Here is a 57,671-nt window from a genome sequence, read left to right as displayed (position 1 = left end):
CGAAAGATTCGACGATCTGCGGATTATGTAATTTCTCCTGGGCACCACGCTGTCGATATTTCCAGTAACCCCATCATCTTCAACGCTAATTTCAACCGTGTCGCCCACAGTTATAGGATTGGTGGTTCGCGATGAATTAAGCCGCAGCTTCCCCCTGATTTTACATTTATAGAGGTTTCCCTCATCGTCGATAACGGTGTACCAGCTTCCGGTTGATTTGAGCACCTTTCCCTTCATCTCCAAAAATCGTTTTGTTGGGGTAAAATTAGCATTTTAATGGCTTTTTTTCCTTGGTAGGTACAACTTTGTACAAAAAAAGGCGCAGGGTGTTAAAATAGCCCTTGCGCCTTTTTGTGGTTTTAGTAATGATCTAATCCTCCTTGATGGGCTTAAAACCGTTGCCCAATATTTCGTTGGCATCAATCACCGTGATGAAGGCTCTTGGATCAATCTGCTCAATGAAATCGCGAAGCATATGAACCTCTCGGCGGCTCACATTGGTAAAGATGATCTTCTTTTCCTGCCCTTTATACATACCTACAGCATTAATAAGCGTACCCCCTCTATCCAAATCAACAATTAGCTTATCCCTAATCTCATCGTACTTGTCGGATATGATGAACAGGGTCTTATCATAACTTACTCCCTGAATGGTCATATCGATTACCTTACCCGTGATGTAGATTACAATCCATGAGTAGAGTGGAATTTTCCAGTCCTGAAAGGCCGCAAGGGCAATAAGCACAATGGCCGAATCAACATAAATCATAAGTTGCCCTAACGGTAGGCGGGTGTACTTGGCAATTATCATAGCGATAATATCGGAACCTCCGCTGGTGGCCTTCGACTTAAAAATTAGCCCTAGTCCAAATCCAATGAGAACACCACCAAAGATTGACGAAAGCAAAGCGTCGTCAACCAATGGTTCGTACCCAAATAGGTAGTGTTGCGCATCAATAAATATTGATGTAAGGATAAAACCAATAACAGTTTTTACCCCAAAGCGTGGGCCCAGTAGCTTAATACCAATAATGGTAAGCGGTATGTTAAGTATTAGCCCTACGGTACCAATGGGAAAACCCTCGGGTGCCCAGCTAAACATTCCCTTGGTTAGGTAGTGCACAATGATACCAATTCCGTACACCCCACCAGGGGCAATTCTGTGCGGATCGATAAAGAACACGAAACCGGAGGCCAGAATAAATGCACCCACGGTTATTAGGGTCCATACCCTAAACCATTCCTTTGTGAACAGCTTTTCTTTTGATACGTAGCTCATAATGAGGTGGTTTTTTGAGGTTGATTGTTTTTGTAAATTGGCTGCAAAATTACTACAAACAATTTGATTACAGAACAAAATATTGTAAGCAAACAGCAGTTGCTAAATATTGTTTTCACTTCGCCAAGAGCCTTGTTTCTATTTATCGGTTAATAGGATGCTTCAAAATCCTCTGCGGGGCATGGGTTCTATATCTTCATATTCTCGCTGGGTATTAGGTTTTCGTTTTCCCGTTGCAAATTGATAGGTGATACGAAACCATAAGGGAACGAGCGATTTTTCAATCTTTCCAGCGTAATGGCTATATAAATCCTTACTGGAAACCGTTTCGCCGTAATACGTAAACTCTTTGGTAAAAGGAATTGCGCTAACCACACCCACCTTTAGCCCCCGCTTAAACTCTTTCTCAACAGATATAAAGTAGGTAACATCTTCAAAACGGCTACTTTGAATATTTGCAATGGGAGTGTAATACTGTATTATGCCCGACAAAGAGAAACCCTCTACAAGGGTTACTAACGATGAAAGGCTTGAGCGAAAGCCAACCCCTTTATCATCTTTTATTAAGTTTTCTAAAGCCAAACCGTTGGCCTGTGTCCGATAATTATAAATGCTAATGCTGGGGTTTATTATAACATTGGAGGCAATTGATATGGTTCCTGAACTCCTGATACCAAGCTGTTGAATATTTCCCAGATTGTAGGGTTTCGATTCGAAAACACCACTCTCATCAACCCTTAGGAGGTTGTCGATAGCGTTTTCTCTTTTGCTGTAAAATACTGCGGCGCTAATAAACCCTTTTTTTATTCGCATTTCGTGTTCTAGCACAATGCTACTAAGTGAAGATGGTTCCAACTTTGCATTACCAGTAGTTACGCAGAAAGGATTATTTTGGCTAGAGTATGGGTTAAGCTGATATAGGCTAGGGTAATGGACTGATTTTCGGTAGGTGATTCGCGTATTTTGCTTTTTGCTATGCCTGTAACCTATCGATAGGGTTGGTAATAAATTACCACTGGTTGTTGCAAAACCACCTCCAAGCTCAACAGCAGATTCCTCGAATCGCAATCCAAAGTTGGCATCTAACTTTGTGGATGGTTTAATAGAAATTTCTGCATAACCCGATAGCTGCTGCTCACTGTACTGGAAATCAGTCCCATTTCTCAACTCTCTTACCATACCCTTACCACCAAGCATTACCGAAATGTTTTGATAAATTGGTAAGTTGTAATCGACCCTGAAAGTTAGATTATCCTGCTGGGGGTTAGTTGAATTATTGAACTCTGTGCCGTCTGTTTCTGAAAAGAACTTTGTGCTTTTTGATGAGGTAAAATTTTGTAGGCTAAGGTCAAAAGCAACAGTGTGGTTCGATGCCGCATTAAAGGAGTGCTTGTAGTACAGGGAGTAAAAGTTGTTGATATTTTCGTCGTCATCCTCTTTAGTTGCCTCCCAGACTTTAGCCCCATGTGTTGTAGTTTCAACTTCACCATTAAACTCCTGCGAGAAACGGTTATGGTAGGCATAAAGGTTTAACTGATTCTTGGTGTTAATGTTGTAGTCAAATCCAAAATTAAAGCGATGCGACCAGCCGTTTTGGGTTACCAGCTGATTATTTACTATCTCCTTCCGGTCATCAATAATCTGGTCAAAGGTTTCCATTTTTGTAGTTTCATGCTGATTAAGCCTTGTGACTTCACCGTTGTAGGAGGTATAGACGTTTAGCTTACCAGCCCCATAGTTTAGGCTATACGAGGGAAAAATGTAAACCATATTTTTCGAGGTTGGAACCTCCAAAAAGATGTGTCCATCTGCCCCTTTATCTTTATCTTTTGTAAGGATTATATCGATAACTCCCGATACACTTCCTTCGTACCGAGCTGGTGGTGTTTGTGATACCTCTATTCGCTCAATGTTTTGAGCATTTAGCTGGTTAATGAAATCCATATCCCGTTCCCTCCCGTCAACTAAAATCAGAATATTCCGATTGCCATTGAGCGAGATATTACGCATAAAATCGACCTGAATCCCTGGAATAAACTTAATTACATCTGCCCCTGTGGTTGAGGCCAGCTTCATCTCACTACTTACAAGATAGCTGCTTCTATCGGCCTCGCTTTTCCCGCGAACCTTTTTCCCAACCACGGTAACGCTCTGTAAATTAATTGCTATTTCGGAAAGATGGGTAATACCCATATCGATGTAGTTGCTCGATACTAATTCTACCTCCCGGCTAACGCTTTGGTAGCCTATGGCGCTAATGGTTACTTGATATATTTTGTTACCATTGGCTTTTAGTATGAACTCACCATTTAGATTACATCCCGCACCGGCAATAAGGGTTTGACCATCGCTAGTGTAGAGCGCCACATTGGCAAAGGGAATAGGTTCATTGGTTTCTGCCTCAAGCACACTGCCGGTAATGTTTAAGGTTTGCTGCGCAAGTAGCCCGTAACTTGAGGCCACTATAAGTTGAATAGATAGTGCTATTCTCACAATGGTTCTTTTAGCTGTTTTCATAACCCATAGATTTTTGTTTGCGAACACAAATTATTTGTCCTGCAAAGGAATAGGGTTACACTGCTAAAGCCTATTTGTTGGTAAGCAAAGCAAGGATTTGTTACAATTGGCAGTGCCAAAGCCAGAAGTTGTTATGAGTAGCTAAAATCTTGTGATGGGTGGAAAGGGTTAAGCCTTAAAGAGCGTGCGGAATGTTACTGTATTTTTGCGAGAAACGGGGATCTCTTCGGTTATTCCAACGAGCTTAAGTAAATAGCCAAGCGAGTTGCCCTTCATGGTTCTTACCTTATCAACATTTACGATGTAAGCCCTGTGTACACGGATAATCCGTGGAAACTTTGCCAGCTGTTGCTCTATATCATTAATGGAATTCCTGATAACCGCCTTGCGAATCTGTCCCTGTTGAATAAGGTGAAAATTAACGTAGTTTCCTTCGGAAACAGCATATATAAATTCGTTTATGGTAAAGCTAAGCTTTTCCTTGTTTAGCTTCGACTCAATGTTTACATGCTCATTAGATGACGGATCGTACTCGGTGGGTTTATCGTGGGTTTCCTCAACAAGCAAGCGTTCTGGTAAATACCAGTATGGTAGGTTAATTAGCGAGAATAGTAAAAAGGGGATGCCTGCCCCTAAGGTCGTTCTTAGGTACGAATCGAGCAGGGTTTTAAAGTTCCATCTATTGGAGGGCTCTTCAATTATAAACGCGGCAAAATATACTATTGTCCCCATCAGCAACAGGATGGTGCCGATGGCTAAAAGTTCTTTTTTAATTGTCCAATCCTTGGCGTTGCTGAAGTATCGGGTAGATTTTAGGAGTTTTGCCCCCAGGGCAACAGGAACTGCCACCGTTACAGCGTAAACTATTACTGTAAGCTCAAAGCTAAGCAAGTAGCTGGCGTGAACCCCAAGGGGTTTGTATATAATGAGGAATGCAATTACAAGTACAGCCAGGATGAGAGAACCCAGCCCCGGATTCTTAATAATATAATTTTGTGGGCATCTTCTGTTAAGCCATTTGCTGGTTGGCTGTTGAGGTTTTGAGGCCATAGTTGGTCATAGTGTATCTACTACCTATCCCTGTTCATCATCTTTTCGGCAATGGATTTGAGAACAACTTTTTTCTCACCATTTACACTCATTTTGTCTAATGCGCTCAGAGCGTTGTCGAAGTATTCGTTAATTTTCTCTTCGGTTATCTCCTTTACACCAACCTCGTTATATATTTTCAGCACCTCTTGTACCTTTTGTAAGGGGTCTACCCCTTCGGCCTTAAAGTAGCTGCTGAGTAGTTCAAGCGATTTACCCTTGGCCAGAGAAAAAGCCTTAATGGTCAGGAAGGTCTTCTTGTTGGCCACAATATCGCCCCCAATCTTTTTCCCAAAGGTTGATGAGTTGCCAAAAGCATCCAGCAGGTCATCTTGAAGTTGGAATGCTAGGCCAAGGTTAAGGCCAAATTCCCCCAGCTTAATAATGTCCGACTGAGGAGCACCAGCCACAATACCGCCAATTTGCAGCGCACCCTTAAGCAGAACGGAGGTCTTTAGCTCAATCATATTAAGATACTCTTCCTGCGTAATGTACTGAGCTGTTTCAAAGTCCATATCATACTGCTGACCATCGCAAACCCCAAGTGCTATTTTGTTAAAGGTGTTTATTACTTGGGAAAGTATCTCCTTGTCCGACTTGGCCAGTAGCTGGTAGGCTAAGATGTTTAGCGCATCACCCGATAGGATTGCAATATCTGACCCCCACTTGGCGAAAACAGTGGGCTGGTTGCGCCTTATGGGCGCTTTATCCATAATGTCGTCATGTATCAGAGTGAAGTTATGAAAAAGCTCAATGGCTATGGCAGGGTATAATGCTTTGTCAACAGAGTTTGAATACATGTTACAAGCCGCAAGTACTAGTACCGGCCTAATTCGCTTACCCCCCGATGCAAGTGTATACCGAATGGGTTCGTATAATCGTTTGGGTTCTTCGGGTATCGAAAGGTTTAAAATTCCTTTGTCTGCAATCTCTGTTAACTCCTCAATGCTATACATATAAATACTCTTTTAGTAATCGTAGTTCTTTAAGTAAAGATATACAATTTTGATGATGTAGAAAACCTTTTAGGATAAACAATCGACCTCCTCCTTGTTGTGCGTTGAGAGGGAGAGGAGGATTGACGGGAGCAAAACCAGATTGCTAAAAAGTGCAATCAGCAGCGTTAGCGAAACAAGAAGCCCAAGCGATACTGTGCCACCAAACTGCGAGGCAATGAATATGCCAAAGCCAAAGAACAGTACGATGGAGGTATAAATCATGCTAACCCCAGTTTCCCGTATAGCACAAAGTACCGATGCTTTTTGGTTATTGTAGGTTCGGGCGAGTTCTTGCCTGTACTTGGCCAAAAAATGGATGGAATTATCGACGGATATACCAAATGCAATGCTAAATACAATTACTGTGCTGGGCTTTAAAGGAATTCCAAGAAAGCCCATGGCGGCTGCGGTAAAAAGTAAGGGGATAAGGTTTGGTAGTATGGATAGGATTACCATCCGCCACTTCCTAAACATCCATGTCATGAATACTGATATGATGAGAATTGCGGCCAAAAGGCTTATGAATAGGCTTTTTACCAAATAATCGTTACCCTTGGCGGCAATAACGCTTCCGCCCGTAATGGCTACCCTGTGGGCATCATCCGCAAAAATCGAGTCTATATCGGCCCTAATGCTTTCTTTTAGCTCTTTCACTCTAATGGAGCCAATGTCGGCCACGTTGTACATAATACGGGTGATGCTGGCTGTTGAGTCGGCAAAGCGCCTAAGCAATTCGTTACCCTCCATATTTTTCGGGAGATAGGAAAGGATAAAGTTTCGTTCTGGGCCAGAGGGAAGCCTGAACTGGCTTGGGCTGCCGTTATAGTACCCTTGCCTGGCAAATTTTGCTGCTTCGGCAATTGATAGCGGCTTTGAAAGTTCCGGATATTGCTCTAACTTATTCTGTAGCGAATTGATTTGGCCAAGGGTTTTGGCCTGTAAAATGCCCCTTGGCGTTTCGGTATCTACAACAACCTCAAAGGGCATCACGCCCGAGAAGTTTTTTTCAAAAAACTTCAAATCGATGTACACTGGGTGATTTTTGGGGATATCGTCAACCATAAAGCCTAGGCTTTGAACCCTTGATAGCCCCCAAAAACCCACAATGACCAGAATAGCTGTAATGGTAAAAACCAGCTTGCGACGATAAAGCCCTGTAGAGATTACCCGCGAAATAGTGTTTTTAACCCTAGCGCTCTCTAAGTGTTGTAGGTGACGGGGTTCGGGTGGCGGCAAAAAGCTGAATATTGTTGGTATTAATAGGAGCGACACCACGAATACCACCATAATGTCGAGTGCAGCAACCAAACCAAACTCGGTTAATATATTAATGCTGGTAAACATAAACGTTCCGAAACCCGAGGCAGTAGTGAGGTTGGTGAGGAAGGTGGCGCTTCCAATTTTTTGAATAACCCTCTGCAAGGCTTTTATTTTATTGCCATGTACACTATACTCATGATGATACTTGTTGAGCAGGTAAACACAGTTGGGTACACCTATAACAATTATGAGAGGAGGGATAACGGCAGTGAGTAGGGTAATTTGGTAACCAAGAAGCGACATAACACCCAGACCCCAAACCACAGAAACCGCTACCACAAGAAGCACAAACATCATTATTCTGAAAGACTTGAACAGAAGGTATATGATTACAGCGGTAATGAGGACTGCTAGGAAGATGAACATGAACATCTCACCCTTTATCATCTCGCCAATTGTTATCCTAATGTAGGGAAGTCCGGAGTACCTTAACCTATTCCCGGTGCTTTCTTCGTACTGCTTGCAGGTATCTATTATCGACTCCATGAATGAAACTCTGATGGGTGTGCTAATTTTATCGTATCTTAGCGTAACCATCATAAGGTACACATTCTCCTCCTTGTTGTATATAAGCTCTTCATAGAACGGGAGAGAAAGCGCAACTTTCTTAAGCGAGTCGATATTCGTATTGTCTAAATCAACAGGAAATACTCTGTTAAAATCAAAGACCCTTTGCTCAACATTTCTGTCGAGAGTAAAAATATCGAATATGGAAAAAACCTGTTCAACACCGTCGGTGGCCAGCAAGTCCCTCTCAAGCTTTTGCCAACGCTTTAGGTTTTGTTCAGCGAAAAAGTTGTCGTCCTCTACTCCAATAACCATTATATTTTCGCCTTTGCCAAACATTTGCGTGTAGTGCTTATGCTGTATCAGCAGGCTGTCCGTAGATGGTAGCAGAGGGGTGGGTTCGTAGTAAAACTTGAGCGATGTAGTCATATACGCCATAAAGGCAGTGATTACACCAACGGAGATAAGAATAGCGAGTCTGTTTCGAAGAATTAATCGGGCAATAACTTGAAAAACCATAGTATAGAATAATGATGCGGCAAAGGTAATAATTTTGGGTAAAGTAAGTATGTTAAATAATTATAGCGTAGGAATTGGTGGTTTGAATAATTAGCTTTAAGTTAACATTGGAATTTAAAGCGATGATTTGGGATTGTATATTTTTACGCACCTTTTAAAAACGTAAAAGTATGAACTACAGTTTTATCCAGTTTCTAACCCTGGTGGGCTCTCTAGGGCTTTTCCTCTTCGGAATGAAAATGCTAAGCGAGTCGTTACAGAAGGTAGCTGGCGATAGAATGCGAACCATTCTTGCCGCTATGACCTCCAACCGATTCAAAGGAATACTTACCGGTTTAATAGTAACTACTGTAGTTCAGTCGAGCTCTGCCACAACCGTTATGCTTGTTAGCTTTGTTAATGCTGGGCTAATTTCCCTAACTCAATCGGTTGGCGTGATAATGGGTGCAAATATTGGCACCACGTTTACAGCCTGGATGATCTCCCTTTTGGGCTTCAAGTTTTCCATTAGCGCCATCTCCTTGCCCCTTATTGGCATTGGATTTCCATTGGTGTTTAGTAAGAACCATAGCCGAAAATCATGGGGCGAACTACTTGTTGGCTTTGCCCTGCTGTTCTTAGGTCTCGATTTTCTGAAAAACTCTGTCCCAAACATTAGCGAAAGCCCCGAAATCCTCGCATTCCTTTCGAATTATACCGAAGGAGGAGTGTTTTCACTTCTGCTGTTTGTGGCCATAGGTACAATCCTAACGGTTGTAATCCAATCGTCGAGCGCCACCATGGCCCTTACGCTGGTGATGTGTAACAGTGGCTGGATTAGCTTTGAGCTGGCGGCAGCCATGGTGTTGGGCGAGAACATAGGTACTACCATTACGGCCAATATTGCTGCAGCAGTTGCCAACGTGTCGGCCAAGCGTACTGCCCGTGCTCACCTAATTTTTAATATGTTTGGTGTTGTATGGATGCTATTCATATTCAAGTTTTTCCTAAATAACGTTGCCAACTTTGTAATGGATATGGGTGGCCCCGATCCCTTCGACCCAGTTAACCATGAAAGCGTTCCCGTGGCGCTATCAATATTCCACTCTGCATTCAATGTTATAAACACTTTTCTGCTGGTTTTCTTTACCCCATATATTGTCAAATTAGTAACCAAGCTAGTTCCTTCGCGCAAGGGCGAAGAGGAGGAGTTCCGCTTGCAGCACATCAATATTGGTTTGCTCTCAACAGCCGAGCTTTCGCTTATTCAGGCCAAGAAAGAGATTATAACCTATGCAAAGCGTACCTATAAGATGTACGGCTTTTTTAAGGATCTGTTCGTTGAGACCAACGAGAAGAAGTTCAAGGAGATCTTTGAACGGATAGAGAAGTACGAAGAGATTAGCGATAGGGTTGAGGTTGAAATTGCGACCTACCTGACCAAAATCTCGATACACGACCTTAGCGACGAGAGCTCAAAGCGTTTACAGGCAATGTTTAATATCATTAACGATATTGAGAGCGTTTCTGACAGTAACTACAACCTGGCTAAAACTATGCGCCGCAAGCGTAAGGCCAATATTTGGTTTAATCAGGAGGTGCGCGATAACCTAAACTATATGTTTCAATTGGTTGATGAGGCGTATATGGTGATGCTCGAGAACCTTGAGGGAAGCTACGGTAGCATCAATCTAGGCCCGGCATACGAGGCCGAGGAGAAGATAAACCAGTTCCGCAACAAGCTACGTAAGCAGCACCTGAAAAACGTTGAGGAGGAGAAGTACAAGTATCAGGCAGGTGTAATTTACAACGACTTGTTCTCCGAGGCAGAGAAGTTAGCCGATTATATTATAAATGTGTCGGAAGATATTGCCGAGATAAACCAGCCAGTTAAAAAGGCTGTGCTACAGAATTAGTACCTTCTGAGGTTAACCCCTTAGGGCTTCGGCACCCGATACTATCTCTAGAATCTCTTTGGTTATTGCTGCCTGGCGTGCCTTGTTGTACTGAAGCTTTAGCTGCTTACTCAGCTCTATAGCATTTTCGGTAGCTTGGTGCATTGCAGTCATCCTTGCGCCATGCTCTCCAATGGCATTTTCAAGGGTGTATTCGTAGAACGATGTTTTAAGCGCCATCGGTATTATGGCCTTTAAAATATCCCCTTTGTTGGGTTCAAATATTAGGTTATCGCTACTCTTTGAATCCTTAGTTACCACCTCTGGAATGGTGAAAGGTAGAAATTGCCGGATGGTTGGTTCCTGTACTGCGGGGTTTTTAAACTCGTTGTATGCTATAAATACAGCATCGTATGTGCCATCCCTGAATGGCTCAAGGATGTGCTGAGTGAAAAATGCCGATACATCATTGAAAAGTGGTAAGTGTGCAATTTCGGTGTCAATAAGTTGTGGGGTAACCCCTTTCTTGGATATAATATCGGCACCTTTTTTCCCAATGCAAAAAACCTTAATGCGGTTGTCTTTCCATAATTCGCCCCAGAGTTTAGGGCCTTCGTCTATTACTTTTTTGGCAAGGTTCTGATTAAAACCTGCGCACATACTGGAGTTCGACGATAACACAACGAGCGCAATATTCCTACTCTCAGTGGGCTTTGCAAACCATTTTGCCAATGAGGAGTCGTTGGCAGCTGAAGCTACCTGAAGTAGCACCTCATCCACCTTGCTTGAGTACCGTTTGAACCTGTAAAATGTTTCCTGAGCCTTATGAAATTTGGCAGCCGAGACCATTTTCATCGCGCTCGTAATCTTTTGCGTCGATGCAATGGAGTTTATCCTTGTGCGTATTTCTTTAAGCCCAGCCATAGTTTACTTTGCAAATTTTGATGAAATTTCTTTTGCCACACCGGTAATGGTTTGGGTGAACTCTTCGGTAAATTCTCCCTCAGCTATTTTTGCTAGCATTTGGTGGTGGCTAGTTCTCATTGTTTCGAGGAATTCTGTCTCGAACTTTTTAACCATATCAATGGGAACCTCCTTTAGTAGCCCCATAGTACCACAGTAGATAATTGCAATTTGCTCCTCAATGGGTAAGGGGCTGTTCTCGGCCTGTTTAAGTATTTCTACGTTTTTGGCTCCTTTATCAAGCACGTTTAGTGTTGCAGCATCTAGGTCGGAACCAAACTTGGCAAACGCTTCAAGTTCTCTATATTGCGCTTGGTCTAGCTTAAGCGTTCCCGCCACTTTCTTCATCGATTTGATCTGAGCCTTGCCCCCAACGCGCGATACCGAAATCCCCACGTTAATGGCTGGTCTTACACCGCTGTTGAAAAGGTTCGACTCCAAAAAGATTTGCCCATCGGTAATGGAGATAACGTTGGTTGGGATATACGCCGAAACGTCGCCTGCTTGTGTTTCGATAATTGGGAGTGCGGTTAAGGAACCTCCCCCTTTTACCAGGGGTCTGAGTGATTCGGGCAGATCATTCATTTGTGCCGCAATTTCATCGGAGTTAATAACCTTTGCAGCGCGCTCTAACAGACGACTGTGAAGGTAAAACACATCGCCAGGGTATGCTTCACGTCCGGGTGGTCGACGGAGCAGAAGAGAAACCTCGCGATACGAAACGGCCTGCTTCGACAGGTCATCAAAAATTACCAGGGCATGTCGGCCTGTATCGCGGAAAAACTCACCAATGGCGGCTCCAGCAAATGGTGCGTAGAATTGTTGTGCTGCAGGATCCGATGCTGTAGCCGAAACAATTGCCGTGTATTCCATTGCTCCGTACCTAGCAAGGGTATTCGCAATTCTTGCAACGGTTGATCCCTTTTGGCCGATGGCTACGTAAATACAAAACACGGGATTCCCCTTATCGTAGTGCGAGCGTTGATTTAGTATAGTATCAATGGCAATGGCGGTTTTACCCGTTTGCCTATCACCAATAATCAGCTCCCTCTGTCCCCTGCCTATGGGTATCATTGCATCAATGGCCTTTATGCCGGTTTGTAAAGGCTCATTAACGGGTTGGCGGTATATAACCCCTGGGGCTTTGCGTTCGAGTGGCATTTCGTAGGTTTCACCAGAAATAGGGCCCTTACCATCGATGGGTTCGCCAAGTGTATTCACTACTCGGCCAAGTAGTCCATTACCCACTTGGATTGAGGCAATGTGATTGGTACGCTTTACTCTGTAACCCTCGCGTATCGATTCGGATGTGCCAAGCAGCACAACGCCAACGTTGTCCTCCTCAAGGTTAAGAACAATACCCTTAACCCCGGAGTCGAACTCAACCAACTCGTTGGATCGAACGTTGGAAAGTCCAAAAACACGGGCAATACCATCGCCTACCTGAAGTACAGTGCCAACTTCCTCGAATCCCGCCTTCAAATCTATACCCTCGAGTTCTTTTCTCAGAACTTCCGATACCTCTGATGCCTTAATATCTGCCATAGTGATGCTTTAACTAATCAGTTCTCATTAATTTCTTTCGAAACAACTCTAATTCACCCTTCACGCTTTTGTCCATAAACTTATCCTCAATGGTTAGCGTAAATCCGCCAATTAGGGCTTGATTAACCCGCTGTTCAATCTCAATCTCTTTACTTAACTTTTTGCTCAAGTAGCTGCTTATTCCCTTTAGAGTATTGATGTTGAGCTCGGTAGCACTTTCAATCATAACTTTGGCTACGCCAAGTTGCTCCCGGTAAAGCTTTTGGAACACTAAGAGTATAATAGGCAGGTGCTTCTCTCGTTGATTCCTTATGGTCAATATAACTAGCGTGGAAAGCAGCGGAGCATATTCGGTTAACAGGGTTTCAATAACCTTTTGTTTCCTGCTTATTCGAATTCCGGGTGAGCTTAACAGCTGTTCAATTTCAGGGTTTTGAATCATAAATTGCTGAAGTTTTTTCGATTGAGCATACACTTCAATAAGCAAACCCTTTGAGTTTGCCCAATCAAAAAGTGCCCGTGCGTAGCTAACCGAGACCCTTCCCTGATTCATGGCTAGTTTTGAGTTGAGATTTCGTTGATAATTGAATTTACCTGTTCTTCGTACTTGCTTTTGTCCTTTAGCTCCGAACGAAGAATACGTTCTGTGGCCTGGAGGATGATATTTGAAGCGTAATGCTTTAGCTCATGCTGGGCGGCTTCCTTTTCGCGACTAATGGTTTCGCGAGCCTGCTCAATCATTTTTTGTGAATCTTGAAGAGCTTTGGTATTGGCTTCCTCAATTATCCTCTCCTTGTTTTTTTTGGCTTCTGCCAAAATGCTATCTCTTTCGGCTTGGGCCTTAGCAACTACTTGTGCCTGCCTCTCCTGGAGTTGAGCCACCTCATTGCGGGCGTACTCAGCTTCTCGGAGTGCTTTGGCAACTTCATCTTCACGGCTTTTAATGCTATAGATTATCTGCTTCCACGCAAACTTCTTCAGAAGAAACAAAAGAATGCTAAAGGAAACGAGCATCCAAAACAGAAGGCCATAATCGGGAGTAATTAAACCCATAGCTTCGAGATTTTAGTTCGTTTAAAGAAGGATTACGAGTGCACAAACAATGATGGCAAAGAAGGAAACTCCCTCAATAAGAGCAGCGGCAACAACCATACTACCCCTAATATCGCCAGCTGCCTCTGGTTGGCGCGCCATTGACTCGAGGGCTGATGTTCCAATTTTACCAATACCCCAAGAGGCACCAATTACAATAATGGCCGATCCTAAGGCGGCTCCTACTTTGGCCAAAGCGGCTCCCGCCACTGCCTGTAATACGATAAAAAGTGTTGTCATTTTATGTGTTTTTTATGGTTAATAACTAATGATGCTCTTCCGTTGCCATGCCCAAGAAAAGTGCACTAAGCATGGTGAAAACAAAGGCCTGTATAAAGGAAACCAGCAGCTCCAGAACCGACATAAAAACGGTGAGCAGTATGGTCACAAATGAGATTCCAAATCCAAAGTAAACGTTCGCCGCCCCAAAGATGAAGATAAGAGAGAAAAGTACCATGGCGATAATATGCCCAGCCAGTATGTTTGCAAACAAACGTATCATCAGCACCGCTGGTTTTATAAGCCAGCTAGCGGCTTCAACAATTGGCATAATGGGAATCGGAAGCTTAAGAAAAACAGGAACCCCAGGGGTGTTCACAATATGTTTCCAAAAACTTTTGTTGGCGTTTAGCAGTATGGTTGCAAGGGTTGCCAATGCTAGTACCATTGTTACTGCAATGTTACCTGTAACGTTTGCTCCAGCAGGGAAAATTGGGATTAATCCTAGTAGGTTATTTAGCCAAATAAAAAAGAAAATAGTTAGCAGGTAAGGCATAAATTTGAGGTAGTGCTTTTCTCCTATAGATGGCTTTGCAATATCGTCGCGAACAAATAGGATAAGTGTCTCCATAAGGCTCTGAATACCCGTTGGTGCAGCATGGGGCGCAGCCTTGTATTTTTTGGCTATGGGAACAAAAACTAAAAGCAGAATAATTATGGAGAATAAAATACCTACAACGTTTTTCTTTATTGAAAAGTCAAGGGGTAATGGTCCATCAGAAATGTTGTTATGCACATCAACCTCAGCAATTTTACCCTTAAGGTCGCCATCTGTTACAAGTTTAAAGCCTTTGTACGTATCATGACCGTGGTGAAATTTGCTGGACAAGAAGGTAAATAGCTGTCCGCGTGTTCTGCTGTATAGGATAATGGGGAGAGGGACAGAAATGTGCTTGTCGCCTATGGTAACAATGTGCCAATCGTGGGCATCGCCAATGTGGTCAAATATAAAATCACCGGCGTTAAATTCCTTGCTATGGCTCGTATCTGTAGCGGCATGATGAACCTCATCTCGATCGATAGCCTTAGTAATCTCCTCCGGCTGTGCAGGGAAAGCTAAAAAATGAACCCACAACATCAACGACAAAAAGGAGATACCCAGCTTCATATGTTTTGAATTTACACCCAACTCAAAAATAGAAACTTTATATGGTAAAACAATTGTTATTCAGATTTTTTTTGGTTTAGGTACACGTTGAACTCCCTAACTAGTTGAATTAGTGATGAAAAGTAAAGAGTGATAAAAATCATCAGGAAGGGAATCGTGTTGTCGCGCGAGAGAACGATGAAGGTAATGGCAAATATTAATGAGCCAAAAAACTTGCCTGACGATATAAGCATAAACCGTCTGGAGAAGGCCCCCATGGGCAAGTTGTGCGACTTAACTAGGATGTAAAAGGTGAGGAGGTTGATAAGGTAGAAGTAGATAAAAATTGCTGGAACAAAATGAAAATAGTGCTGCTGTGCAAAAAAATAGAACACAGCAGCACACAGTATACCGAATAGTATAAATTTTATGCTAAGCTTTATTATGAATTTCCTTAGGGCGGTAGAGTCGTCCATAGGTACTGGCTTTAACCTTTCTTCTCTTCGCTGGCTGGTGGCGTTACAAAACCAGTGCTTTTCTCTTTGGCGGTGTTCTCACTGGTCATATCGCAATATCCTGTGAAACGGCTGCCAGGCTCAATGGCCAAACGATTGGTTGACATATCACCAATAATTTTGGCGCTTGACTTAAGCGAAAGTAGTTCCGAAACAATTATCTTACCATCAACTATGCCTGAAACATCGCAGTTTTTGCATGATATTTCGCCTTTTATCTTGCCTGTTTCGCCAATCACCACTTTACCTTTCGACGAGATGTTTCCTACCAGGCTGCCATCAATACGCAAATCACCATTGCTCATAATGTCTCCATGTATCTCGGTGCCCAATCCGATAAGGTTTATGTTGTTGGAATTGGATTCGCTTTCGTTATATTTTGCCATACTGATTTTGATTTTGGTTAATGATTACAATCCACAAAAATATAAAATGAAATTAACTACGGGTTAGTTATTACGTTTTTTTTGATTTATTAACTGTTTGACGTGTATTCGATATCCTGTTCGGGTTGTGTTGTGCTGGTGTTTTCTTGGTAGAAAGCATCATCCACTTCTTCCTCGTCGAATTCCCACGAGTACACCTTACGCTGTGGTCCCTGGTGCCTGTAAGCTATGGCGCAGGCCAAACCTGCTATGCCACCAAATAGATGACCCTCCCACGAAATGGTTGGCCAAATGGGGAATACACCCCACACCATCCCCCCGTACAGGAATACAATTATTAGCGATATTGCCGCTAATCTTGGGTCGCGCCTTATGGCTCCGCTAAAGAACAGGAATGCGGCCATCCCGTAAACTAGCCCGCTTGCTCCTATGTGGTAGCTGGGTCGGCCTCCAATCCACAGACAAATACCAGATGCAATCCATATTATCAGAAAAACCCTGTAGCTAAGCGACCGGTAAAAGTAGATAATACCAGCGCCCATAACCACTAGCGGAACCGAATTGGCAATAAGATGCTTAAAACCGCTATGGATAAACGGAGTGAGCAAAATTCCGGGTAGCCCATAAAGGGTTCGAGGGTATACTCCAAGCCGGTGAAAGTTAACACCTGTAGCGCTCTCAGTTATGGTTACCAACCATAATACTAGGACAAAGAGTGCAGGTAGTAGAATACTATGCTTGAAAATTTTTTCCTCAATATTTTTCAATATACCTAAGGGTTTTGGCTGTAAATGTAATTGTTTATACGGAGTTTAATGGGTCAGTAAAAATAAATCTCTGGGTCAACAATAAATAGCCCTTCGAACGAAGAGATCCAAAAGCGATTTTTGGAATCTAAAAAAAATGTAAGAACTCTTTCTGCAGGCATCTCGTTAGAGTTTTTTAAGGTGTGCCATTCTCCATTGTCGAAAATGGTTATACCCTTTTCTCGCCGTGAACTCAACGAGCCTCCAAGCCATATTCGACCGGCTGCATCAGCCGCAATGGCGTCAACGCAGGGTTTAGCAAGCGCATCGTTGGAAGTGAAGCTATCCCACCTTTTTCCGTTGAAAACCGAAACACCACCTCTTGATCTATTGTAGCAACTCCCCACCCATAGTCTTCCATCGGGGGCTTGAAAAAAAATGCTTGCCGAGTTGTCAACCAGTCCATGCCTGCCTGAGAATGTATCCCAAAGCTCGCCGTTGTATACGCTAATGCCTTCGGATGTGAACCGGGAGCCACACCAAACATATCCTCGGTTATCGCCAAAAAGTTGGGTAACAGATGATATAATTCTGGTGCCAGATGAAACTCGACGTATCTCGTTATCTTGGAAGTAGGCCACACCCAGCTCGGTACCAACCCATACAATGCCCCTAAAGTCTTGGTATATTGATGTAATAAAGTTGTCGGGTAGCCCATTCACAACAGAGAAGTGGCTCCATTGGCCACGGTTGTTTACAACCAAACCACTTCCGGTTCCAATCCATATTTCGTGCCGGTTCACCAGCGCGAATGAGTTGATAAACGGATTGATGAGCTTATAGGGAATTCTTATGGTGTCAGGGTTTTCAGTTGAAACCCAAGCCAGCAAAGAGTTTCTATGCTTGTCCTGTATGTTGCCTCCAAACATCAGGCTGCCATCAGTGAGCTTTATGGAGCTGTGGTACGAGCCGTTGGGAAGCTCGTCACTTCCCGAAACCTGAATAAAAGTACTGTCTAGAACGTAGCCAAGGGCTCCGGATAGGTTGCCATCGCTTAGGCCTACCCAAACTCTGCCCGAGGGATCTTCCTGAAAGGTGAATGCGTATAGATCCTTAGGGAGGTTGATCTGCTTTACCTGTGAAAGTATGACCAATGGCCACAGAGATAATGCAAATACGACTAAACCGAATTTATAGCGCATAACCTACTACACCTTTATTCCCAATACTAGAACATCATCAATCTGCTCATTATTGCCTTTCCAGTCGTTAAATTTCTTTTGCAACTCATCCTTTTGCAGCTCACCCTCTAGCTGGCTAATGTTAACCAGGGTTGAAAAGAACTGCGACCGCATATACTTTCGATTATTCTCTCCTCCAAACTGATCCATATAGCCGTCGGAGTATAGATAGATCCAATCCCCAGTTTGAATCTCAATCTCCTCCTGCTTGAAAGGGCGTTTGAATAGTTCGGGCGATATGCCAATAGAGGTAAACTGAGGCTTATGCTCCAGCAACTTTCCTTTTCTTACAATGGTTAAGGGAACAAGTGCACCGCAGTACTGAATTGTTTTACCACCCAGTTGGTACGAGAAGATGGCGATGTCCATGCTGTCCTTAAGGATTAGCTCGTCCTGTGTTTCCTTGCGCAGCTTTTTTCTAATCTCAACATTAAGGTAATCCAAAATTTTAGCGGGTTCATTAATGTTTTGCTGATTAATTGCTTGGCTTAGCAGATCCATACCAATTATACTCATAAATGCTCCGGGCACCCCATGCCCAGTACAGTCGGCAACGGATACGTAAAGCGTGTTGCCTTTGGTTGCAATCCAGTAAAAGTCACCGCTAACAAAGTCTTTAGGGAGGTAGTAGCTGTAGCAATCGGTGAAGTAGGTTTTTAAAACCTCGAAGTTGGGAAGTATTGCCTCTTGAATTTTCTTTGCGTACTGTATGCTATCAGTAATCTTGCTTATGTAACCCTCAATAACTGTGTATGCGTTCTGCAGGTGGTTGTTCTTCTGCTCAATCTTTTGGCGCTGGCTAACAATCTCCTGATTTTGTGCTTCAAGCAGATCAGTTCGTTTGCGCCTTAACTTTAGCAGGTAAAGCGAGCTGATAAAAAGTGAAAGCAGAAGGATGATGATGAATAGGAAGGTGAAGTTATAGTTTTTGGCTTTCTCAAGCTGAAGCTTTTTTATGATATTATCCTTGTTTAGCATCTCAATCTCGCTCTCCTTCTGCTGCTTCTCAAGCTGGTATTCCAATAGAAATATTTTTTCGGAGAGCTGCTGCCCAAAGAGATGGCTGTTGTACTCAATTATTCGTTTAAGATGTTCCGATGCCTTTTGGTATTCGCTTCTGCTAAGAGCTATGCTCGCTAGGTTTTGGGTAGCATTACGTGCAGTAAAACTTGCTCCAATCTCGTTGGCTATAGCCAAGCTCTCATTGGCAAGCCTTAGTGCTTGGCTAACGTTTTTTTGCTGAAGAGATATGGTCGATTTTTTTTCCAACAGATCTGCATAAAGGCTTTTGTCGGCATCTTTATCGATAACAGAAAGAGACTTATCGTAGTTAAACAGGGCTGCTTTAAGGTCGTTTGTGCTAAGGTAAACGTCGCCAATGTATTTGAAGCAAACAGCTTGTTCTGGCCTGCTGTTCGTTTGTATTCGTATATCTAGTGCTTTTTGAAAAAAATCGAGAGCCTTTAGAGGTTCGTTTTTAAGCACAAGGGTACGCCCCATGTAAAGATATACATACGAAAGCATAGGCTTGCTGTTGATCTTCACTGCTATCTCTTCGGCTTTTTTAAGGTTTTCCAATGCGTTGTTGCAATACTCTTGGTAGATGTATAGGTTGGCAAGGTTAAGGTATGCATACCCCACTTGCTCAGCAATGTTATGCTCGGTGGCTATGTCAAGGCCAATAAAGTAGTAGTCAATTGATTTTGAGTAGTTACCCATCACGCGATAGGCTACCCCCACAAAGCTATGAGCCTTGGCTAGGTTCTCAAAGTCGTTATATTGTCGAGAGAGGTCAATGGCTTCATGTCCATACCTAATGGCTAGCTCAGGGTTTGAGTTTCTTAGCTCCCAGCTAAGGGCTAGTAGTGTTGGAATTCGTGCAGAGTCAGCTTGTGACTCTAAAACCCTTGTTAAGCTATCGGCCTGCTGATCGTCGTTACTCTTCGAAACTACCGTAAAGGCAGTGAGCATTATAACAAGTAGTAGTTTAACAAGTTTCATTTCTCAGTGAATTAAGCAACAAATTATCTACAAATTTAACCAATGGATTTTAAGTAGTGGGCGTTTTTAATAAAATTTGAAAACAAGGAATAAATGTAGTGTTATTTTTATGAGTTGCCAATTTGTTTTTCCTTCTGTAAAAATCCTAAGTTAAATCTTTCAAAACATACGTTTTTATCTTATGTTTGTGGGGTTTAATGTTGAATTATGAACGAGAGGTGTTGGAGGGTAAAAGTGCTTTGTTTTAGGTGTCAGATTGTGTTTTTTAATCGCAATTTTATTGCATATGCGAGTAGCGTATAAAGTTATCCTTTTCATATTGGCCTTTCTGCTTGCCTTTGTGCTAAGCTTGGGTATTGCTGGTTACGTTTTAAAGGATAAACTTATTGATACAACCCTTAGCCATTTAAACAAGCAGATTAATGCTGAGCTAAAAATTCGTGCAGTTGATGTGTCGATGCTTAGGGGGTTCCCTTATGTTGCCGTTAACCTTAAAGGTGTAGATATATTTGAGGGGAGTCTCGATACACCACCCGAGTTTGAACCCGGCCTGCTCTCCATTGAGGAGGTATCGGTTAGGATGAGCATTCTGGGCATTCTCCGTAATGAGTACAATTTCGAACGGATTATTTTGAAAAATGGATGGCTAAACCTTTACTTTGATAACAAGGGCAAGGGAAACTTTGAGGTTTTTGAAAGGGGGCAACAGCAGGCCACCAGCTGGCTTTTTAGCCTCGACGAGCTGAAGCTCGAGAACATAAACCTCAGCTATATCGACCTGAGGACAGGGTGGATTTTTAAGGGCTTGCTCGAGGATGCCACCCTAAACGGACGAATATCCTCGCAACAAATTATTCTCAGCACAAGGGTTCGGTCTACTATCGGTGTTCTTCGTCAGGGCTCATTCTACTACGTCCGTAACCAAAAAGTTAGCTTAACCACAGATTTTCTAATAGATGAGGAGCAAGTTGATGTTAAGCCCAGCATTGGCACCCTGGGCCGGAGTAAGCTTAGTATCTCGGGCAGCATTGGCCGGGGAAAGGGTGCGCCAGTTTGGCTATCAATTAGTGGGGAGAACTTTGATGTGGATCACTTGATTTCTTTCCTCTCGCAGCACAACATCTCCCTGCCGGCTGGAACAAAAACAAAGGGCAACATTGCATTCAACATAGGGGTTGATGGTTTAACCAAAATGGAGAAGCCCTATCTGATAAATCTCGACTTTCAGTCGAACGGCCTTACGGTTCACATACCCAGCAAACCAGTTCTGGAGTTTACCCGAATTATGGGTAAGTTCACTAACGGTCAGCAGGGCAAGCCCGAATCATCCGAAGTTTACCTCTCGAGCATTGAGCTTTACACAGGAACATCAAGTGTTAACGGAAGCCTAAGGGTAAAGAACCTTAACTCGCCACTCTATCATCTCAAGATAAATCAGCTGGTTAACATACCCGACCTGCTGAGCTGGGGTGTTCGTGTGCCTGTTGTTTCGGGCTTGGTTTCGGGCAACTTTGAGGTGCTGGGGTTGCTCGATGATATTAGTAAAATTACCCTAAGCTCGTTCGAGGATTCCAAATTCTACTCAACCCTTGAGTTCAGCAACTTTAATTTTGAGCAGGTTGGTATTATCCCAGAGTTGAAGGGAGTTGGAGGAAGGCTGCAGATTAACAATCAGGACATAAGCAATGCGCAGCTCCATGGCCTTTTTTATGGTTCAAACTTTAATGCCGACTTTCAGGCTACCAATGCATCTGCCATTGTTTTTGGTAAACAGAAAACTTCAATTAATGCAAGCATTACCCTCGACTCACTAAATACCCAATGGCTAAATTTTACCCGCCCACAACCACAGGATAATGAAAGATCCGAATCGACATGGGATAGGATTCACTCGGTAACCGGAGACGTATTTATCGATAGGCTTGTGCACAATAAGTTTGTGTCCACCCCGCTAAGCGCCAATTTTTATACCCACGACAATAGTTTCTACTGCAACAGCTTTCTGGCTCGTTCGTGCAACGGATTGGTTACCGGTAGGTTTAGCGTATCACCCAATACACCAAGTTCCAACCAGTTTTTAGCCGAATTAGACGCAGATGGAATTGATGTTAATATGCTTTTCAACTCATTTAGTAATTTTGGGCAGGATGTAATTACCAGCGATAACATATCTGGAGATCTCACCGGATCGGTGGCTCTGTCGGCGCCAATCCATAACGATCAGCTAGAAATGGGGAGCTTAGAGGCTAAGGCCGATATTAAATTGGTAAACGGTAGGCTTAGGAATGTTGCCCAGCTACAGAGCCTATCTCGCTTTATTGAGCTCGATGAGTTGATGGATATAAGATTCTCCACCTTAGAGAATACGCTAAGAATCACCGATAGTGTCATTATCATCCCCGAGATGGATATAAAATCATCGGCCATCGATTTGATGGTGTCGGGAACGCACACATTTGCTGGTGATTACCGATACAGGGCCCAACTATACCTTTCCGACGTCCTATTCAGCAAGGCTGCACGCCAGAAGGCCCAAAGCGATCCGTTTGGCCAGGTTGAGGATGATGGCAGCGGAAGGGTGAAGGTGTTCCTTAAGCTCGAGGGTGATTCTAACGACTTTTCTGTTTCGTACGATCGCGCTTCGGCAAGGGATGCCTTTCGACAAAATCTTCGGAACGAGGGTATGAACCTGCGTGCAATTCTACGCGATGAGTTTTCTTTCCTAAGGCCATCGTCGCAAGCAGACTCGTTGAACCCCAAATCAACAGTAGAGCAGAAGAAGGACAAGAAGAAGGTAGAGGAGCCTACCAAGTTTACCATAGAGTGGGATTAAAAACATCCGTTTTTTCTTTCGCGTGCACTAAAAGAGAGAAAAGGGAGTTACTAGTTTTATAATAATCTATAATTATCTGCCCTTGGAGGTTTACGTCGTAAAACAAAGATGGAAGGCATTGCTTTTGGTGGTTGCGGTCCTTATTGGGTTTGCATCGTTGTACATTACCAATAGCTTGGTTAAGGATTTGTCGCTCGAAGAGCGAAAAAAGATAGAGCTGTGGGCAAAAGCCATACGCGAAATATCTAACATTACCGATTTGGCCGATTCGAGCCAGAATTTTGCCATAGTGCTCGAGGTGCTCGAGAACAACACCACCGTACCCGTTCTTCTCACCGACGAGAATGACAGCATTCTTTCGCATATGAACATAAGGCCCTCACGACTGCAAACCCAGGAGGACGCCCAGAGGATGCTGTCGCAAATGAAATCGTCAAAGGAACCCATTGTGGTTACCCTAATTGATGGCAGTAAGAATATTGTTTACTACAAGGATAGCACAACACTAGTAAAACTTACGTACTACCCGTACGTACAGCTTATTGTAATTATTCTGTTTATAATTGCATCGTACTACGCCTTTAGCCATTCCCGTAAAGCCGAGCAGAACAGGGTTTGGGTGGGCCTAGCCAAGGAGACGGCTCATCAGCTGGGTACGCCTACCTCATCGCTCCTGGCTTGGCTTGAGCTGATACGTGACTCTGGAATTGATCCTAAGCTGGTGGCCAATTTCGAGAAAGATATTTCGAGGCTCGAGAAGGTAGTAGACAGGTTCTCGAAAATTGGCTCTAGCCCATCGTTGCGTGTAACCAATTTGCTCACGGTTATCGGAAGCACTGTCGATTACCTTCGCAACAGGATCTCGAGCAAAATAAGTCTCACGGTACAATTCAATTCCGCTGAATCAATTCCAGTACCTATAAATGAGACCCTATTCGAGTGGGTTCTCGAGAATGTAATACGAAATTCTGTGGATGCAATACAGTCCACCGGCGAGGTTACCGTTTCTGTTATCGATAACACACAGGTTGTTTTTATTGATATTACCGATACCGGAAAGGGAATTCCACGGAGTCACTTCAAAACGGTGTTTCAGCCTGGTTACACAACCAAAAGTAGGGGTTGGGGGCTGGGGCTAACGCTCTCCAAAAGGATAATTGAAGTTTACCACAATGGCAAGCTGTTTGTTAATAGCTCCGAGGTAGATAAGGGCACAACATTCCGTATTGTGCTTAACAAATCTCACAACTAATTTATTTTTAAATTCTATCCTGGGTATTGATCCAGTGCCGTTGGAAGCATGGCTGTTGATGCCATATTGACTACCTGGACAACAGATGCTCTCCTCGCAACTTTATCCGCAATATCACTGTTGCCTGCTTCAGCTTTTCCTGTGGTAAGAATGTTGCTATACTTCTCCTGGTTGCTAAGTATTTCAATGCACTGGGGTATTACCTTGTCGTTGTGTATTGTGTATTGTGCCTTGCCTTTTTGGAAGTAGTATCTACCCACAATCTCTTCCTCAAGCAATCTGCTAATTTCAGGTTTGAATAGCTCCAAGTCCATTGCAATACTCCCTTTTACTAAAGACTTTATGCTGTCGGTTAGAGGCTTGAGCATGTCGTGATACTTTTCCTGTTGCGATGCTCTAATCATATCCTTTAGAATGGATTCTGTTTGGCTCTCGTACTCAAAATTAATGTCGTTGAGGTATGTCATAAAATCATTATACTGCTTATCGCTGATATTAAAGGAGCTGGGTTTGGCGATGGTGTCGTGCAGAGAGTGAAAATGCGTAGCAAAATCGAAAAGGTGATTTCGGGCATATAGCACGGTCGATAAACGGCTATACATCGATGCCGAGTAGTCCACATCGGGTGTTATGCCACCCCCATCGCGAACGATTCGTCCATTGCGGGTTTTAAATTCGGATATCAGTGAGTCGGGTATAAAGGATATTCTTCCGTCGTCGGCTCGTTGAGTAAAGTCGACTGCCTGAATACACCTTCCGCTGGGGATGTAATACTTTGCTGTGGTTATTTTAAGCTGGGCGTTGTAGGGTAGTGGCCTTGTGGCTTGCACCAATCCCTTTCCAAAGGTTCTTTCGCCAATAATTACTGCCCTGTCGAGATCCTGAAGTGCACCCGCCACAATCTCCGATGCCGATGCCGAAACCCTATCCACAAGAACAATAAGCGGGATTTTTGTGTCAACCGGACGCGAAGTGGTTTTGTACTCCTGGTCGAACTCTTTTATTTGACCTTGGGTATAAACCACCAGCTCATCCTTAGGGACAAATAGGTTAACAATACGAATTGCTTCATGCAGGAGCCCACCGGGGTTTCCTCTTAAATCGAAAACTATTCCTTGCGCATTACCCTTCGATTTCAGCTCTTTTAGGGCTTTTTCCACCTCCTTATGGCAATTGGTGGTGAAGTTAGCTAGCCTAATGTAGCCTATTTGATCAGAGATCATCCCGTGATAGGGTACGCTGGGTATGTGAATCTTATCGCGCTTAAAGCTGAATGTAAGTGAGTCGGGATTGGGGTATCGTTGTATTGCTAGGTTCAGATCTGTTTTTGGAATTCCCTTAAGCATTTTGCTTACCCTATCCACAGGTTGCTCCATCACGCTGGTGCCATTAATCTCAAGTATTCTGTCGCCCGCACGAAGGCCTGCACCGTGAGCTGGGCTTCCCTCATAAACCTCGGCAATAATAGGATAATCGGCACTTTGGCGAATAAGTGCGCCCATACCACCGTACTCGCCTGTTGTTTGAAACTCAAGCTCGGCCTTGTCCTCCTCGGGGATAAACTCGTTGTAGGGGTCAAGCGACTCCAGCATTGCATCGATGGCCACTTTTACCAACTTTTCGGGATCTGGCTTATCCACATAAAAAATGCTAACCTCTCTGAAGAATGCAAAAAAGGTGTCGAGGCTTTTCGATACCTTAAAGTCTACAGAGCTGAACGATAAGGTACCCACCACGATAATGGTTGCAACAAGTGCAATGGAAATCTTTTTAAATCTGGGTTTTATGCTGGCCATAGTGCTTGTTTGTTTTGTAACAGAGAGCAAAGTAAGCAAATATTAATCCAATTAGTAAGCCTCCCTATGCGTTTTGAGCTAAAATTAGTGAATGATATCCTTTGCTTAGGGAACTGGGTCGTATCCGTGTCCACCCCAAGGGTTGCAGCTGGCAATACGTTTTATGCAAAGCCATAAGCCCTTAAATGGTCCATGCTTTTTTAGCGCCTCGAGGCAATAGGTGGAGCAGGTGGGGTAGTAGCGGCAGCTGGCGTGCGTGTGTGGACTAATAAATAGCTGGTATGCCCTAATGGGTAACGAGAGTATAAACACCAATGCTTTTCCGATGATCTTCATCTTAAATTGCTGTTTTGCGAGTCGATAATCAAAGCGAAGTGTTTAACGATTGCCGTTTGTATTTGTTCAAAGCTTAACTTTTCCGATGCCACATATATAAAAGCAACTTTAATTTGCCGCTGGTTTTGGGTGCACCAATCGTGCAGTATGCTTTTGTTTAGGCGGTATGCTTCGCGCACCCTTCGCCTAATGGCATTTCGGTGTACTGCCCGTTTAAACTTTTTTTTGGGAACCACAAAAAGAGCCTGTGTCGTTGGCTCGTTAAGCTCTAGTGGTTCAACGGTAAAACTGGCCTTGATGGGGTATGAGAATACGCTTTGACCTTGAGCAAAAATTTTATCAATGCTTTTCTTGCTGCAGAGCCGCTCGCTTTTTGGAAAACCTAATGGCTTCATGGTTTTGCCATTGATATTTGTCCCAGCCAATGGTGCGTTTCGATGGATTTGGGTGTGGGAATTCCCAGTGTACAATTACTGTAGGGTATTGGCCTACTTATTATCCTTATGAAACTTTTTGATAAACTCATCGAGCGCTTGGGTCATGCTTGGGCACGCTGGCGTTGGTGCCTGAATGTCGAGGCGTAACTTATGATCCTTTACTGCCTTTGCGGTGGTGGGGCCAAACGCTGCTATTTTTGTGTCGCCCTGAACAAAATCGGGGAAATTCTTAAAAAGCGATTTTATCCCACTTGGGCTGTAAAAAACAATGATATCGTAGTAGATGTCTTTCAGATCCGACAGGTCGCTACTTACTGTGCGGTATAGTATAGCCTTAGTGTATTTAACTTTTGCTTTGTCAAGCGACTTGGGTATTTCGGCCTTATGCATATCCGATAGGGGAACCAAAAACTTCTCGGATTTATGCTTATTTATAACATCCATTAGCTGCGCAAAGGTTCCCTGCCCGTAAAAAATCTTCCGCTTACGATACACAATGTACTTCTGTAGGTAAAGTGCAACAGCCTCGGTTATACAAAAGTACTTCATGGTTTCGGGCACAGTAACACGTACCTCATCACAAATTCTAAAGAAATGATCAATGGCTGTGCGGCTGGTGAAGATTACAGCGGTATGCTGAAGAATATCAATTCGCTGTTGGCGAAACTCTTTTGATGGAACCCCATCGACCTGAATGAATGGCCGAAAATCAATCTTTAGGTTGTACTTATTGATTAGCTCGAGGTAGGGTGACTTTTCGCTTTGGGGTTCGGGTTGCGATACGATAATCTTTTTGATCTTCAAGGTCATAGATGTTTTATTCAACAACACGTTATCCCCTAAAAAAACTCATTGATAACAATCAGTATGGGGATAATTTCGAGGGCACAAAGATATAAAAATAAATAGAACATTGAAAATCCGTTAAAAAGAAAAACCTGTGCAGTTCTGAAGAGTCGTAATACCACAGAAAACCCAAAGACCCCAAACGATAGGAATAGGAAAACTGCTTTAGCATCTGCCGATGAGTATAGCATCAATAGGTTTAGAGGTATTAGCAGCAAGGCAAAAATCCTTTCGTAAATTAGCTGGTTGATATGGAGCGTAACCATTGCTTGTCTCTGGTTCGATATGAAGCCAATGGATCTGTTGGAAATAAAACGAAATGCTCGATACACCAAAAAACCAAAAGAAACATACAGCGCAAAAACAGGAAATTGCTTGGGGGTGAAATTTTCCGAATCGGTTATGATTATCGCTTGAATGGCAGCTATTGGCAGCGAAACAAGGAGGACTGTGTCGAGCATCCTAAAAAACCGATTCAAGGTAATGGTGTTCTCCTGTAGCGTTTTTTTGCCTATATGGAAAAAAACAGCCCCCTTAAATAGCCCGTTGATGTGTTTTGAAAAGTAAAATTTTATGAACACTGTTATTATCAGCACAACCATCATTGGAAAAAAAAGCCAACCATAGCTAGCATCAGCTTGCTCAATTGGCTTTATATGGATACCATTTGTTGGTTTTCCTGGAATGGTTTCAATAAAAACCTGTTGGTTAGTGTGTACATAGCTGTTGTAGTAGCTTGCGTCGTATAGCATATGCTCAACAAAGGGTTGTGAGCTCATCCCTGTCCCCTGATCAACTATTGCGTGTAGCGATTGATGCTCACCCTCCCTACAAATGTAGCAAGTGGTGTCAACCTTGGGAATAGTTGGTCGCCGAACCACAGGTGCAGCAGGTTTCTCTGCCTGCTCTTTAATGGTCTCAACCTCTTGAGTTTTTCTTTCGATTAGAAGGAATAAAGGGTTTATCCCCTCATGCTTGGTGTCAAGTGTATCCTTGGATTGGGGCTTTGGTATGGTATCTGGCTGAAAGGACAGGTGGTCCAAAGGTTTTGGGGAGTATGCGATCGAGCGTATATGTCCTGTAATATTACCCATCAACTTGTAACCGTTTACCAATTAGTTGGCAAATATAGTAACCTTTTGTTTTTTTGCTCTCCGAAAATTGGATTGAAAAGGTTTTTGAACCATTTTTGTTAGATATTTCCACTTTCAATGTAATGGAATTTCATTTGGTGTCCAAAATTTATGCGAATGGTGGGGTTGGGTTTGACCAGGTTATTGCTTCGCACATGTTTAGTTAATAGAATTGCAATAAGTAATGAGGGTAGTATTACAAAGAGTTTCGGAGGCTTCGGTTACAGTTAATGGTGAGGTAGTTGGCTCCATTGCCAAGGGGTTGCTAATACTAGTTGGTTTTGAGGAGGCTGATGCTGATAACGATATAGATTGGATGGTTAACAAGCTCTGCAGTCTTAGGGTTTTCGATGATAACGATGGGGTGATGAACCTGTCCATTACAGAGGTTGGCGGGGAGTTTCTCGTGGTGAGCCAGTTTACTTTGCATGCCAAAACCAAGAAGGGGAACCGACCATCGTACATAAAAGCGGCGCGCCCCGAAGTAGCAATCCCCCTTTATCATCAGCTTATCGATAAGTTAAGGCGACAATCGCAACTAACAGTTAATGAGGGAATATTTGGTGCGAAGATGCTGGTTGACTTAAAGAATGATGGCCCTGTGACCCTAATTATTGATACCAAAAATAAGGATTGATGGAGAACTTAACGCTTAGTCAGCTGCAGGCGCAGGTTGATAATTGGATACAAACCAAGGGCGTTCGCTACTTTAGCGAGCTCACCAATTTGGGCGTTTTAATGGAGGAGGTGGGGGAGCTGTCCCGGATAATTACCCGCACATACGGCGACCAGTCGTTTAAGGAGGGAGAGAGTGCTTGCAATATTGTCGAAGAGATGGCTGATGTTCTATTTGTTCTCGTTTGTTTGGCCAACCAAACAGGAGTCGATTTGCAAAAAGCTATGGAGGAGGCTTTTCACAAACGGAATACCCGCGATGCAACACGTCATATAGATAATCCCAAGCTAAAGTAACATGTTGGCATCGGGTTTTGCTAATAAGTGTATTATCTTTGCAAATCAAAGTAAAAACAACGTGTATGAATATGTCATTTGAAGAAAAGTTCAACGTAGAGGTTGACGATAAAGCGGTAGCCAAAGCTCTAGATGCAATAAAAGCAAAAGTAAATGGCAGAGTAAACGATAAGGAGTTGCTAAAGAGGTGCTTTAGCTTGATTGATCTAACAACCCTAAACTCAACCGATAGCATTGAGCGTGGCGAGTTGTTTGCCCAGCGGGTAAATGAGTTATCCCAGAAATTCGAAGGGGTACCTAATGTGGCTGCTATTTGTGTATATCCAAGCCTAGTGTCGTCGGTAAGGAATACGCTAACAGCCAAAGATGTTAAAATTGCCTCGGTGGCTGCTGGTTTTCCTGCTTCGCAAACGTTTATCGATATAAAACTCTCCGAGTGCCAAATGTGCCTCGAAATGGGTGCCGATGAGCTCGATGTGGTAATCTCGCTAGGTTATTTCCTTGAGGGCGATTACTTTACTGTGTTTTCTGAATTGCAGCAGATGAAAGAGGTGGCAGGCGATGCGCAGGTAAAGGTTATCCTCGAAACAGGTGCAATGCCATCGCTTTCCGATATTCGTTTGGCTTCGTTCCTCGCCATGGAGGCTGGTGCCGACTTTATAAAAACATCAACAGGTAAAATTGATGTGGCAGCCACCCCAGAGGCGCTTTACGTTATGTGTCAAGCCGCTAAGGATTACTACGATGCAACCGGACGAATGGTAGGCATTAAGCCGGCAGGAGGTATGACCACAGCCCCCGATGCCATCATGTTCTACTCAATTGTTGAGGAGATTCTTGGCGAAAAGTGGCTTAACAATAAGTGGCTACGTTTAGGCGCTAGCCGATTGGCCGATAATCTATTATCTGATATTGTTGGACAAAAGGTTCAGTACTTTTCTGCATCGGCTCCCGGAGCAAAATATTAACTATAAACCTGACAGCGTCGTCAGACCCTGTTAGTGTCTTTTTATTTAGTGCTCCGTTAACGCCGTCAGGAGCTTCGCACCCTGACGGGTTAACTCTTCCAATAAACCTGACAGCGCCGTTAGGCCCTGCCAGTGGCAGGTAAAACTGTCAGCGTTTATTATAGTTGTATATCAACGAATCCTGTCAGTTTACCTGCCCTTAGTAGGGCTTCCCAGCGCTGAGAAGTTCGCCCCAAGAGTCAGTCCTTTTTTTTATTTGGTGCTCCGTTAACGCCGTCAGGAGCTTCGCACCCTGACGGGTTAACTTAATGCGCCTCCAACCAGTTATCGCCCACACCCATATCAATTTCTAGCGGAACAGATAGTTTAATAGCATTTTCCATACAATCCTTCAGAAGTGCCTTCATGGTTTCCAGCTCGGGCTTGTACACATCAAAGTTCAATTCGTCGTGCACTTGGATAATCATTCGGCTTTTAAGGCTCTGCTCCAGGATCTTGTTGTGGATTGATATCATGGCCACCTTAATGATATCGGCAGCCGAACCCTGTATGGGTGCGTTTATTGCGTTGCGCTCGGCCAATCCTCGAACGGTTTGGTTATTCGAGTTGATATCGGGCAGGTAGCGCTTGCGCCCAAAGATGGTCTCCACGTAACCCTTCTTGCGAGCTTGCTCAACGCAGCTATCCATATAGGCTTTTACGCCTTTGTATGTATCAAAATACCCATCGATTAGCTCTTTTGCCTCGGTGCGACTAATGCCCAACCGTTGCGATAGCCCAAAGGCCGATATGCCGTAAATCATCCCAAAATTGGCGGTTTTGGCTCGGCTTCGCTGCTCGCGGGTTACGTCGGCTAGTGGTACTTTGAAGATTTTTGCTGCTGTAGCTGCGTGAATATCCTCGCCGCTTTGGAATGCCTCTAGCATCGATGCGTCCTGGCTAACGTGCGCCATTAGGCGCAGCTCAATCTGCGAGTAGTCGGCCGAGAGGAATGTGTATTCATCGCCCGAGGGGATAAACGCTCTGCGGATTTCCCTTCCTCGTTCCTCGCGGATGGGGATATTCTGTAGGTTGGGATTGTTGGAGCTAAGCCTACCCGTTGAGGCAACCGCCTGATTAAACGAGGCGTGAATCTTACCCGTTTTCTTGTTGATAAGCGTGGGCAATACCTCCACATAGGTTGATAATAACTTCTTGACCGAGCGAAAATCGAGTATCTTTTCAACTATGGGATGCCTGTCGGCGTACTTCATCAGCTCCTCCTCGCTGGTGGAGTACTGCTTGGTTTTGGTGCGCTTGGCATCGGGGGCAATCTTCATACGCTCAAACAGAACCTCCCCCAGCTGTTTGGGCGATGATACGTTGAGGTCGGGCACGCCAGCCATCTCCTTAATTTCTGAGTCGAGTTTTATTAGTTCCTTGTTGAGCTCAACGGCGTAATCGTTAAGTGCCTGCGTGTTAATTGATACCCCTTCGTATTCCATTTGTGCCAGCACTTTTATCAGGGGCTCTTCGAGCTTATAGTATAGCTCGGTTAGATTTTCTGTATCCAATCGTTCCCAAAGTATTTTCTTGAGCTGCATGGCCAAATCGGCATCCTCGACGGCGTACACAGCAATTTTTTGCGGGTCGATATTGCGCATGTTAAGCTGCCGATTTCCCTTCTTTCCAATCAGCTCCTCGATCTCAATGGGCTTGTAGCCCAAAAGATTTTCTGACAAGATGTTTAGGTTGTGGCGCATATCGGGCTCAAGCAGGTAGTGCCCCAGCATGGTATCGTTAAGCTTGCCCCGCAGCTCAATGCCGTAGTACTTCAGCATGAGCAAATCGAACTTAATGTTTTGCCCCACCTTGGCAATCTTATCGTTCTCGAAAAGAGGTTTAAACTTTTCGAGAATTGCTTTGGCCTTGGCCTCGTCGGTTGGAATGGGTACGTACCAAGCCGTTAAGGCATCAACAGAAAATGAAATGCCCACCAGCTTCGATGTGTGATGCTCAAGCCCAGTGGTTTCGGTATCGAAACAGAACTCCTTTACTGCCATTAGCTTTTCGATAAGCGCATCAATATCCTTATCGGTATCAACTAGCGTGTAGCTGTGCTGCACATCGTTAATGGTTTTTAGCGAGGGTTCGGTTGCGGGAACCGCAAAATCGGCGTCGCCGAAAAGCGAGGTTTGCACGGGCTTGGGTTTTTCCTGCGGCTTGGCTTCGCCAAACACATCGCGCATCAGGGTGCGGAACTCCAGCTCATCGAAAAGCCTCTTTAGCTCCTCGGCATTGGGCTGGGTGCGCTGCAATTTCTCAAAATCGATATCAACGGGAACATCGGTCTTTATCTCAACCAGTATTCTGGCCATATCTAGCAGCTCCCTGTTTTCAAGCAGCTTCTCGCGTTGCCCCTTCGATAGCTCATCAATATTCTTGTAAATCTCTTCAATGGAACCGTACTGTGCAATTAGCTTGGCGGCGGTTTTCTCACCAATGCCCGGTACACCGGGAATATTATCGGATGTGTCGCCCCACAGCGAAAGGATATCTTTAAATTGAGCAGGGTTCTCTATGCCATACTTCATACAGAAATCGGCTGCGGTAACCGTTTCAATATCGGCACCGCTGCGCGAGGGTTTTACCATCACCACCTTGTCGGTAAGTAGCTGGCCGTAGTCCTTGTCGGGGGTCATCATCATCACATCAAAACCCAACGGCTCGGCCTGTTTGGCCAGCGTGCCCACAATATCATCGGCCTCGTAGCCCTGCATTTCGAGTATGGTGATATTCATGGCACGAACAATCTCCTTAATTACGGGCACTGCCGAACGGATATCCTCTGGCGTTTCCTGCCGGTTGGCCTTGTACTCGGGGTACAGCTCGGAGCGGAATGTTTTGCCCGAGATGTCGAAAGCCACGGCAATATGTGTGGGGTCGAACCGTTTGAGCGCATCGAGTAGCGATTTGGTAAAACCATAAATTGCCGAGGTGTTCTGCCCCTTGCTGGTTTTTATGGGGCGGCTAATAAAGGCAAAGTAGGCGCGGTATATCAGGGCGTAGGCATCGAGAACTAGGAGTTTTTTATCAGACATATTTTATGAGGTGTTTATAGTTTATAGTTTAGCGCTTGCCCTTTGGCAGACTGGTTAAGTGCTTGAAGTTCTGGGCTTCGTTAACTTTTTTAGGCAAATTGAAGGTATATTGGTTTTACCTGCTTTTGTATTTAACTACTCCCTTACAAAAGTACGAAGATTTATTGGGTTGTATAGATTGGAGAAGGAAAAGAGCAGTTGCTTTTTGCAGGGCTGAGCAGGCAGTGGTTGTTATACCTTGAGTTCAGATTTTTGGAGAATATAGTTATGTTCGCTGGCGTTTCCCTCAAGCAGGCTGGTGCTTACAGCGTATTGATTTAATTGAAAATATTGTGTAGGTTTACAACTGGTATGCTGTTACAACAAACTTTATTGTTTGAGGATATATTTTGGGTTGGTATAAAGGAGTTATGCACAAGCGGAGAAAAGACAACGACACAGCAAATTGACAATGAAAATGGAATAATAAACTTGAAATGAAAAACGAAACTGACAGACAAATAATCCGACACCCATTGCCGACCCGAATGTGTTTTAATTTTTTTTACCCACCGCACAAAAAATTTGAAATTCTGCCGACCCACATTGCACACATTGCCAAAGCCCCACAGCTTGTCCCGATTCATCGGGAAGCCAACACACAAACCAAAGCTTTGCCAAAGAGCTTGCAAGCCAGATCAACAAAGAGATGTTCAAAACTTTTATCCCTCGACTTTCAATTGAGTTTTTTAACTAGTTTTATTTACCCCAGTTCGGCCCAGGGTTACCGGCCTAAGGTAGGATGCACCTGAGCCAGTCTGTCACCAGCAGGCTCTACCAGCGACCATTGCCTGCAAAAGCAAAAAGAGTTAACTTCGTAAATTTGTTACAGCTTGTCCCGCAAATAGCGGGAGCCTACCAAGATATATTCGGCTGCGGCGCGCCGCAGCCGAACGGGGATTGTTAGCAATGCTAAGCTAGTTGATGTGGTTAGCGTATCCCTTAAAGCAAAACTATTATTAATTTGGTTTTCAATATCCTTACTAGTATTTTACCATAAAACAACAAAAGATGGAGAGACCCAAAGTAGGAGTTGGAGTGATTATCGAGAACAAGGAGGGTCAAATCCTTGTGGGGAAACGCAAAGGGAGTCACTCCCCATTGTATTCAATTCCTGGTGGACACCTTGAGCTAGGAGAAACATTTGAGGAGGCTGCTACTAAGGAGATATTTGAAGAGACTGGCCTTCAAATATTCTCGCCCAGCGTAATTGCAATTACAAACAATCTCAGGACATACCGTAATGAGAAAGTGCATTATGTTTCAATTATTTTATATGCTAATCAGTTTCAAGGAACACCAACGATAATGGAAAAGGACAAGTGTGAGTTGTGGATATGGGTCGAACCCCTAAAAGTACCAAAGCCCCATTTCGATGCCAGCGAATTTGCTGTTGAGTGCTTTTTGAAAAAGAGATTTTATATTCCTAATCAACAATAGCCAGAGAGGGTAATTGGTAGTACTAGCAAGGTGGAGTGTTCGATTGCTGCTACGCCAAAGCGTGTTTACCCCAGCTACAAACCTGTTTAGCATCACCTTTAAAATTGTTGATTGACCAACACAGCAGTTCGTTATGGAAAATGTAATAGCCAAAATTCGAATCGACCTCAAAAACAGTGTTGATGAAAAAACTAGGGTCACCAGCCAAAAGTTCTTTAAAGAGAAGATTAGCTACTATGGAGTTAAGGTGCCCACCGTAAACCGGATTAGTAAAGAGCACTTTAAGCATATTGCCTCAAAATCAAAGATGGAGATATTTGCGCTTTGCGATGTTTTATGGCAATCGGGAATGCTTGAGGAATCGTTTATTGCGTGCAATTGGTCGTACAATATTCGTAGAAATTACGAACCCGTCGACTTTTCTGTATTCGAGAAATGGATAAATAAGCATGTAAACAACTGGGCATCATGCGACACGTTGTGTAACCATACGGTAGGCGAATTTATCGAGATGTATCCCGATTATTTGGCCAAATTACAAGACTTTGCTCGATCGGAAAACAGATGGATGCGCCGAGCAGCGGCCGTGAGCCTGATTATACCAGCCCGAAAGGGTAAATTTTTAAACGAAATCCTAGGTATTGCCGATATTTTACTGTTAGATAAGGATGATTTGGTGCAAAAAGGGTATGGCTGGATGCTTAAAGCCGCAAGTGAAGCAAACCAGCAGGCGATTTTTGAGTACGTGGTTAGGAATAAATCAATCATGCCCCGCACGGCATTACGCTATGCCATCGAAAAGATGCCAAAGGAATTGCGGAGCCGTGCTATGGAGAGGTAAGGTTGGCATACCTTTGGAATGCAATTAAGGCATTGATATATAGCCTAATGGTATAGATTAATAAAAATATATTTTGAAATTGTGAACAGCCTTTTTATTATCTTGCAAATAGCTTATTAACCAACAGTAATCTTATTTATAATGGACACCCCCTTGCTACCGCGCGTGTCCTCACGCGTGGTAACGGAGCTAAATTTTTTGCTATTGCAAAAACCACACGACAGGAGTCGTGCGGCAGCCTCCCCCCGTTCGGCGGCGGTTGCACAGCCGTCGTGCTATCCTTGCAAACTTAGCCTACTCGTAACAAGTACTACCGAGGCAAAGATTTTGCTATCGCAAAGGCTACACAACGGGAGTTGTGCGACTTTTTTTTATTGGTAGCATAACGCACAAAAACGGGTTCTGGGCTTTAGCCTGCCTGGCAAACAGGCCCAATAAGGGAGTAGTTTATTTGGCTAAAGCCAAGTTAACGCCTTATTCTCATCCACGGGCTGAAGCCCGTGGTAATTTACAACCAATATTTTAGGTAAAATTTAAACAGTTTTTTAGCATCTTGCAAATAGCTTATTAACCAACAGTAATCTTACTTATAATGGACACCCACATTCTTATCGTTTCCGTTTTGCTAGTGGCCTTAGGGTTTTTGGTAAAGGCTTTCCCTATGCTTATTGCCGGATATAACACCATGAGCTCCAAGGAGCGTGCTCAGGTCGATATAAAGGGCTTGTCGAGCCTAATGCGAAATGCCCTAGTAACTATGGGCGTTGCCATTTTACTTGGCACGTATCTATTCGAGCGGTTGGGTATGTCGATGGTGGCCAATGCAGTATACCCCCTAACCATTTTTGGTGGGGCTATAATAATGGTGCTCTTGGCCCAACGGTATAATCATAATCACTCAACCACAAAGCTAACAGGAATCAGGGTTGCACGTTGGGTTGTATCGGGTATAATGGCTGTAACTTTTGCAGTGATTATTGTGCTGGGAATCATGCCCCACAAGGCGAGCATTAATCCTCACTATATGGAGATAAAGGGGATGTATGGTGTTAAACTTTACTATGAAGGGATGCAGGCAGTAGAGCTTGCTGATAACTTACCTACGATTACGAAGCGGACTAATGGGTTTAGCCTGGGAGGCATAAATAAGGGGCATTTTAAGCTCGATGGGGTTGGCGAGAGCCGCCTTTACCTTCGGTCGTTAAATCCGCCTTTTATACAGATTACCGACCATATGAACCGTAAGGTTATTCTTAACTTTAAGAGCAGTGATGAAACTACCCGTGTTTACAACCAGCTAACCGGTGCCCTAGAAAAACAAAACCGCCCCTAGAGGCGGTTTTTGGATATTTAAAAAGATGTATGCATTTACTTAATTTTCTCCTCAAAGGCCTTAACCGCTGCTTGCAAATCGGTTTTTAGCTCGCTAAAAACATCTTTAACTGTCGATATTTTATCGGCCAAGTATGCATTGGCACCAGCAAACGCGTAACCACTTTTCATGTTCCCCTTGTAGGCGTTGTATAGTGCAGTTATAATACAGTAGGGGCTGCTCGATACATCGCAGGTTCTAATGCACTGGAAAGGGCATTTAATTGGGCGCTTAAGCCCATCGCGCACTTTATCAATAAAACTATTCCTTACGGCACGGCCGGGCATCCCAACAGGGCTTTGAATAATTTCTATATCGCTGGCTGTGGCATTAACGTAGGCCATCTTAAATTTTTCCGATGCATCGCACTCCTGTGTGGTAACAAAGCGGGTTCCCAGCTGCACACCACGAGCACCACGCTGCATAATGTTGAAGATATCCTGACCGTTGTATATTCCTCCGGCAGCTATAACAGATATCTCTTGTCCGTAGGTTTGCTCAAAAACACTCACCTCGCGCACAACGTCGGTTACCAGCTCCTCAAGCGAAAATTTTTGGTCGTCGAGCTGATTGCCTTTAAATCCTAAGTGACCACCAGCCTTTGGCCCTTCAACCACAATGGCATCGGGGAGGTAGTTGTATAGCGATTTCCATTTCTCGCAGATAATCTTTGCTGCTCTACCCGACGATACGATGGGTACCAGCTTGGTGATGCTGTCGGCTTGCAAAAATTTTGGTAGATCGAGAGGTAGTCCTGCGCCAGAGAATATGATATCGGCCTTTTCGGATATTGCCGTCTTCACCAAATCGGCAAAGTTCGACATGGCCACCATGATGTTAACCCCAATAATTCCTTTGGTCTTTTCCTTGGCTAGTCTAATTTCTGTTTTTAGCCCTTCAATATTTGCCTGAATAAAATCGAGTGCCGGATTTCTGTGCACAAGGCTTAGCCCAGCTGCAGAAATAACGCCTACGCCGCCCTCGTTGGCTACCGCCGCTGCAAGACCCGATAGGGATATTCCTACACCCATTCCACCCTGAATAATCGGCACGGGAATGGTTATGCCGCCAATTTTAAGTTCTCTCATCGAATTATATTGTAAATTGTATTGCTGCAAAAGTAGGTAAACATTTGTTTAAAATATTGCTTTTCGTCATAATTAAGGTTAACCCGTTTAAAATTGTTTGGTTCTGCGTAATTACATTTTTGCTATATTTGTATGTAACCATTTAGTGTAGAGGCTAATGATTAACCTTGTTTGCCATGACAGCCAGCAACGATAAGGATTACAGGGTTTGCCCCGAGTGCGGCGACAGGATTATTGGTCGTTCCGATAAGAAGTTCTGCTCCGATCAGTGCCGTAATACCTATAACAATAAGTTGAATAGCGATGCAACCAATACGGTTCGCAATATCAATAATATTCTTAGGAAGAATAGGCGAGTGCTTGAGGAGCTAAATAAGCAATCGGGGAAAACGATGGTAACCCGCGAAACGCTTCTAACCAATGGCTTTAACTTTACTTACCATACCCATACCTACACAACTCAAAAAGGTTTTACCTACTACTTTTGCTACGAGCAGGGCTATCTTTTTCTAGAGGATAAAAACCTTTATCTGCTGGTTGCCAATAAGGACAAGGAAAACTAATCCAACTCTTGGAATCCTGCAATATCGCTTACCCGCATTGGGCGACCATTACGAACACCTACACCTGTTACCTTCGCCTTCACCACGGGTTTCATATCGGGTAGCCTCACAATTTCTTGGTCAAATATTACCCTTAGGTGTCCTTCCCTGCGCATCGAGGAGGTAATTTGAAACCTGTCGCCGCTGGTTAGCGATTGTTTGTAATCAATCTCAATACGGTGTACCACAAGGTCAACACCTTCGGTGTGCAGCTTGGCAAAATCGATATTGCGCTCTAGCAAGTAAGTGTGGCGAGCATGCTCAAGGTAGTTGAGGTAAACGGCATTGTTCACTATGCCCTGCAGGTCGCACTCGTAATCGCGAACGGTTAGCTCTAATTGATGTTTTGGGATCATTTGGATTGATTGGTTGACCCTGCCTGACTATCGTCAGCAGGCAGGTTGAATGAATGATTGATTGATTGGTTGGTTGATTGCCTGCCTGCCTGCCCGACTACTGTGGTCAGGCGGGACGTCAGCAAATAGGTTGTATGATTGGGGTGTGGGTTGACACTTTTCTTCCACTGTCTTCCTTCCTCCCTCTTCTGTCACCTGTCTTCTGTCTTCCCTCTCCTGTCTCCTGTCTTCCCTCGTTATCCTGCCAAAGTGCGGCAGTCTCACGAGGCAGGCGTCTTCTGTCTTCCCTCTTCTAACTTCTACATTTATCACTTTACATTTTACATTCCCTACCCGCTCCTATACCGTTTGAAAATTATGTTATATGCTGCCACAAAAAGGTACTTGATGTCGGTCCATAATGGGTGTTTTGCATAGGCATCGAGGTACTTATTCTCCGAAGCCATAATCTCATCGAGGGTTTTGGGATTATCCACGTAAAATGGAGGGACCAGCCCTGGCCTATACTTAATCCTTTTCTCCTGTAAATCTTTTGTGTATAGGCTAAAGTAGTGGCGGCTAAGTGGACGTACCCCCACAACTTTTAAATCCCCTTTAAATAGGTTTATAAGCGAGGGAAGCTCATCAATCCATAACCTTCGCATTATTCTACCAACGGTTGATATTCTGAAATCGTCTTTAAATTTCCCTCCATCCTGTAGGTCGTGCTTTTGGTAAACATATTCCTGCAGATACTCGGCATAGGGGTGCATGGTTCGCATCTTGTAAATCTTAATCTCTTTTCCACTCTTACCTACCCTGCGGAGCTTAATTAGTGGGCCGTAGGTTGCCTCCATGTCGTAGGCTGGCGACTTAACTTTTCGGCATATTACGTATAGATGGTTTCCAATAAACTCTTCGTTTAGCACCTCAAATCCGCAGGAGTAGAGCCTACCCAGAAGTTCCGCTCTTGATAGCACACGATTCTCCCCCCGGGTTAGAAAAAAGTATATCCCCTTGGTAAGGTTAAACTTGGGCATTACCCTTTTGATGATGAAATCGAAGGTGTAGTAGATGTAGTTGAATACTGGGGGATACTTCCTTAGAATTCTTCGCTTACGCAAGTCCTTGGTTTCGGCCATGCAAACGTAGACCCCGCCTTTGGGGAGCTTGTCGTTAACCGACTCGAAAAACTTATTTATCCACCGAATATCGTTTACACGCTTAAGGTTTACAATGGTGTTGAAAAAGTGGGCGGGTTGATTATCAATATTGAACCTTGTTGTAGTAGAGACAATCAGGGTCGATTCGACATTTAGATTAATGGCTCGGCTGATGTATGCGTAAACATCCAAACCCAGCTCATCGACAATGGTACGCCGGATGGCTTTTTTACGAGCAAAATCAACCTTAGCACCGGTATCTTCTATCTGAACAATTGGTGGGTGAGTTATATGCATTCGCCTATTGGAAAGAGGCATTTCCCTTATCTCATGGCTTTGCTTAATAAGAAACCAAATGCCATAGGCAAAAACCTCAAGCAGAGTGGCAAAGCCAATGGTGCCCAGCACAATTATTCTTGAAAAGGAGTAGCTGTAAAAGAAAAACATTATGGTAGTAACAACGGCCAGCGTTACCAAGTTGCTAATTATTATGCGCTTAAATACAGGCGAAAAGTCTTTGCCAGCCAATACAAACTTTCCAATTACAATGGAGGAGATCCCCCAGGCAAACACAAAGATTATTAGCGGGATTGAGTAGCCCTCGATGTAGTACTCCAGGTCGTTTGGCTTAAAAGCAATGCTCAAGCAGAATCCAGCAAAGAAGAGGATAAGGTCAATAAGCAGCAGAAAAAATCGTTTGAGCATTTCGTTGTCTTGTAAAAGATACGCTAAGTTAAACGTTTTGTACTGGAAGAGCAAAAATAGTTTGTCAACTAGCCGCTATTTTGGCTTGTTTGCACTAGCCAACTGCCTGTAATTAGCTAGGGTAAGGCTTAACAGTCGGCTTTGAGGAATGCTAATAAACAGATTGTGCCTTGCCAGGTATTTAGCCAAGTACTCCTGCTCTGATTGCCCCGGGGTGGGTACAATTACTGCCGAGCGATTAAGTGCAACTAAGTCCATAATGGTACTGTACCCCGATCGGCAGATTAGCAGCTTTGCCGAGATGATGGCTTGCGCCATTTGGTCGTCGGGGAGATGCGACACAAGGGTTGCGTTGCCAACGGTTCGGGCCAAGCGTGGGCCTAGCGGCAATCCCTGAAATATTAGCACCTTAAGCTTAAGCCTGTTGGCTATGCTGATTAGTATTTGCTCAAAAATATCGCGTTGGGGTGGTGGCCCCGATACAATGCCTACAAAGTCCCACTCCGATTCTACCCTTTCCACTTCAATATCCGAAAACCTCGACTGGATTCCAATATACTCAATATTGCTGGGTAGACTACGTGGGCTCGACAGCTCACCCGAAAAACGGAAGCCTAGAGGCCTGTCAGGAACCCAGCACTCGGTGTACTTCTCGGCATACCGTTTAACGTACCACCTACCAAGGAACTCTGCCCATTTAAAGGGTGCAGGGAAAAGTATTTTTAGCTGATGCGTAATAAGTACCGATTGTTCTGTAGCACCCCACAATCCATAGCGGTTATCCGATATCACAATATCGATCATGTACTCCTTTACAAGCTTCTTAATCTGCTTGTGTTCCCTGTAGGTCAACAGGAAGAAACGAATGGCAATTTGAAAAAGCCTTACAATTTTAAGGCGACGACGCGAAAGCTTGATGTTTATCGAAGGGAAGTGAATATACTCCAGCTCAGGAAAGCGAACGCGGAGCAACTCGTTGGATGGCAGGTCGGCTGCAATCACAACGGAGCATCCTCGCTCAGTGAGGTCGGAAATAATTGGAATTAAACGCGTGGCGTGTCCAAGCCCCCATCCCAGGGGGCTTATTAAAACTCGCTCATTCCCATTAATCTTTAACATATTATCCCGAAACTTGTACTGGTATACCTAAATCCCTTGCCTTTTTTGCAATTGCCTCTAGCTCATCAATAGGAACCTTGCTAAGCGTATCGGCTGGCGTATCGCGCGCAATGGTGTAAATCATAATCTCCTTTGGCATAAGCCTTTTTACCGCCGATAGCCACTTGTCGACCTCCGCATCGGTGGTGTTATTTACCTCCCGACCCTTGTGGCTCCCCCTTACAAACATGGTTTGCAAAATAAAATTACCATCAAATTGCTCTAGGTGTTTAATTACCTCCTCGGCTGTGGTGTGCCTATGAGGCTGATTGAGCAGCTGGATGGTCTCGTCGAAACCTGAGTCTAATTTAAGGATATTTTGATCAATTTTCAAGAGCGATTTAACAATGCTGGGCTTATGCAGCATGGTAGAGTTCGATAGAACAGCAATGCGTGCGCTGGGAAAATACTTGTTCCTAAGCTCAATGGTGTCGTCAATAACCCCCTCGAAGTTGGGATGTAGCGTGGGCTCGCCATTGCCTGCAAAGGTTATAACATCCAACTCTTCGCCCTTGGCCTTCATGCTCTCGAAGCGCTCAACCATTTTGTCTCTAACAAGCTCTCGGGTTGGTAATTTTTCGGTTTGGTTGCCCTGCGTCCAGCCACACTCGCAGTAAATACAGTCGAAGCTACAAACCTTTGTGGTGGTGGGTAGTAGGTTTACGCCCAGCGAAACCCCAAGCCTACGACTACGCACCGGGCCAAAAATAATCTCATCAAAAAGAAATGTTGCCATATGGTTATTCAAAAATATGTACAAAGGTAAAAATTAAAGATTTTGCCCTAAGCAAATGCAATGTTGTTAACAATAGTTTAACAACATAATTCATGTGGTAAGGTTCTGGGCTAGGCTAGTTTTATAACCCGACTGTGGGGGAGAAGTTGATTGTTTGCAAAATCGAACGGCGATATTAGGTTTAACCCCGGCGACTTGCCCAGCTCAATAGTGCCCAGCCTACGATCCTGCCCAATAGCCTTTGCACCATTAATGGTAGCCCAGTTGAGCAGCTGAGTAAACGGAATGCCTGGGAACGCTTGGGTAATAATCTTCATCTGATCGAGTATTGATAGCGAGGGGGAAGATGCCAAGCTGTCGGTGCCCAAGGCTATGGGAACGCCACTGCTCATAAGCATAGGAATGTCGGGTAGCGAGTTCTCTATATAGATATTTGATGCGGGACACAGAACTAAGTAGGCATTGGGGAAGTGTTGCGCCAGCTCGTTTGCCTGTTGCCGCCTAAGGTATGTATTGTGTACAAGCAGGGTATTCGCTTGGCGGGGGAGATACCTTTTCACAATCTCTAACGGATTTTCTTTTGGAGCATCATGGGTTGATAAACCCCAGCTAGCGTAGTTCTCGGTTAATCCTCCTGCTCTTTGCACCGTAAATTGCTCCTCGTTGGGACTTTCGGCAAAATGGATTGATACAATAGCATTGGTAGCAATCTCGTTGCTAAGCATCTCTAGTAGGGGAGTCGAAAGGGTGTAAACCGAGTGGGGTGTAAGGTGGTTGTTGGCGCCAAGGGTTTCGTCTGCAATTAGCTTTGTTGCCCTTGCCTTATCTATGATCCACTGTGCCTTATCGCCCTCAATCCCCACCACCTCGATTAGGTTGACAAAGTGAATTCTAGCGTTTTGCTTAGCCAAAAAGCTGTCGGTTGTATTGCAAATATCAGCAACGGCAACCGTTCCACTTTTTATGATGCTATTCATTGCGTCTGCTAAATCTGCATCGTTAACTGTTTCGCCGGTTAGCCTGTGATGGCGGATTTGGTTAACAAACCCCGCCAGTCCAAGATTTTTGCTTATCCTGTTCCTAAGGTGCGATAGTTCTAGATGGCAGTGGCAGTTCACAAAGCCAGGTACAATAATACCGTTGCGGAACTCGGTGTGGGCGTACTCCTTCTCCTTGCCCTTGTGGTCAATAATCTCCTTAATGATGCCGCTATCATCAATTCCTACAACACCATTCCTGATGGGCTCCCCAGCATTAGTGTAGATATAGTTTGCCGATACCCGACGCATGCTCTACTCCTCTAATTTCTGCGGTACAAGTTCCAGCTTGGATATATCGTACCCAAGAGATTGGGCCTTTGCGACGATGGATTTATACAGCCCATCATCCATCTGGGGCGAACGGCTTAGTATCCAAAGGTAGTTGGGCGAGCTGCTACCCACAAGCGCCCATTGGTAATCTTTGTCCAGATCGAGAATTAGGTAGTCGGCGCCAAATGGCCAAAAGAAGTAAACCTTAAGTCTTCCCGGTTCGTTTGGATTAGGGGTTTTGGCAAAGGCTTTAGCACTTTTTACCTTCCCATCAAGGGTGTTTTTGTACCCCTGGTTTAGCACCCGGATGTTGCCGTTCTTTTTGAGCGAATAGGTTGCCGTTACTCCCACTAAATCTCGCTCAAACGAGTGGGGGAAGCGGGCAATCTCGTACCACACGCCCAAAAACTTCTCCAGCTCCACGTCGCTAACTGTTTTCAGCTCGTTAGTGTTTTGTGCCATAGCGTTAAATGATATTGCTACAAAGGTAGCAACATACATAAGGATAACTCTGATCATAACGTATTCACTTTTGCTAGCTAAGTAGCAGAATTGATGCAGAAACCGAAATCCAGCCTAAAATAAACCCGGTGTAAACCTGAGATGGTTTGTGCGTGCTAAGAACAAGCCTTGCCCAGGCAACTAAACCAGCAACCACCACAGCAGCAATAAAATACCAGGTTACATCAAAATAAAAGCGAGTAGATAGGGCAAAGAATAACCCTACCAAACCTCCAATACCCATCATGTGAAGGCTAATTTTCCACCATATGGAAACCATAAGTGCAATGGCAAGAGTAACCGATGCCCCAAGCATAAAAAGTGATACCTCATTAAGTATGGGGAGCCGCTTGAGGAAGTAAAATGAAAATATGTATGGAACAAGTGTAAAAGCAAGGGGGATAATCCTTTCTCTATGCTCATGCATTTGTATGCTCTTAATAATTCCCATCCTGTTGAATAGGGGTATAATAAGCATTGGAAGTGCAAGCGTGTTAATGGCAACAATAATGAGAATAATTCGCTTGGCATCGTAGGGTAAAACCAGCATGCTGTTATTGCCAATAAAGATGGCCAGCAGGCCATAGGTTGGCATCAGCATAGGGTGCAGCAATACCGAAATGGTTTGGGCAAAAAATCTCGATATTTTAAAAGATGTTGACATTAATTGTAAGTGGACTCGTAATTACTATAGTTCCTTTCTTAGCCGAGCCACGGGTATGCCAAGCTGCTCACGATATTTGGCCACAGTTCTGCGGGCAATGGGATATCCTTTTTCCTTAAGGATATCCATTAGCTTCTCGTCTGTAAGCGGTTTACGCTTATCCTCTGCCCCCACGCAATCCTGTAATATTTTTTTAATCTCCTTGGTAGACACCTCCTCGCCCGAATCGGTTTGCATACCCTCGCTAAAGAAGTGTTTTAGTGAGTATATTCCGAAGTTGGTCTGGATGTACTTGCTGTTGGCCACCCGCGATATGGTTGAAATATCAAGCCCGGTAGCCTCCGCAATATCTTTCAAAATCATCGGCTTAAGCTTGGTGTCGTCGCCTGTTTTAAAGAACTCCGTTTGGTACTCGATGATGGCCTGCATGGTGAATAGCAGGGTGTTCTGCCTTTGCCTAATGGCGTCGATAAACCACTTGGCCGAATCGATCTTTTGTTTCACAAAAGCAACCGCCTCTTTCTCCTGTTTTGATGCATTGTTTCGGTTGGCAGCGTACGATTCGAGCATATGCGAGTACTCCCTGTTAATTTTGAGGTCGGGTACATTTTTAGCGTTAAGGCTAAGAATAAGCTCACCATCCACCAGGTCGAGTATAAAATCGGGAACAATATGGTACGACATGCGGTTGTGTGGATCATGAAAGCTGCCGCCGGGCTTTGGGTTAAGCTTTAGTACTTCGTCAATGGCCTCTTTCAACTGCTCGTCGCTTAAGCTTAGCTTGCTCTGTATCTTATCGTAGTGCTTGCGGGTAAACTCATCGAAATGATACTTGAGTATTTTGCGGGCAAGCGCCACCTGAGGTACGGTTTGACCCTTGCTCTGTATTTGTATTAGGAGGCACTCCTGCAGGTCGCGTGCGCCAACACCCACGGGGTCAAAATCGTGAATGATGTACAGGATCTGCTCCAGCTCATCCTCATCGGTTTCTACGCCTGCCGAAAAGGCCAAATCATCGGCAATGGCCGATAGCTTTCTGCGCAAGTAGCCGTCGTCGTCAATATTGCCAATTAGGTATAGCCCTAAATTCTTCTGGTGCTGGTCGAGGACTCTAAGCCCAAGCTGGTTCTCGAGGTGCTCATGGAACGATATTCCTGTTGAAAAGGGGATTTCTTCGCGCTTATCGTCTTTGGAGTAGTTGTTTGATGATAATCGGTACGAGGGTATCTCTTCGTCGTTCAGGTAATCCTCTAGCGTGAACTCATCATCGTTCTGGCTATCCTTTTCTTCGTTGGCACTCTCCTCCTGATACTGTTCATCTTCGTAGTTAACCCCTTCCTCAAGGGTGGGGTTTTCCTCCAACTCCTTCTTAATTCTTTGCTCAAGCTGCATGGTGGGTATCTCCAGCAGCTTTATTACTTGTATTTGCTGCGGCGATAGCTTCTGTAGTAACTTTTGTTGTAACCTTTGCTTAAGCATTTTAAAGGCGTAATGTTAGTGGTTAAAACTCACAATTATTAGGTGTACGAGGGAATGGAATTACATCTCTAATGTTGCTCATTCCGGTAACAAAGAGGAGTAACCTCTCAAATCCTAGGCCAAAACCGCTGTGGGGTGCGCTTCCAAATTTTCTGGTATCAATGTACCACCACATTTCATCCTGGGGTATATTCATCTCGGCCATACGTGTGGTTAGGGCCTCAAGGTTCTCTTCGCGTTGTGATCCTCCAATAATCTCACCAATTTTTGGGAACAGCACATCCATGGCACGCACGGTTTTACCGTCGTCGTTCTGCTTCATATAGAAAGCCTTGATATCCTTTGGGTAGTTGGTAAGGATTACTGGCTTTTTGAAATGCTTCTCCACCAAGTATCGCTCGTGCTCGCTTTGCAGGTCGGCACCCCAGAAAACAGGGAACTCCCACTTCTGATCGGCTTTTTCGAGGATATCAACAGCTTCGGTATATGTTAGGCGAACGAACTTGTTGCTGGCTACAAAGTTTAGGCGCTCTATTAGCTCCTTATCCCACATCTTGTTTAGGAATTCCAAATCGTCTTTACAGTGCTCAAGGGCGTAGCTGGTAAGATACTTTAGGAACTCCTCGGCCAAGTCCATGTTGTCCTCAATATCGTAGAATGCCATTTCGGGCTCTATCATCCAGAATTCGGCCAGGTGACGAGGTGTGTTAGAGTTCTCGGCGCGGAAGGTAGGGCCAAAGGTGTAAATCTCCGAAAGGGCTAGCGCTCCAAGTTCGCCCTCGAGCTGCCCCGATACGGTTAGGTTGGTTTCCTTGCCAAAAAAATCTTCGGTAAAGTTCACCTTGCCGTCTTCGCTGCGGGGTGGGTTTTCAATATCGAGGGTGGTAACCCTGAACATTGCCCCAGCACCCTCGGCATCGGAGGCTGTAACAATTGGGGTATGTAGATAGAAGAAGCCCTTATCGTTGTAAAACTTATGAATGGCGTAGGCCATGGCGTGGCGAATACGTAGTACAGCACCAAAGGTGTTGGTACGTGGCCTAAGGTGGGCAATCTCCCGTAGGAACTCCAAGCTGTGCCCCTTTTTCTGAAGAGGGTAGGTTGCTGCATCGGCCTTGCCGTAAATCTCAATGTTTTTTGCCTGAATTTCAACGGGCTGCTGAGCGCCGGGCGATTCAACGAGCTGCCCAACCACCATGATGCAAGCACCCGTATTTACATCCTTCAGAAAATCGTCGCCAAAGGTTGTCACATCAGCAACAACCTGTATATTATGTATGGTAGAGCCGTCGTTTAGGGCGATAAAAGCAACATTCTTGTTCCCCCTGCGAGTTCTTACCCATCCCTTTGCGGTTACCTCAGTACCAACAACGCCTCCCTTCAGTAGGTCTACAATCTTTGAACGTGATTTAAGTGTCATTTTAATAAGTTGATTATCAATACTAATTTGAGCCAGACCAAAAAATCATTTTGCAATGCACAAAAGTAACCATTTTTTGAAAAACCCAGCTCTTTTCAGTGCTTAGAACGAAGAGGAGGGTATGATTTTTGATGAGCTACGATCCGTAATAGCTGGAGAGCCTTTTGCGGAAAACCTTCTCGTTGGCCTCGTTAATAGCCTCAATCATTGCTTCAATCATTTGGTAACGGCTTTCAAACTCCTGATCCGACAGTAGGTTTTGATCCTGAAAAACTACGTAATCGATTTTGTAACCCGTTTTGTCGAGGGTCATGGCAACGGCGGCCTTGTAGTCGTCGAAAATGATAACCGATGGCAGGTTGCTAACGCTGTATAGCAGTACAGAGGAGGTAACTCGTTGCTGTATAAACTCAATTTGATCGATACCCAGATATTTTGCCCCCAGCAGCAGTCGCACCAAATCGATTTGAGCAAGTTGCATCTTTTTCCCTTCGGCACGTAGCTTATCGTAATTTCTTTGGTTAGTGCTTAGGAAAAGTTCTAAAAACTTTTCGGGAATCCCTTGCAGGTCTCTTAGATCGTTCTCGCGCTTGCGAAGTTTGTACTCCCGTTGAGCCTGCTTTTGATCGTATGGCACGTAGTACTCCCACTTGCGGGTTCGCTTGTACGATTGGGTCATGGGTTTGGGCTTCCATTTGGTTTCGGGCCTGCGCATGATTGGATCGGAGAGCCTAAGGTGGTTCGACTCCAGCGCATATACCAAACAGTTTACAAAGTGTACGTATCCACCCCCAAGCGTGCCGTGTAATGCAGACCAAAGGGTGGTTGGGCGCGTAGTGGGCTGAATGGAATCGGTGGTTTGGTGCCTTTCGCTATCGAGCTTACGGTTCTTTATGTGGTTAATAAACTCCTCATCGAGGCTAACTGGGTAGTAAGTTGCCCCTTCGGCATCGCTATTAAACGACAACTCCCCCGTGTGGTGAAGAGCTCTTACGTCCATAACGTAGTTGGTGTCGTTTGAGAGCTTCACATGTAGATTGTAATCGCGTCCCCAACGCATTTCTCTAATTGAGGGCATTTTGGTTTGGGCAAGTAGGGCAGTTGAGATAAGTAAAACCCCGAAAAGCACTAGTAACCTTTTAGTTGTCATCTTAAGGTAGTTGTTTGTTTTCGACCTTAAAGATATTAAAAAAACAGCTAAGCAGATTGGGCGTTTAGCACAAATGAGCAGATAAACTATTTTGGGTACTGTCTAAGAGTTTTTTGGGAGAAATTAATAAAACTACCTTCTGTACTTCGATAGGATTCCGTTTAAAATTTTTTGATTTAATGGTTTTGGAAGGTAATCGTCAAATCCCCCTTTCAGTTTATCCCCATGCCTTTCGGGTTCTTTATAGGCGGAGTGGGCTACAATTGGGAGGCTAGGCCGTAGCTTTTTAATTCTCTGAGTGGCCTCGTACCCATTCATTATGGGCATTCGCAGATCCATAATTACCATATCGATATTGGAATTCCTCTCGCAAATATCAACGGCTTCTTGTCCGTTAGCTGCCCTAACTACCTCTCCGTTGATACTTTTTATTATCTCCTCAATGTACATATAGTTGTACTCCTCGTCCTCGGCAACCAAAATCACCATGTTTTTATGGCTTTCACCTTGTTTAAGATCGCGATTATCTACAGCTTTAGATTTGGCATTTGGCGTGGCTTGAACAGGAATTGTTACCGATACGCTAGTACCCACATTTGGTTCAGAGTGAAGCCTTACTTCACCACCAAGTAGATTTACGTATCCCTTTGCAATGGGTAGGCCAAGCCCTGTTCCGCCATAGTTCAGCTGAATTGATGAGTCGGCTTGTACAAATCGGTCGAAAACTTTTTCGTGCATTTCGGGGGCAATACCTATACCTGTGTCGGTAATGTAGATTTTAAGCTGGTCTTCCTCCAGTGCACAGCCCATAACAACCTCGCCTTTGTGCGTGAATTTTACCGCATTGCTGGCTAAGTTCCATACAATTTGTTTAAGCTTGGGGCCATCTGTTATAACCTCAGCATCCATCAGCTGGCTATCGATATTAAGCTTAAGGGTCACGTCTTTCGATTTGGTCTGCGGTTGTAGGGCATTGAAAACCTCGTTAAAAATGGCATCAACCTGGGTGCTGTTTTTATTTACGGACTCCTGGCCAGTCTCTATATTGGAGATGCAAAGAATATCGTTAACTATTGAAAGTAGCTGGTTGCTGCTATTGATTATTATTCCTGTGTACTGTTTTTGTTTTTCGGGCGTAATGCCCTCGCGGCCAAGGAGAGTGGAGAACCCACAGATGGAGTTCATGGGGGTGCGAATTTCATGCGACACATTTTGCAGAAAAGCTGTTTTAAGCAGATCGCTTTCCTGGGCTTTATCTAACGCTTTGCGTAGCCTTACGATGTACCATCGGAGAATGAGGAAGAATAGAACTGCGGTAACCAGCACGTAGAACCAACCCTTCAGGGTTTGGTAGCGGCTTATGGTGGCAAGATCATCGGTAAATAGCAGGATCATCTTATCTGAAAACAGAATCCACAGTCCTCCAACTAACAGGTAGGCGATAATTATTTTATGCTCAAACCGAAGGGTTTTTCTCATAACCGCATGGCAAAAAGTTTGAAAAACAAGATATATAAATTAGTTGAGATGGCACTATGGCAATGTTAATTAATTAGCTGGTTTTTTATGAAATGCTTGTTTCTGAATACTAAACTATAACATTTAAAATCTGTAAATGTTTTTTTATTTGCTGAGCTACTAAAAAAGACTTATTTTTGCGACCTGAAATGTTGGCCCCATAGTTCAATGGATAGAATAGCGGTTTCCTAAACCGTAGATCCAAGTTCGATTCTTGGTGGGGCTACCAGAGGGCGCATTCAGTGCCCTTTTTTATTATGGACGATCCTTTCTACGTTTATGCAATGGTGAGCCTTAAGGGTAACCGCATCTACGTGGGCATGTCTCAGGACGTTCCACGTAGGCTTACCCAGCATAACCAGGGGCAAGTTCGATCCACCAAGCCCTACACCCCCTGGCGGCTTTTCTTTTCAGAACCCGTGGGCGATTCAGGCCAAGCAAGGACCAAAGAAAAATACTACAAGACGGCCAGTGGGAAGAGGAAGCTCCGGGCAATCCTTGCCAGCAAAGGAAACACGGCATAGCGGTTTCATCAACCATAGATCCAAGTTCCCTGCCTGCCTGCTGGAGCAGCCAGTCAGGCAGGGATTCTTGGTGGGGCTACAAAAAACCCGGCAAACAAAGTGTTTGCGGGGTTTTTACGTAAGAGTATTTTTTAGCTAAATGGGAACATTATCCACCACCGCTTCAATTACCTCCTGTATGCTGGTTGATACATTCGATAGAAAATCGAAGCCTGTTAGCTCCTCCACATCGTTGACACTAACCCTATAATCGTACCATTTATAATTGTTAACATCCTGGGTGTTGGGCATAATTACAGCAATTACCCGAGTGTTGGTGTTTATGCGCTCTAAGTCGTTGTCGCCATTGTTAAGCACCACAATTATTTTCCAAGTAGTGCTTGGCACAACAATATTGTCATTGTCAATAGTTTCGGCATATCCATTAGACCCGGTGCCGCCCTGTCCGTGTGGCCCAGCAACAATGTATAGCTCCTTTCCCGATTTTGCAAGGTTTCTGCAGTAGGTCTCAAGAGCGGCCCAAGTTATCCTGTTGTTATTAGGGGATTGTGGCATCATGTTGGTCATCAGAAAAGTTTCTGAATTGGCCGCTACCGTAGCTGTTCGATCTCCGCTTGGGCAGAGATGCCCTCTGTCGAAACCAGAATAGCGATAAGATGTTTCAGATACTCTGTACCAGCTGGATGGTAGCGAGTAGTCTGTTCTAAAATCATCCTGCCGTCCTACATCACCCAAATAGCTTGTGTTAAGATGCCAGCTTACCCAGTTTGCAGTTCGAGTTGTGTTGTTGTACGATAGGTGGAACTGATCCTTAACCATCAGGTAGTCGTTGGCATTAAGAATATCATCGGTAGCAGAGCTCGGATTTCCCAGTAGCATATGGTGATTGTCGGGTACGTTTAGAGGTTCCTCCAGAGTTGTGAAGCTAATGGTTTCGCCATAGGCAACACCCTTTGCATTTATGGCATAGGCTCTAAGGTAGTATGTTTGCTCTGGAGTAAGGTTCTCGACTACAAGTGAGAACTCTCCCAACCCTTCGCCCTTCTGTAGCTTTTCGTCGTCAATTGTTGGTTCTTCTGCTGTTGACCAGCAAAAGCCACGCTCTGTAATGTCGCCACCGCCTCCCGAAGTTGCATCACCTGCTACCGCGGCTGCATTCCAAGTTATAGAAGAAACGCTTACGGTTGATACCGTAGGCAATGCCATTGAGGTTGAGAATGTTTGAATCTCACCATATGCTGTTCCCAGCATATTGGTTCCATACGACCTAACTTGGTAGCTTGTGTTGGGCGATAGTTGGGAAATTGTACTTGCAAATTCGCCAACACCCTCACCCTCCTGGGTAAAGCCGTTGTTGTTTTCAAGTGTTGGATCGGCTGATATACTCCAGCAAAACCCACGTGCAGTAACCTGCAAACCACCATCGCTGTCGACAGCACTTTTAAGAATGGCAGTATCCTCTTCGATGTTTGTGACCTCGGTTGAGGTAAGTGTTGGATGGGTGTTTTCTTCTTCTGTACAGCTTGAGAGGGAGAAAAGAGCAGCAATAATTGCAATTGATAAGAACCTGTAAACTAAATGCTTCATAAAAAAGAATAGGTAGTAAAAAACTTATTATTAACGCCTAAAAGTAACCAAATTATTATAGAACGCAACTGGTTACACGCTAAACTATTGGGTGATTTAACACATCAACACAGATGAAATAGCCGCAAGGAGTGATTGCTGGCTTCCAATTAATAAATTTTAAAAACCAAAGAATTATGGTTCTAGTTCACCTGAAAACACTTGTAAAAGTTAGCAGGAAAGTTCAATGCGTTAATTGCCTTTAGTATCTAATATGGCCTCAATGGTTTCTTTTAGAAGCGTTTTCCTTATGGGTTTAACCAGAACACTGTTAGCACCAGCCTTTAGCGCCCTGTTTTTGGTGTCCTTATCGTCGAGAGCCGTAAATATTATGATTGGGGTTTCGCTAATTACTTCATGCTTTCGAATAAGTTTAGTTACCTCAATGCCATCAATTTTTGGCATCATAATGTCTAGGATGATTAGGGTAGGCTTTAATTCAATTGCTTTATCAAGGGCTTCCTGTCCGTCCACCGCAAATTCTAAGTTGTAGCTTAGGGACGATAGCATTGCCTCTACAACGTGTCTGCCTATTAAGGAATCGTCTACAACCAGTATAGTTGTCATTTTTAAAAACTAAGAGGGTTAATTTGGGGCAAAGATAAGCCATATTTATTAGTTTTATAGGGAATTTTCTATTTGATGACCAGATTACAATCTTTAGGTTCTCATTCTTTTAAATATCCCTATTTTTGAACCCAGAGAAAGCGGACAATTTATATGAGGCAGTCAACTCTAAAGGCTATAATGAGGCTGTTTGCCCTTGTTAAGCAATTTAACAACAGGACAATCAACCAAACGCACGCCCTAGAAGCAGTTTCAATCTTTTTGGGCGAATACACCAACGTGGCCGAGGGTGACGAGATTCTCAATATATACAAGTACCATGTCGAGACTTTCTCTCAAAGAAAATACTCTGCAAAAACCGAATCGCTTTTCTCGGTGAAGTGTACTATTATCTGTTCAAGCATTGTAGGTGAGCTAAGTAAGCAAACCCGTTTGCACCTGCTTATCACCATACTTGACATCTTAACACAAGGGCAGACATTAAGGGGCGAATCGCTCGATTTGGTAAAAACCTTGGGAATTATATTCCAGCTGCAGCGATCGGAGGTAAATGATATATTCGAGTTTTCGCTTATGAGTGGCGCTTGGAAAACCGACAACATTATAGCTATTGTCCCCCAAGAACGAACGGAATGGCCCATTCGACAAATTCTGAAGCCCACAATCAATGGTGAGGTGGTCTTTTTATACAATAGAATAACTAACACCATTTTTTATAAGCATACCGGAACAAAGGAACTTTTTATACGCAATAGCAGCCTTACTAAGCCCAACAGGGTTTACATTTTCGAGAAGGGGGGAGTAATTGAAAACTATAAGATTAGCCCCATCTTCTTCGGGTATTTATATGGGCTCTTTTGTCATCATGGCCTACGGGATAATAATTTGCTTAGCATAAAGGATCTTTCGTACAAATTTCCCGATGGAGTTATGGGCGTTCACCCCCTTAGCTTCTCCCTACAATCTGGAGAAATGGTAGGCGTGATAGGCAATAGCGGAGCAGGCAAAACCACGTTGCTTAACCTTTTGGCAGGGAATCTAAAGCCTACCACAGGAACCGTAACCCTAAACGGTGTCGATTGGTATGGTTTGGGGAAGAGCCGATATCCCTACCTTGGCCTTATACCACAGGATGATTTGCTTGTAAAGGAGCTTACTGTTTTTCAGAACCTATACTTTACAGCAAGGCTTTGCCTTCCACTGAAATCGCCATTACAAACCGCTAAAGCTGTGATGCAGACCCTAGACGAGTTGGGGCTTAGCGAGATAAAAAAGTTGAAAGTTGGGGAGCCTGAAAAAAATATTATCTCGGGAGGCCAGCGAAAACGGCTTAATATGGCGCTAGAGTTTGTTCGAAAGCCTCAAATACTTTTTGTAGATGAGCCCACCTCCGGTTTGTCGTCAACCGATTCAGAACGGATAATTGATATCATTAAGCAGAAAACCCAACAGGGCATTATTGCATTGGTAAATATTCATCAGCCATCGTCGAGCATATTTAAGCTGTTCGATAAGATTTTGGTTCTCGACAAGGGTGGGCGAGCTGTATTCTTTGGCAATCCGGTGGACTCATTACTCCATCTGAAAACTATTACCACCGAGGTAAACGCAAGTGAACGCGAGTGTGCTGTATGCGGTAATGTTAACCCCGAACAGATCTTAAGTATTATTGAGTCGAAAAGACTAAAAGCCGATGGTATGCCCACCGAGCATAGGCTATACTCACCCGAATTCTGGTATAACCATTTTAGGGAGCTGAATACTAACATTCCGCCCAGCAACACCTCTCCTTTACCAAGGAGGAATACTAAGCAAAGCCCAAAGCGGCTTCAGTTTTCGGTTTTTATCAGGCGGAACCTGCTATCGATGCTATCCGATCGGCAATTTCTTGTCATTTCGTTGCTTGAGGCGCCGCTTCTGGCATTAATCCTTTCGCTACTTTCCAAACACACCCGGGGGGTAGCTTCAGAAAGTTATACCTTATGGGGGAACGAAAACCTGCCAGCCTACCTCTTAATGTCGGTAATTGTGGCCATGTTCCTGGGGCTTATGTTGGGGGCAGAGCGTATTATTAGGGATCGGAATATTATTCAGCGCGAAAAGTTTTTAGGCCTTAGCCGGTTCTCGTATATAAACTCCAAGCTGGTATGTCTGTTCGTTTTTTTACTTGTCCAGATTAGTCTTTTTGTAGCGGTGGGCAATAGCGTACTAGAGATTAAGAACGGCTGGTTTAATATATGGGTTATTCTGTTTAGCATTGCATTTAATGCCGGATTACTTGGGCTAAACCTCTCGTCGGGTTTAAGAACCACAGTGGCTATTTATATATCCATCCCTATACTACTGATGCCTCAGCTGCTTCTCAATGGCTCGTTGATTCCTTTTGATAAGCTAAATAGTAAGATAGCAACACATCAGAATGTTCCAACCATTGCCAATTTGGCTGTTAGTCGCTGGGGTTTTGAGGCGTTGCTCGTAAACCAGTTTGTTAATAATGAATATGATAAAAACTTTATCCATATCAACAGAAGAGAGAGTTCCCTCAGGTATATCAACGGTTACCTAATTCCAGAAATAGAACAGGTAGCTCAAGAGCTGAAGCGGAACGCAGGCGGCCAGGATATCGACGAAAACCTTATTATGCTACTTAGCAATGGAATTGAAAAGCTGGGAGGTGCTAACCAGCTCAAACAAACGGCCAGCCTTATTCCCTCTAACTTGCTTTATGCCGATACCCTTTTAGGTCAACTGCAGGTACTTCGGAAATATGTTTCAGAGGACTTAAAAAGGATAACTGCAGTGCGAGATAGCCTAACTATGTCATTGGTTGATTCACATGAGGACATTAATTACATTACGAACCTAAAGTATAATCATAGTAACGAGGCTGTTAGCAATTTGGTGTTGGCTCGGAAAGAAACTGTAAAGATTATTAGGACAGATCAAGATTTTGTTAGGAAGTTTGAGCCAATTTATTTACTGCCAGACTCAAATTTAGGGGCGGCACATTTCTTAAGTCAATATAAAGTGGTGGGGGGTATTCCTATACCTGCTGAGTGGTTTAACGTTCTAATAATTTGGTTAATTTCCTTGCTGCTCTATGTTTCTCTTTATTTCGATTTGTTGAGAAAAATACTTTCATTAATTTCGAAGCACTAAAAGGGCATTGTCCTCATAAATCTGATTATTCGAATGCGTATCAGTGGTATTGTCTTTCTGTTTTTACTCTTAAGAGCATTTTCCCAAGAGGCTAATGCTCAGGCTTGCGCCGACTACCACACTCGTGCGTGTCCAATACCCGACTTCTCCTACTATTACGATCAGCAATCGACAAGTGTCTCGCTACGCGTTGGAGAAAAGGCCGAGGTGAATATTGTGGTTTTTGAACTAACCGATTATTTCGTTTCGGTGTGCTCGCATCGTAAGTTTAAAAATATTAACCTTCGAATTCTCGATGACGCATCGGGCCGAAAGGTCTTGTTTGATAATGCAGCCGAAAGCTATGTAGATAGCGTGAAGTTTACTAATAATGCCACAAAAAAGCTTATACTGGAGATCTTGGTTCCCGAGGAGGGCAACGATAAATCCGATACCCGTGAACGATGTGTTGGGGTGCTTGTGGCAAAACGTATCAATGTTGATGCTTTCTAAATGGAATAGCAATGAGAACAAGAATACTAATCATCGTAACCATAATCTTTGCGCTCGCTTCATGTAACCAAGGGGGTGAGAGGAGGAGAAATCAGCAGCAAGAATATAAGGAAGTAGATCTGTCTAAACAAGGGGATGCCTCAAAAATATTTTATCGCTTCCCGGCTCCTA

Annotated in this window: 51 protein-coding genes and 1 tRNA gene (2 of these 52 cut by a window edge); 15 read left to right on the top strand and 37 right to left on the bottom strand. The window is 44.0% G+C overall.

Annotation, left to right across the window (positions count from 1 at the left end; all coding sequences use genetic code 11):
- From rsgA to G8O23_RS05055, 6 genes are all read right to left on the bottom strand, one after another.
- Positions 1–237: the start of a ribosome small subunit-dependent GTPase A gene (rsgA, locus tag G8O23_RS05080; RefSeq protein WP_166362450.1), read on the bottom strand. 690 nt of this gene lie to the left of the window's left edge; 237 of the gene's 927 nt are visible here — the first part of the coding sequence; the start codon lies at positions 235–237; its stop codon lies beyond the left edge, outside the window.
- Between the two features lie 133 nt (positions 238–370).
- A complete protein-coding gene (locus G8O23_RS05075) occupies positions 371–1,279 on the bottom strand; it encodes a YitT family protein (RefSeq protein ID WP_166362448.1) in 909 nt (302 codons plus the stop codon).
- A 162-nt stretch (positions 1,280–1,441) separates the two neighbouring features.
- Entirely contained in the window at positions 1,442–3,796 is a 2,355-nt protein-coding gene (locus G8O23_RS05070; protein WP_166362446.1) for a TonB-dependent receptor, read from the bottom strand.
- A 168-nt stretch (positions 3,797–3,964) separates the two neighbouring features.
- Positions 3,965–4,846 carry a LytR/AlgR family response regulator transcription factor gene (locus G8O23_RS05065; protein ID WP_166362444.1) on the bottom strand — a complete coding sequence of 294 codons (882 nt, stop codon included), beginning with the start codon at positions 4,844–4,846 and terminating at the stop codon, positions 3,965–3,967.
- A 20-nt stretch (positions 4,847–4,866) separates the two neighbouring features.
- Entirely contained in the window at positions 4,867–5,841 is a 975-nt protein-coding gene (locus G8O23_RS05060; RefSeq protein WP_166362442.1) for a polyprenyl synthetase family protein, read from the bottom strand.
- A 69-nt stretch (positions 5,842–5,910) separates the two neighbouring features.
- On the bottom strand, positions 5,911–8,229 hold the full coding sequence (locus G8O23_RS05055; protein WP_166362440.1) for an efflux RND transporter permease subunit: 2,319 nt from the start codon (positions 8,227–8,229) through the stop codon (positions 5,911–5,913).
- Positions 8,230–8,399: 170 nt separating this feature from the next.
- Here G8O23_RS05055 and G8O23_RS05050 point away from each other — a divergent pair, with 170 nt between their 5' ends.
- On the top strand, positions 8,400–10,124 hold the full coding sequence (locus tag G8O23_RS05050) for a Na/Pi cotransporter family protein (RefSeq protein ID WP_166362438.1): 1,725 nt from the start codon (positions 8,400–8,402) through the stop codon (positions 10,122–10,124).
- Positions 10,125–10,136: 12 nt separating this feature from the next.
- On the opposite strand, the gene atpG is transcribed toward G8O23_RS05050, so the two are convergent.
- The 11 genes from atpG to G8O23_RS04995 all read right to left on the bottom strand — a co-directional run bounded on the left by atpG (position 10,137) and on the right by G8O23_RS04995 (position 19,958).
- Entirely contained in the window at positions 10,137–11,027 is an 891-nt protein-coding gene (gene atpG / locus G8O23_RS05045) for an ATP synthase F1 subunit gamma (protein WP_166362436.1), read from the bottom strand.
- A 3-nt stretch (positions 11,028–11,030) separates the two neighbouring features.
- Entirely contained in the window at positions 11,031–12,611 is a 1,581-nt protein-coding gene (atpA, locus tag G8O23_RS05040; protein WP_166362434.1) for a F0F1 ATP synthase subunit alpha, read from the bottom strand.
- Positions 12,612–12,624: 13 nt separating this feature from the next.
- The gene (atpH, locus tag G8O23_RS05035) at positions 12,625–13,164 is read right to left on the bottom strand and encodes an ATP synthase F1 subunit delta (RefSeq protein ID WP_166362433.1); all 540 of its coding nucleotides are present in this window, start codon (positions 13,162–13,164) and stop codon (positions 12,625–12,627) included.
- Positions 13,165–13,166: 2 nt separating this feature from the next.
- On the bottom strand, positions 13,167–13,664 hold the full coding sequence (gene atpF, locus G8O23_RS05030; RefSeq protein ID WP_166362431.1) for a F0F1 ATP synthase subunit B: 498 nt from the start codon (positions 13,662–13,664) through the stop codon (positions 13,167–13,169).
- Positions 13,665–13,685: 21 nt separating this feature from the next.
- Complete coding sequence (gene atpE / locus G8O23_RS05025; protein ID WP_166362429.1) at positions 13,686–13,943, bottom strand: ATP synthase F0 subunit C; 258 nt, start codon at positions 13,941–13,943, stop codon at positions 13,686–13,688.
- Positions 13,944–13,968: 25 nt separating this feature from the next.
- Positions 13,969–15,090, bottom strand: a complete 1,122-nt coding sequence (gene atpB, locus G8O23_RS05020) for a F0F1 ATP synthase subunit A (RefSeq protein ID WP_235942249.1) — start codon at positions 15,088–15,090, stop codon at positions 13,969–13,971.
- Between the two features lie 56 nt (positions 15,091–15,146).
- Positions 15,147–15,545, bottom strand: a complete 399-nt coding sequence (locus tag G8O23_RS05015; protein ID WP_166362427.1) for a hypothetical protein — start codon at positions 15,543–15,545, stop codon at positions 15,147–15,149.
- 11 nt (positions 15,546–15,556) lie between these two features.
- Positions 15,557–15,970 (bottom strand): bactofilin family protein, encoded by a 414-nt coding sequence (locus G8O23_RS05010; protein ID WP_166362425.1) that lies wholly within the window; start codon positions 15,968–15,970, stop codon positions 15,557–15,559.
- 89 nt (positions 15,971–16,059) lie between these two features.
- On the bottom strand, positions 16,060–16,737 hold the full coding sequence (locus tag G8O23_RS05005) for a rhomboid family intramembrane serine protease (RefSeq protein WP_166362423.1): 678 nt from the start codon (positions 16,735–16,737) through the stop codon (positions 16,060–16,062).
- Between the two features lie 53 nt (positions 16,738–16,790).
- On the bottom strand, positions 16,791–17,918 hold the full coding sequence (locus G8O23_RS05000; protein WP_166362421.1) for a ligand-binding sensor domain-containing protein: 1,128 nt from the start codon (positions 17,916–17,918) through the stop codon (positions 16,791–16,793).
- Positions 17,919–17,924: 6 nt separating this feature from the next.
- On the bottom strand, positions 17,925–19,958 hold the full coding sequence (locus G8O23_RS04995; protein WP_166362419.1) for a SpoIIE family protein phosphatase: 2,034 nt from the start codon (positions 19,956–19,958) through the stop codon (positions 17,925–17,927).
- A gap of 286 nt (positions 19,959–20,244) precedes the next feature.
- Between G8O23_RS04995 and G8O23_RS04990 the strand changes: the two genes are divergently transcribed.
- Both G8O23_RS04990 and G8O23_RS04985 read left to right on the top strand, forming a co-directional pair.
- Positions 20,245–22,791, top strand: a complete 2,547-nt coding sequence (locus G8O23_RS04990) for an AsmA-like C-terminal region-containing protein (protein ID WP_166362417.1) — start codon at positions 20,245–20,247, stop codon at positions 22,789–22,791.
- 127 nt (positions 22,792–22,918) lie between these two features.
- Positions 22,919–24,043 carry a sensor histidine kinase gene (locus G8O23_RS04985; RefSeq protein WP_317168991.1) on the top strand — a complete coding sequence of 375 codons (1,125 nt, stop codon included), beginning with the start codon at positions 22,919–22,921 and terminating at the stop codon, positions 24,041–24,043.
- A 14-nt stretch (positions 24,044–24,057) separates the two neighbouring features.
- On the opposite strand, the gene G8O23_RS04980 is transcribed toward G8O23_RS04985, so the two are convergent.
- The 5 genes from G8O23_RS04980 to G8O23_RS04960 form a co-directional block, all read right to left on the bottom strand.
- Positions 24,058–25,839: a S41 family peptidase gene (locus G8O23_RS04980; RefSeq protein WP_166362413.1), complete on the bottom strand. Its 1,782-nt coding sequence runs from the start codon at positions 25,837–25,839 to the stop codon at positions 24,058–24,060.
- 105 nt (positions 25,840–25,944) lie between these two features.
- Entirely contained in the window at positions 25,945–26,175 is a 231-nt protein-coding gene (gene yidD / locus G8O23_RS04975) for a membrane protein insertion efficiency factor YidD (RefSeq protein ID WP_166362411.1), read from the bottom strand.
- Complete coding sequence (locus G8O23_RS04970; protein WP_166362409.1) at positions 26,172–26,570, bottom strand: ribonuclease P protein component; 399 nt, start codon at positions 26,568–26,570, stop codon at positions 26,172–26,174. The genes yidD and G8O23_RS04970 overlap by 4 nt, the downstream gene beginning before the upstream one ends.
- A 93-nt stretch (positions 26,571–26,663) precedes the next feature.
- Entirely contained in the window at positions 26,664–27,422 is a 759-nt protein-coding gene (locus tag G8O23_RS04965; RefSeq protein ID WP_166362407.1) for a uroporphyrinogen-III synthase, read from the bottom strand.
- Positions 27,423–27,451: 29 nt separating this feature from the next.
- Entirely contained in the window at positions 27,452–28,552 is a 1,101-nt protein-coding gene (locus G8O23_RS04960; protein WP_166362405.1) for a DUF4271 domain-containing protein, read from the bottom strand.
- Positions 28,553–28,775: 223 nt separating this feature from the next.
- On the opposite strand from G8O23_RS04960, the gene dtd reads away from it, so the two are divergent.
- The 3 genes from dtd to deoC all read left to right on the top strand — a co-directional run bounded on the left by dtd (position 28,776) and on the right by deoC (position 30,531).
- Positions 28,776–29,228, top strand: coding sequence for a D-aminoacyl-tRNA deacylase (gene dtd / locus G8O23_RS04955; RefSeq protein WP_166362403.1), 453 nt, complete (start codon positions 28,776–28,778; stop codon positions 29,226–29,228).
- The gene (locus tag G8O23_RS04950) at positions 29,228–29,563 is read left to right on the top strand and encodes a nucleotide pyrophosphohydrolase (RefSeq protein ID WP_166362401.1); all 336 of its coding nucleotides are present in this window, start codon (positions 29,228–29,230) and stop codon (positions 29,561–29,563) included. The genes dtd and G8O23_RS04950 overlap by 1 nt, the downstream gene beginning before the upstream one ends.
- 65 nt (positions 29,564–29,628) lie before the next feature.
- Positions 29,629–30,531 (top strand): deoxyribose-phosphate aldolase, encoded by a 903-nt coding sequence (gene deoC / locus G8O23_RS04945; protein ID WP_166362399.1) that lies wholly within the window; start codon positions 29,629–29,631, stop codon positions 30,529–30,531.
- A gap of 305 nt (positions 30,532–30,836) precedes the next feature.
- Here the strand turns inward: deoC and polA are convergent, their stop codons facing one another.
- Entirely contained in the window at positions 30,837–33,611 is a 2,775-nt protein-coding gene (polA, locus tag G8O23_RS04940; protein WP_166362397.1) for a DNA polymerase I, read from the bottom strand.
- A gap of 1,050 nt (positions 33,612–34,661) precedes the next feature.
- On the opposite strand from polA, the gene G8O23_RS04935 reads away from it, so the two are divergent.
- The 3 genes from G8O23_RS04935 (at position 34,662) to G8O23_RS04925 (ending at position 37,264) form a co-directional block, all read left to right on the top strand.
- The gene (locus G8O23_RS04935; RefSeq protein ID WP_166362395.1) at positions 34,662–35,090 is read left to right on the top strand and encodes a nucleotide triphosphate diphosphatase NUDT15; all 429 of its coding nucleotides are present in this window, start codon (positions 34,662–34,664) and stop codon (positions 35,088–35,090) included.
- A 133-nt stretch (positions 35,091–35,223) separates the two neighbouring features.
- Entirely contained in the window at positions 35,224–35,931 is a 708-nt protein-coding gene (locus G8O23_RS04930; protein WP_166362393.1) for a DNA alkylation repair protein, read from the top strand.
- 592 nt (positions 35,932–36,523) lie between these two features.
- Positions 36,524–37,264, top strand: a complete 741-nt coding sequence (locus G8O23_RS04925; protein WP_166362391.1) for a DUF3784 domain-containing protein — start codon at positions 36,524–36,526, stop codon at positions 37,262–37,264.
- A gap of 35 nt (positions 37,265–37,299) precedes the next feature.
- Here G8O23_RS04925 and G8O23_RS04920 read toward each other — a convergent pair whose 3' ends face one another.
- Positions 37,300–38,391, bottom strand: coding sequence for an NAD(P)H-dependent flavin oxidoreductase (locus tag G8O23_RS04920; RefSeq protein ID WP_166362389.1), 1,092 nt, complete (start codon positions 38,389–38,391; stop codon positions 37,300–37,302).
- Between the two features lie 176 nt (positions 38,392–38,567).
- Between G8O23_RS04920 and G8O23_RS04915 the strand changes: the two genes are divergently transcribed.
- On the top strand, positions 38,568–38,954 hold the full coding sequence (locus G8O23_RS04915) for a hypothetical protein (RefSeq protein ID WP_166362387.1): 387 nt from the start codon (positions 38,568–38,570) through the stop codon (positions 38,952–38,954).
- Here G8O23_RS04915 and G8O23_RS04910 read toward each other — a convergent pair.
- The 11 genes from G8O23_RS04910 to G8O23_RS04860 all read right to left on the bottom strand — a co-directional run bounded on the left by G8O23_RS04910 (position 38,951) and on the right by G8O23_RS04860 (position 51,093).
- On the bottom strand, positions 38,951–39,349 hold the full coding sequence (locus G8O23_RS04910; protein ID WP_166362385.1) for an acyl-CoA thioesterase: 399 nt from the start codon (positions 39,347–39,349) through the stop codon (positions 38,951–38,953). The two genes, G8O23_RS04915 and G8O23_RS04910, sit on opposite strands and share 4 nt — an antisense overlap.
- A 329-nt stretch (positions 39,350–39,678) precedes the next feature.
- On the bottom strand, positions 39,679–41,196 hold the full coding sequence (locus G8O23_RS04905) for a sugar transferase (protein WP_166362383.1): 1,518 nt from the start codon (positions 41,194–41,196) through the stop codon (positions 39,679–39,681).
- Between the two features lie 75 nt (positions 41,197–41,271).
- On the bottom strand, positions 41,272–42,315 hold the full coding sequence (locus G8O23_RS04900) for a glycosyltransferase (protein WP_166362381.1): 1,044 nt from the start codon (positions 42,313–42,315) through the stop codon (positions 41,272–41,274).
- Between the two features lies 1 nt (position 42,316).
- Positions 42,317–43,090: a radical SAM protein gene (locus tag G8O23_RS04895; RefSeq protein ID WP_166362379.1), complete on the bottom strand. Its 774-nt coding sequence runs from the start codon at positions 43,088–43,090 to the stop codon at positions 42,317–42,319.
- Between the two features lie 110 nt (positions 43,091–43,200).
- Positions 43,201–44,379, bottom strand: a complete 1,179-nt coding sequence (locus G8O23_RS04890; RefSeq protein WP_166362377.1) for an amidohydrolase family protein — start codon at positions 44,377–44,379, stop codon at positions 43,201–43,203.
- A 3-nt stretch (positions 44,380–44,382) separates the two neighbouring features.
- Entirely contained in the window at positions 44,383–44,919 is a 537-nt protein-coding gene (locus G8O23_RS04885) for a lipocalin family protein (RefSeq protein WP_235942248.1), read from the bottom strand.
- Between the two features lie 16 nt (positions 44,920–44,935).
- Positions 44,936–45,565, bottom strand: coding sequence for a phosphatase PAP2 family protein (locus G8O23_RS04880; RefSeq protein WP_166362375.1), 630 nt, complete (start codon positions 45,563–45,565; stop codon positions 44,936–44,938).
- A 24-nt stretch (positions 45,566–45,589) separates the two neighbouring features.
- Positions 45,590–47,044: an RNA polymerase factor sigma-54 gene (gene rpoN / locus G8O23_RS04875; protein WP_166362373.1), complete on the bottom strand. Its 1,455-nt coding sequence runs from the start codon at positions 47,042–47,044 to the stop codon at positions 45,590–45,592.
- Between the two features lie 22 nt (positions 47,045–47,066).
- The gene (asnS, locus tag G8O23_RS04870; RefSeq protein WP_166362371.1) at positions 47,067–48,464 is read right to left on the bottom strand and encodes an asparagine--tRNA ligase; all 1,398 of its coding nucleotides are present in this window, start codon (positions 48,462–48,464) and stop codon (positions 47,067–47,069) included.
- A 136-nt stretch (positions 48,465–48,600) separates the two neighbouring features.
- Entirely contained in the window at positions 48,601–49,614 is a 1,014-nt protein-coding gene (locus G8O23_RS04865; protein WP_166362370.1) for a hypothetical protein, read from the bottom strand.
- A 132-nt stretch (positions 49,615–49,746) separates the two neighbouring features.
- Complete coding sequence (locus G8O23_RS04860; RefSeq protein WP_166362368.1) at positions 49,747–51,093, bottom strand: ATP-binding response regulator; 1,347 nt, start codon at positions 51,091–51,093, stop codon at positions 49,747–49,749.
- Between the two features lie 193 nt (positions 51,094–51,286).
- Between G8O23_RS04860 and G8O23_RS04855 the strand changes: the two genes are divergently transcribed.
- A tRNA-Arg gene (locus tag G8O23_RS04855) sits at positions 51,287–51,361 on the top strand.
- 28 nt (positions 51,362–51,389) lie between these two features.
- A complete protein-coding gene (locus G8O23_RS04850) occupies positions 51,390–51,656 on the top strand; it encodes a GIY-YIG nuclease family protein (protein ID WP_166362366.1) in 267 nt (88 codons plus the stop codon).
- Positions 51,657–51,791: 135 nt separating this feature from the next.
- On the opposite strand, the gene G8O23_RS04845 is transcribed toward G8O23_RS04850, so the two are convergent.
- Both G8O23_RS04845 and G8O23_RS04840 read right to left on the bottom strand, forming a co-directional pair.
- Positions 51,792–53,243, bottom strand: a complete 1,452-nt coding sequence (locus G8O23_RS04845; protein ID WP_219932415.1) for a DNA/RNA non-specific endonuclease — start codon at positions 53,241–53,243, stop codon at positions 51,792–51,794.
- Between the two features lie 231 nt (positions 53,244–53,474).
- Entirely contained in the window at positions 53,475–53,849 is a 375-nt protein-coding gene (locus tag G8O23_RS04840) for a response regulator (RefSeq protein ID WP_166362364.1), read from the bottom strand.
- 153 nt (positions 53,850–54,002) lie between these two features.
- Here G8O23_RS04840 and G8O23_RS04835 point away from each other — a divergent pair, with 153 nt between their 5' ends.
- The 3 genes in view from G8O23_RS04835 to G8O23_RS04825 are tightly spaced (at most 33 nt apart) and all read left to right on the top strand, a layout consistent with a single transcriptional unit that may run on beyond the window.
- Complete coding sequence (locus G8O23_RS04835) at positions 54,003–57,008, top strand: ATP-binding cassette domain-containing protein (RefSeq protein ID WP_166362362.1); 3,006 nt, start codon at positions 54,003–54,005, stop codon at positions 57,006–57,008.
- Between the two features lie 33 nt (positions 57,009–57,041).
- Positions 57,042–57,500, top strand: a complete 459-nt coding sequence (locus G8O23_RS04830; protein ID WP_166362360.1) for a hypothetical protein — start codon at positions 57,042–57,044, stop codon at positions 57,498–57,500.
- Positions 57,501–57,511: 11 nt separating this feature from the next.
- Positions 57,512–57,671: the beginning of a hypothetical protein gene (locus tag G8O23_RS04825; protein WP_166362358.1), read on the top strand. It continues 731 nt past the right edge of the window; the window shows 160 of its 891 coding nt (coding positions 1–160); it begins with the start codon at positions 57,512–57,514; the stop codon falls past the right edge of the window.

This window comes from Perlabentimonas gracilis (assembly GCF_011174675.1).
Taxonomy (GTDB): Bacteria; Bacteroidota; Bacteroidia; order Bacteroidales; family Tenuifilaceae; genus Perlabentimonas; species Perlabentimonas gracilis.
The sequence above is the reverse complement of the archived record's forward strand: the minus strand, read 5'-3'. Positions and strand labels throughout refer to the sequence as shown.

What these genes read in the sequence shown, in the direction of transcription:
- G8O23_RS05075 (WP_166362448.1), bottom strand. Translation starts at nt 1,279, where the DNA reads ATGAGCTACGTATCAAAAGAAAAGCTGTTCACAAAGGAATGGTTTAGG.
- G8O23_RS05070 (WP_166362446.1), bottom strand. Translation starts at nt 3,796, where the DNA reads ATGAAAACAGCTAAAAGAACCATTGTGAGAATAGCACTATCTATTCAA.
- G8O23_RS05065 (WP_166362444.1), bottom strand. Translation starts at nt 4,846, where the DNA reads ATGGCCTCAAAACCTCAACAGCCAACCAGCAAATGGCTTAACAGAAGA.
- G8O23_RS05060 (WP_166362442.1), bottom strand. Translation starts at nt 5,841, where the DNA reads ATGTATAGCATTGAGGAGTTAACAGAGATTGCAGACAAAGGAATTTTA.
- G8O23_RS05055 (WP_166362440.1), bottom strand. Translation starts at nt 8,229, where the DNA reads ATGGTTTTTCAAGTTATTGCCCGATTAATTCTTCGAAACAGACTCGCT.
- G8O23_RS05050 (WP_166362438.1), top strand. Translation starts at nt 8,400, where the DNA reads ATGAACTACAGTTTTATCCAGTTTCTAACCCTGGTGGGCTCTCTAGGG.
- atpG (WP_166362436.1), bottom strand. Translation starts at nt 11,027, where the DNA reads ATGGCTGGGCTTAAAGAAATACGCACAAGGATAAACTCCATTGCATCG.
- atpA (WP_166362434.1), bottom strand. Translation starts at nt 12,611, where the DNA reads ATGGCAGATATTAAGGCATCAGAGGTATCGGAAGTTCTGAGAAAAGAA.
- atpH (WP_166362433.1), bottom strand. Translation starts at nt 13,164, where the DNA reads ATGAATCAGGGAAGGGTCTCGGTTAGCTACGCACGGGCACTTTTTGAT.
- atpF (WP_166362431.1), bottom strand. Translation starts at nt 13,664, where the DNA reads ATGGGTTTAATTACTCCCGATTATGGCCTTCTGTTTTGGATGCTCGTT.
- atpE (WP_166362429.1), bottom strand. Translation starts at nt 13,943, where the DNA reads ATGACAACACTTTTTATCGTATTACAGGCAGTGGCGGGAGCCGCTTTG.
- atpB (WP_235942249.1), bottom strand. Translation starts at nt 15,090, where the DNA reads ATGAAGCTGGGTATCTCCTTTTTGTCGTTGATGTTGTGGGTTCATTTT.
- G8O23_RS05015 (WP_166362427.1), bottom strand. Translation starts at nt 15,545, where the DNA reads ATGGACGACTCTACCGCCCTAAGGAAATTCATAATAAAGCTTAGCATA.
- G8O23_RS05010 (WP_166362425.1), bottom strand. Translation starts at nt 15,970, where the DNA reads ATGGCAAAATATAACGAAAGCGAATCCAATTCCAACAACATAAACCTT.
- G8O23_RS05000 (WP_166362421.1), bottom strand. Translation starts at nt 17,918, where the DNA reads ATGCGCTATAAATTCGGTTTAGTCGTATTTGCATTATCTCTGTGGCCA.
- G8O23_RS04995 (WP_166362419.1), bottom strand. Translation starts at nt 19,958, where the DNA reads ATGAAACTTGTTAAACTACTACTTGTTATAATGCTCACTGCCTTTACG.
- G8O23_RS04990 (WP_166362417.1), top strand. Translation starts at nt 20,245, where the DNA reads ATGCGAGTAGCGTATAAAGTTATCCTTTTCATATTGGCCTTTCTGCTT.
- G8O23_RS04980 (WP_166362413.1), bottom strand. Translation starts at nt 25,839, where the DNA reads ATGGCCAGCATAAAACCCAGATTTAAAAAGATTTCCATTGCACTTGTT.
- yidD (WP_166362411.1), bottom strand. Translation starts at nt 26,175, where the DNA reads ATGAAGATCATCGGAAAAGCATTGGTGTTTATACTCTCGTTACCCATT.
- G8O23_RS04970 (WP_166362409.1), bottom strand. Translation starts at nt 26,570, where the DNA reads ATGAAGCCATTAGGTTTTCCAAAAAGCGAGCGGCTCTGCAGCAAGAAA.
- G8O23_RS04965 (WP_166362407.1), bottom strand. Translation starts at nt 27,422, where the DNA reads ATGACCTTGAAGATCAAAAAGATTATCGTATCGCAACCCGAACCCCAA.
- G8O23_RS04960 (WP_166362405.1), bottom strand. Translation starts at nt 28,552, where the DNA reads ATGGGTAATATTACAGGACATATACGCTCGATCGCATACTCCCCAAAA.
- dtd (WP_166362403.1), top strand. Translation starts at nt 28,776, where the DNA reads ATGAGGGTAGTATTACAAAGAGTTTCGGAGGCTTCGGTTACAGTTAAT.
- G8O23_RS04950 (WP_166362401.1), top strand. Translation starts at nt 29,228, where the DNA reads ATGGAGAACTTAACGCTTAGTCAGCTGCAGGCGCAGGTTGATAATTGG.
- deoC (WP_166362399.1), top strand. Translation starts at nt 29,629, where the DNA reads ATGAATATGTCATTTGAAGAAAAGTTCAACGTAGAGGTTGACGATAAA.
- polA (WP_166362397.1), bottom strand. Translation starts at nt 33,611, where the DNA reads ATGTCTGATAAAAAACTCCTAGTTCTCGATGCCTACGCCCTGATATAC.
- G8O23_RS04935 (WP_166362395.1), top strand. Translation starts at nt 34,662, where the DNA reads ATGGAGAGACCCAAAGTAGGAGTTGGAGTGATTATCGAGAACAAGGAG.
- G8O23_RS04930 (WP_166362393.1), top strand. Translation starts at nt 35,224, where the DNA reads ATGGAAAATGTAATAGCCAAAATTCGAATCGACCTCAAAAACAGTGTT.
- G8O23_RS04925 (WP_166362391.1), top strand. Translation starts at nt 36,524, where the DNA reads ATGGACACCCACATTCTTATCGTTTCCGTTTTGCTAGTGGCCTTAGGG.
- G8O23_RS04920 (WP_166362389.1), bottom strand. Translation starts at nt 38,391, where the DNA reads ATGAGAGAACTTAAAATTGGCGGCATAACCATTCCCGTGCCGATTATT.
- G8O23_RS04915 (WP_166362387.1), top strand. Translation starts at nt 38,568, where the DNA reads ATGACAGCCAGCAACGATAAGGATTACAGGGTTTGCCCCGAGTGCGGC.
- G8O23_RS04910 (WP_166362385.1), bottom strand. Translation starts at nt 39,349, where the DNA reads ATGATCCCAAAACATCAATTAGAGCTAACCGTTCGCGATTACGAGTGC.
- G8O23_RS04905 (WP_166362383.1), bottom strand. Translation starts at nt 41,196, where the DNA reads ATGCTCAAACGATTTTTTCTGCTGCTTATTGACCTTATCCTCTTCTTT.
- G8O23_RS04900 (WP_166362381.1), bottom strand. Translation starts at nt 42,315, where the DNA reads ATGTTAAAGATTAATGGGAATGAGCGAGTTTTAATAAGCCCCCTGGGA.
- G8O23_RS04895 (WP_166362379.1), bottom strand. Translation starts at nt 43,090, where the DNA reads ATGGCAACATTTCTTTTTGATGAGATTATTTTTGGCCCGGTGCGTAGT.
- G8O23_RS04890 (WP_166362377.1), bottom strand. Translation starts at nt 44,379, where the DNA reads ATGCGTCGGGTATCGGCAAACTATATCTACACTAATGCTGGGGAGCCC.
- G8O23_RS04885 (WP_235942248.1), bottom strand. Translation starts at nt 44,919, where the DNA reads ATGATCAGAGTTATCCTTATGTATGTTGCTACCTTTGTAGCAATATCA.
- G8O23_RS04880 (WP_166362375.1), bottom strand. Translation starts at nt 45,565, where the DNA reads ATGTCAACATCTTTTAAAATATCGAGATTTTTTGCCCAAACCATTTCG.
- rpoN (WP_166362373.1), bottom strand. Translation starts at nt 47,044, where the DNA reads ATGCTTAAGCAAAGGTTACAACAAAAGTTACTACAGAAGCTATCGCCG.
- asnS (WP_166362371.1), bottom strand. Translation starts at nt 48,464, where the DNA reads ATGACACTTAAATCACGTTCAAAGATTGTAGACCTACTGAAGGGAGGC.
- G8O23_RS04865 (WP_166362370.1), bottom strand. Translation starts at nt 49,614, where the DNA reads ATGACAACTAAAAGGTTACTAGTGCTTTTCGGGGTTTTACTTATCTCA.
- G8O23_RS04860 (WP_166362368.1), bottom strand. Translation starts at nt 51,093, where the DNA reads ATGAGAAAAACCCTTCGGTTTGAGCATAAAATAATTATCGCCTACCTG.
- G8O23_RS04850 (WP_166362366.1), top strand. Translation starts at nt 51,390, where the DNA reads ATGGACGATCCTTTCTACGTTTATGCAATGGTGAGCCTTAAGGGTAAC.
- G8O23_RS04845 (WP_219932415.1), bottom strand. Translation starts at nt 53,243, where the DNA reads ATGAAGCATTTAGTTTACAGGTTCTTATCAATTGCAATTATTGCTGCT.
- G8O23_RS04840 (WP_166362364.1), bottom strand. Translation starts at nt 53,849, where the DNA reads ATGACAACTATACTGGTTGTAGACGATTCCTTAATAGGCAGACACGTT.
- G8O23_RS04835 (WP_166362362.1), top strand. Translation starts at nt 54,003, where the DNA reads ATGAGGCAGTCAACTCTAAAGGCTATAATGAGGCTGTTTGCCCTTGTT.
- G8O23_RS04830 (WP_166362360.1), top strand. Translation starts at nt 57,042, where the DNA reads ATGCGTATCAGTGGTATTGTCTTTCTGTTTTTACTCTTAAGAGCATTT.